The 57671-nt window shown below is 58.1% G+C and carries 49 protein-coding genes, 1 tRNA gene and 6 pseudogenes; 33 read left to right on the top strand and 23 right to left on the bottom strand.

Annotated elements, in window-relative coordinates:
• Positions 1-517: 517 nt before the first annotated feature.
• Positions 518-814, top strand: coding sequence for a hypothetical protein (locus ACFQX9_RS30065; protein WP_377791351.1), 297 nt, complete (start codon positions 518-520; stop codon positions 812-814).
• A complete protein-coding gene (locus ACFQX9_RS30060) occupies positions 807-1199 on the top strand; it encodes a hypothetical protein (protein WP_377791350.1) in 393 nt (130 codons plus the stop codon). The genes ACFQX9_RS30065 and ACFQX9_RS30060 overlap by 8 nt, the downstream gene beginning before the upstream one ends.
• 526 nt (positions 1200-1725) lie before the next feature.
• Here the strand turns inward: ACFQX9_RS30060 and ACFQX9_RS30055 are convergent.
• Both ACFQX9_RS30055 and ACFQX9_RS30050 read right to left on the bottom strand, forming a co-directional pair.
• Positions 1726-2208: a hypothetical protein gene (locus ACFQX9_RS30055; protein WP_377791349.1), complete on the bottom strand. Its 483-nt coding sequence runs from the start codon at positions 2206-2208 to the stop codon at positions 1726-1728.
• 194 nt (positions 2209-2402) lie between these two features.
• A complete protein-coding gene (locus ACFQX9_RS30050; RefSeq protein ID WP_377791347.1) occupies positions 2403-2969 on the bottom strand; it encodes a hypothetical protein in 567 nt (188 codons plus the stop codon).
• 279 nt (positions 2970-3248) lie between these two features.
• On the opposite strand from ACFQX9_RS30050, the gene ACFQX9_RS30045 reads away from it, so the two are divergent.
• Positions 3249-3464: a hypothetical protein gene (locus ACFQX9_RS30045; protein WP_377791346.1), complete on the top strand. Its 216-nt coding sequence runs from the start codon at positions 3249-3251 to the stop codon at positions 3462-3464.
• A gap of 256 nt (positions 3465-3720) precedes the next feature.
• Here ACFQX9_RS30045 and ACFQX9_RS30040 read toward each other — a convergent pair whose 3' ends face one another.
• The 5 genes from ACFQX9_RS30040 to ACFQX9_RS30020 form a co-directional block, all read right to left on the bottom strand.
• Positions 3721-4803 carry a hypothetical protein gene (locus ACFQX9_RS30040; protein WP_377791345.1) on the bottom strand — a complete coding sequence of 361 codons (1083 nt, stop codon included), beginning with the start codon at positions 4801-4803 and terminating at the stop codon, positions 3721-3723.
• Between the two features lie 63 nt (positions 4804-4866).
• Positions 4867-5163: a multiprotein-bridging factor 1 family protein gene (locus tag ACFQX9_RS30035; protein ID WP_377791344.1), complete on the bottom strand. Its 297-nt coding sequence runs from the start codon at positions 5161-5163 to the stop codon at positions 4867-4869.
• 1488 nt (positions 5164-6651) lie between these two features.
• Positions 6652-6727 (bottom strand) — tRNA-Ile (locus ACFQX9_RS30030).
• 381 nt (positions 6728-7108) lie between these two features.
• Positions 7109-8794, bottom strand: a complete 1686-nt coding sequence (locus ACFQX9_RS30025; RefSeq protein ID WP_377791343.1) for an MFS transporter — start codon at positions 8792-8794, stop codon at positions 7109-7111.
• A gap of 759 nt (positions 8795-9553) precedes the next feature.
• Positions 9554-9736, bottom strand: coding sequence for a hypothetical protein (locus tag ACFQX9_RS30020; protein WP_377791342.1), 183 nt, complete (start codon positions 9734-9736; stop codon positions 9554-9556).
• 41 nt (positions 9737-9777) lie between these two features.
• Between ACFQX9_RS30020 and ACFQX9_RS30015 the strand changes: the two genes are divergently transcribed.
• Positions 9778-10047 (top strand): DUF3551 domain-containing protein, encoded by a 270-nt coding sequence (locus tag ACFQX9_RS30015; protein ID WP_377791341.1) that lies wholly within the window; start codon positions 9778-9780, stop codon positions 10045-10047.
• A 131-nt stretch (positions 10048-10178) separates the two neighbouring features.
• Here ACFQX9_RS30015 and ACFQX9_RS30010 read toward each other — a convergent pair whose 3' ends face one another.
• From ACFQX9_RS30010 to ACFQX9_RS29995, 4 genes are all read right to left on the bottom strand, one after another.
• The gene (locus ACFQX9_RS30010) at positions 10179-10754 is read right to left on the bottom strand and encodes an anthranilate synthase component II (protein WP_377791340.1); all 576 of its coding nucleotides are present in this window, start codon (positions 10752-10754) and stop codon (positions 10179-10181) included.
• The gene (pabB, locus tag ACFQX9_RS30005; RefSeq protein WP_377791338.1) at positions 10751-12148 is read right to left on the bottom strand and encodes an aminodeoxychorismate synthase component I; all 1398 of its coding nucleotides are present in this window, start codon (positions 12146-12148) and stop codon (positions 10751-10753) included. Before pabB ends, ACFQX9_RS30010 begins: the two co-directional genes overlap by 4 nt.
• 113 nt (positions 12149-12261) lie before the next feature.
• Entirely contained in the window at positions 12262-12621 is a 360-nt protein-coding gene (locus ACFQX9_RS30000; protein ID WP_377791336.1) for a Dabb family protein, read from the bottom strand.
• Between the two features lie 144 nt (positions 12622-12765).
• Positions 12766-13401: a GntR family transcriptional regulator gene (locus tag ACFQX9_RS29995; protein ID WP_377791335.1), complete on the bottom strand. Its 636-nt coding sequence runs from the start codon at positions 13399-13401 to the stop codon at positions 12766-12768.
• Positions 13402-13604: 203 nt separating this feature from the next.
• Between ACFQX9_RS29995 and bioB the strand changes: the two genes are divergently transcribed.
• From bioB to ACFQX9_RS29935, 12 genes and pseudogenes are all read left to right on the top strand, one after another.
• Entirely contained in the window at positions 13605-14600 is a 996-nt protein-coding gene (gene bioB / locus ACFQX9_RS29990) for a biotin synthase BioB (protein WP_377791334.1), read from the top strand.
• 51 nt (positions 14601-14651) lie between these two features.
• A pseudogene (panD, locus tag ACFQX9_RS29985) lies at positions 14652-15004 on the top strand (aspartate 1-decarboxylase).
• 83 nt (positions 15005-15087) lie between these two features.
• A pseudogene (locus ACFQX9_RS29980) lies at positions 15088-16241 on the top strand (8-amino-7-oxononanoate synthase).
• Positions 16238-16870 (top strand): dethiobiotin synthase, encoded by a 633-nt coding sequence (gene bioD / locus ACFQX9_RS29975; protein WP_377791333.1) that lies wholly within the window; start codon positions 16238-16240, stop codon positions 16868-16870. Before ACFQX9_RS29980 ends, bioD begins: the two are co-directional and overlap by 4 nt.
• A pseudogene (locus ACFQX9_RS29970) lies at positions 16867-18129 on the top strand (adenosylmethionine--8-amino-7-oxononanoate transaminase). Before bioD ends, ACFQX9_RS29970 begins: the two are co-directional and overlap by 4 nt.
• 1221 nt (positions 18130-19350) lie before the next feature.
• A complete protein-coding gene (gene panB, locus ACFQX9_RS29965) occupies positions 19351-20223 on the top strand; it encodes a 3-methyl-2-oxobutanoate hydroxymethyltransferase (RefSeq protein WP_377791332.1) in 873 nt (290 codons plus the stop codon).
• 13 nt (positions 20224-20236) lie between these two features.
• A pseudogene (gene panC, locus ACFQX9_RS29960) lies at positions 20237-21087 on the top strand (pantoate--beta-alanine ligase).
• Positions 21088-21565: 478 nt separating this feature from the next.
• The gene (locus ACFQX9_RS29955; RefSeq protein ID WP_377791331.1) at positions 21566-21766 is read left to right on the top strand and encodes a hypothetical protein; all 201 of its coding nucleotides are present in this window, start codon (positions 21566-21568) and stop codon (positions 21764-21766) included.
• A gap of 420 nt (positions 21767-22186) precedes the next feature.
• A complete protein-coding gene (locus tag ACFQX9_RS29950) occupies positions 22187-22426 on the top strand; it encodes a hypothetical protein (protein ID WP_377791330.1) in 240 nt (79 codons plus the stop codon).
• A 1015-nt stretch (positions 22427-23441) separates the two neighbouring features.
• The gene (locus ACFQX9_RS29945) at positions 23442-25361 is read left to right on the top strand and encodes a methyl-accepting chemotaxis protein (protein ID WP_377791329.1); all 1920 of its coding nucleotides are present in this window, start codon (positions 23442-23444) and stop codon (positions 25359-25361) included.
• A 1138-nt stretch (positions 25362-26499) separates the two neighbouring features.
• Positions 26500-27267, top strand: coding sequence for a polysaccharide deacetylase family protein (locus tag ACFQX9_RS29940; protein ID WP_377791328.1), 768 nt, complete (start codon positions 26500-26502; stop codon positions 27265-27267).
• A 1193-nt stretch (positions 27268-28460) separates the two neighbouring features.
• On the top strand, positions 28461-29063 hold the full coding sequence (locus ACFQX9_RS29935) for a GNAT family N-acetyltransferase (protein ID WP_377791327.1): 603 nt from the start codon (positions 28461-28463) through the stop codon (positions 29061-29063).
• Positions 29064-29317: 254 nt separating this feature from the next.
• Here the strand turns inward: ACFQX9_RS29935 and ACFQX9_RS29930 are convergent, their stop codons facing one another.
• The 6 genes and pseudogenes from ACFQX9_RS29930 to ACFQX9_RS29905 all read right to left on the bottom strand — a co-directional run bounded on the left by ACFQX9_RS29930 (position 29318) and on the right by ACFQX9_RS29905 (position 33839).
• The gene (locus tag ACFQX9_RS29930; protein ID WP_377791326.1) at positions 29318-30553 is read right to left on the bottom strand and encodes a diaminopropionate ammonia-lyase; all 1236 of its coding nucleotides are present in this window, start codon (positions 30551-30553) and stop codon (positions 29318-29320) included.
• A 263-nt stretch (positions 30554-30816) separates the two neighbouring features.
• Positions 30817-31194: pseudogene (locus ACFQX9_RS29925) on the bottom strand (hypothetical protein); the annotation flags it as partial.
• A 250-nt stretch (positions 31195-31444) separates the two neighbouring features.
• Positions 31445-31711: a DUF3551 domain-containing protein gene (locus ACFQX9_RS29920; RefSeq protein ID WP_204513504.1), complete on the bottom strand. Its 267-nt coding sequence runs from the start codon at positions 31709-31711 to the stop codon at positions 31445-31447.
• Between the two features lie 404 nt (positions 31712-32115).
• Entirely contained in the window at positions 32116-32502 is a 387-nt protein-coding gene (locus tag ACFQX9_RS29915) for a MarR family transcriptional regulator (RefSeq protein ID WP_377791325.1), read from the bottom strand.
• A gap of 712 nt (positions 32503-33214) precedes the next feature.
• Positions 33215-33517, bottom strand: a complete 303-nt coding sequence (locus tag ACFQX9_RS29910; RefSeq protein ID WP_377791324.1) for a DUF1045 domain-containing protein — start codon at positions 33515-33517, stop codon at positions 33215-33217.
• Complete coding sequence (locus tag ACFQX9_RS29905) at positions 33405-33839, bottom strand: transglutaminase N-terminal domain-containing protein (protein WP_377791323.1); 435 nt, start codon at positions 33837-33839, stop codon at positions 33405-33407. Before ACFQX9_RS29905 ends, ACFQX9_RS29910 begins: the two co-directional genes overlap by 113 nt.
• A 179-nt stretch (positions 33840-34018) precedes the next feature.
• Here ACFQX9_RS29905 and ACFQX9_RS29900 point away from each other — a divergent pair.
• Positions 34019-34854, top strand: a pseudogene (locus tag ACFQX9_RS29900) (transglutaminase family protein).
• 657 nt (positions 34855-35511) lie between these two features.
• A complete protein-coding gene (locus ACFQX9_RS29895) occupies positions 35512-35712 on the top strand; it encodes a hypothetical protein (RefSeq protein WP_377791322.1) in 201 nt (66 codons plus the stop codon).
• Positions 35713-36049: 337 nt separating this feature from the next.
• Here the strand turns inward: ACFQX9_RS29895 and ACFQX9_RS29890 are convergent, their stop codons facing one another.
• The 4 genes from ACFQX9_RS29890 to ACFQX9_RS29875 all read right to left on the bottom strand — a co-directional run bounded on the left by ACFQX9_RS29890 (position 36050) and on the right by ACFQX9_RS29875 (position 40139).
• Positions 36050-36238 carry a hypothetical protein gene (locus tag ACFQX9_RS29890; protein WP_377791321.1) on the bottom strand — a complete coding sequence of 63 codons (189 nt, stop codon included), beginning with the start codon at positions 36236-36238 and terminating at the stop codon, positions 36050-36052.
• Between the two features lie 18 nt (positions 36239-36256).
• Positions 36257-36415, bottom strand: coding sequence for a hypothetical protein (locus ACFQX9_RS29885; RefSeq protein ID WP_377791320.1), 159 nt, complete (start codon positions 36413-36415; stop codon positions 36257-36259).
• A gap of 1882 nt (positions 36416-38297) precedes the next feature.
• Entirely contained in the window at positions 38298-38510 is a 213-nt protein-coding gene (locus tag ACFQX9_RS29880; protein WP_377791319.1) for a hypothetical protein, read from the bottom strand.
• Between the two features lie 285 nt (positions 38511-38795).
• Complete coding sequence (locus ACFQX9_RS29875; protein WP_377791318.1) at positions 38796-40139, bottom strand: LLM class flavin-dependent oxidoreductase; 1344 nt, start codon at positions 40137-40139, stop codon at positions 38796-38798.
• A 566-nt stretch (positions 40140-40705) separates the two neighbouring features.
• On the opposite strand from ACFQX9_RS29875, the gene ACFQX9_RS29870 reads away from it, so the two are divergent.
• From ACFQX9_RS29870 to ACFQX9_RS29855, 4 genes are read left to right on the top strand one after another with little or no spacing between them, the layout of a single operon-like run.
• The gene (locus ACFQX9_RS29870) at positions 40706-41635 is read left to right on the top strand and encodes a TauD/TfdA dioxygenase family protein (protein ID WP_377791317.1); all 930 of its coding nucleotides are present in this window, start codon (positions 40706-40708) and stop codon (positions 41633-41635) included.
• 25 nt (positions 41636-41660) lie between these two features.
• Positions 41661-42728, top strand: a complete 1068-nt coding sequence (locus tag ACFQX9_RS29865; protein WP_377791316.1) for an ABC transporter substrate-binding protein — start codon at positions 41661-41663, stop codon at positions 42726-42728.
• Positions 42725-43588, top strand: coding sequence for an ABC transporter ATP-binding protein (locus tag ACFQX9_RS29860; RefSeq protein ID WP_377791315.1), 864 nt, complete (start codon positions 42725-42727; stop codon positions 43586-43588). The genes ACFQX9_RS29865 and ACFQX9_RS29860 overlap by 4 nt, the downstream gene beginning before the upstream one ends.
• Complete coding sequence (locus ACFQX9_RS29855; protein ID WP_377791314.1) at positions 43581-44456, top strand: ABC transporter permease; 876 nt, start codon at positions 43581-43583, stop codon at positions 44454-44456. The genes ACFQX9_RS29860 and ACFQX9_RS29855 overlap by 8 nt, the downstream gene beginning before the upstream one ends.
• A gap of 67 nt (positions 44457-44523) precedes the next feature.
• Here the strand turns inward: ACFQX9_RS29855 and ACFQX9_RS29850 are convergent, their stop codons facing one another.
• Positions 44524-44658, bottom strand: coding sequence for a hypothetical protein (locus tag ACFQX9_RS29850; protein ID WP_377791313.1), 135 nt, complete (start codon positions 44656-44658; stop codon positions 44524-44526).
• 1256 nt (positions 44659-45914) lie between these two features.
• Between ACFQX9_RS29850 and ACFQX9_RS29845 the strand changes: the two genes are divergently transcribed.
• Positions 45915-46205, top strand: coding sequence for a PilZ domain-containing protein (locus ACFQX9_RS29845; protein ID WP_377791312.1), 291 nt, complete (start codon positions 45915-45917; stop codon positions 46203-46205).
• Between the two features lie 952 nt (positions 46206-47157).
• On the opposite strand, the gene ACFQX9_RS29840 is transcribed toward ACFQX9_RS29845, so the two are convergent.
• Positions 47158-47505: a hypothetical protein gene (locus ACFQX9_RS29840; protein WP_377791311.1), complete on the bottom strand. Its 348-nt coding sequence runs from the start codon at positions 47503-47505 to the stop codon at positions 47158-47160.
• Between the two features lie 621 nt (positions 47506-48126).
• On the opposite strand from ACFQX9_RS29840, the gene ACFQX9_RS29835 reads away from it, so the two are divergent.
• The 10 genes from ACFQX9_RS29835 to ACFQX9_RS29790 all read left to right on the top strand — a co-directional run.
• Complete coding sequence (locus ACFQX9_RS29835; protein WP_377791310.1) at positions 48127-49119, top strand: hypothetical protein; 993 nt, start codon at positions 48127-48129, stop codon at positions 49117-49119.
• 47 nt (positions 49120-49166) lie between these two features.
• The gene (locus ACFQX9_RS29830; RefSeq protein ID WP_377791309.1) at positions 49167-49427 is read left to right on the top strand and encodes a hypothetical protein; all 261 of its coding nucleotides are present in this window, start codon (positions 49167-49169) and stop codon (positions 49425-49427) included.
• Positions 49428-49695: 268 nt separating this feature from the next.
• Positions 49696-50046 carry a hypothetical protein gene (locus ACFQX9_RS29825; protein WP_377791308.1) on the top strand — a complete coding sequence of 117 codons (351 nt, stop codon included), beginning with the start codon at positions 49696-49698 and terminating at the stop codon, positions 50044-50046.
• Positions 50037-52283, top strand: a complete 2247-nt coding sequence (locus ACFQX9_RS29820) for a caspase family protein (RefSeq protein ID WP_377791307.1) — start codon at positions 50037-50039, stop codon at positions 52281-52283. Before ACFQX9_RS29825 ends, ACFQX9_RS29820 begins: the two co-directional genes overlap by 10 nt.
• 50 nt (positions 52284-52333) lie before the next feature.
• On the top strand, positions 52334-52678 hold the full coding sequence (locus ACFQX9_RS29815) for a hypothetical protein (RefSeq protein WP_377791306.1): 345 nt from the start codon (positions 52334-52336) through the stop codon (positions 52676-52678).
• A 214-nt stretch (positions 52679-52892) separates the two neighbouring features.
• On the top strand, positions 52893-55409 hold the full coding sequence (locus ACFQX9_RS29810; protein ID WP_377791305.1) for an MBL fold metallo-hydrolase: 2517 nt from the start codon (positions 52893-52895) through the stop codon (positions 55407-55409).
• 46 nt (positions 55410-55455) lie between these two features.
• The gene (locus ACFQX9_RS29805; protein WP_143273862.1) at positions 55456-55746 is read left to right on the top strand and encodes a hypothetical protein; all 291 of its coding nucleotides are present in this window, start codon (positions 55456-55458) and stop codon (positions 55744-55746) included.
• Between the two features lie 86 nt (positions 55747-55832).
• Positions 55833-56450 (top strand): hypothetical protein, encoded by a 618-nt coding sequence (locus tag ACFQX9_RS29800; protein WP_377791304.1) that lies wholly within the window; start codon positions 55833-55835, stop codon positions 56448-56450.
• A 175-nt stretch (positions 56451-56625) separates the two neighbouring features.
• Complete coding sequence (locus ACFQX9_RS29795) at positions 56626-57147, top strand: transposase (RefSeq protein WP_377791303.1); 522 nt, start codon at positions 56626-56628, stop codon at positions 57145-57147.
• Positions 57077-57671 (top strand): transposase (locus ACFQX9_RS29790; protein WP_377791302.1); only part of this gene is annotated, 595 nt, incomplete at its 3' end. The genes ACFQX9_RS29795 and ACFQX9_RS29790, both read left to right, overlap by 71 nt.

The following is a 57671-nucleotide window of genomic DNA, read 5'->3' as shown; positions in this document are numbered from 1 at the left end:
CCAAACGATCATGCGCCAGCGAATTGTGCCTTGTGCCGACGTATGGGAGTGATGGATTTGCGGAGGCAATGTGTGGCCCGATGCGATTCCGATTTCCCGATGACAGCCCATACATCGATAAATGCCAGCAAAGGGCGCTGCATTGCCCGGTGGGTGATCGTTGTCGAACGACGTGTCGTTACTCGGTTTTAGGTACTTTTCCTCTTTATACAAAGCCAAGATCAGTCTCCGTCAGTCAAAGGCCGGACTTGACCTCTCGGGACTTACCGAATGTACTGCTGTTGCTGCTAACATCAGCGTTTGGCCCGCAGTCCGGAAGGGTTGCGCGGGCAAATCGGGGCCGCCAGTCGCAAGCTGGCGGTTCTCCCCGATTCGTCACGATCAGTGGAACACGTTTCCCGGCGTGCAACTGCAAATAGCGGAACCTTATCCCAGCTATTCACAGGGCCTTCCTGTGGACAACCTCATTATTCGCAAGAGATTTCGCCGCGCACGCGCTCGGCGCAAAGGATTTATCATGACCCCCAAGCAAGCCGCTGCTGCTGCCTATTGGCAGTACGCTGCCGGCGAAAAATATGGCGGCGAGATAGCCGGCACGCTCGTAGAACGGTTTCCAAATGGATTCGACGATACTCAGTGCGAGCAACTTGCCGCAGATACCAAGCGCTCCCTAGCGGACGCTCTAATAGTTATTCCCAAGCGGCATCGCGATGACTTTGCGATCGGATACGGTGTCGGACTTCATACAGTCATTTCAAAGCACCGCGAAAAATTGATCTTGCGTGCCGTATATCAGGACAAACAAGTTGGCTAACGAAGTTGTCAGGCGTCTAACCATCAGCGCCACTTCTACCGGTATCGACGAACAGACCGGAAAACTCAACAAGCTTGCCGATGCAAGCAACTCCCTGGCCACGGTCACAGACACTAATGCTAAACGTGCTACGAATGCTTTCTCTGCTGCTCTGAACAGTGCGAGGGTCGTTGGCAACACCACCATCACGCAAGCCACGATGTCTTCGCATAGCCACGCAGGCGCCCTTAACACCGGGGCTGCTTATAACTCTCCGGGCGGCGCGACGGCAGTCGCGGGTAATGCGACAACGAGTACCGGCAGCGCTGGCGGCGATGGCGCCCACGCGCACGCGTACAATATTGATATCCAATTCGTTGACTTAATTATTTGTAGCAAGGACTAGCGGATGCGAATTGTAATATTCCCGGGCGAGAACCGGGTAAGCGTGGAAGGCCAATCTGAGTCGGTTGATTGCTCTTCGTGCGATCACATTAATGCTGTCCAGTGGTACGGCGACCACGGCGAAATTGAATTCGTAAATTCCCCTGAGAAGGTGAAGGCCAATGAAGCCATTACGGACATCTCACCATTTCAACACCTAATCGATTCATGGGAATTGGAGGCTAAAAACAATGCTGCCTGATAAAAAAATCAAATGCCCATACACCGCGTTCAAAACATCCTGCTTCGACGGTGTCTCGAAGCACAACTGCCCGAAGTGGGTTCACGTCGCGGGCTTGCATCCGAACACTGGCCAGCCGGTTGACACCTTCGATTGTTCGGACAGGTGGCTTCCTGCGCTTCTGATCGCGGATACGCAGCAGCAGAGGCAGACAGGCGCCGCGGTTGAGAGTCTTCGCAATGTCGTGGCTGAGGTGAATGGTTATGTGCCGGGGCAAGCGGCGCAAATGATTGAGGGCTCTAGCCCTTCAGACCTTTGCTAAAGCTGCCGGAAGATTGGCACACCAGCGGTTTAGCTCAAGGAGAAAGGGGATACTGTCTCTCAGGGCTCCCGCATCCGTCACGCCGTAGAGCATGCTGTCAGCCTCTGGCAGCATCCCGTAAACCTGTTCGAAGTCTGCGGCACTCATGGTCATGAAGATAAAGGCATCCTCAGTGGGGAAGCGACGGGCGAGGAAATGAGCCACGAGGTTCCGGGTGCGCCTATGGTGATCTACCGCGTCAAATGCGCCTTTGTCGCTGTCTTCCCAGAAGGGGGGCGAGCGGAGCGCTTTCATGGCCTTGTAGGTGCTCAGCTTCGCCGTCTTGCCTGCCCAAGGTGCTTCCAGCATTCCGCCGCGATCCATTATGTCGAGGGCATAACGGAGTACGAAATCGATGGCGCTGTAGATATGAATAATGCGGCCAAAGAGTGCGTAATCTTCATCGCTGGGCTTAGACCAGGTGGTCATTATCTCCTCCGGATCGGTATTCTGTACGATACTCCGCAGGTAAACCGTGCGATCGGTCTCCGTTGATACAGGAAGTGCCATGCTATACCGACCCAACCATGGATGTTGCGCTTCCCCACCCGCAATCGTTTACTCGCGCCATCCGAAACTCGATCCGAGGGGGAACGGGGCGGCCCATCTTTCGATCTATCAATTCACTTTACTAGCATGTGAGTTATAGCATTGCTGGTCGTGAACATTCCAATCAGGAACAGAATCAAAGAGGAAATAGCAGCAAATACGGCAGCGCAGTGAAACGCATGATTTGCGCGCTTCCAATATTTCGTTTTTGGGCCGTCTGTAACGTAGGGGTGCTCCCAGTTCTTGCTTTTTGAGGAAGCGATCCCAGCCATGGTGAAATGAGCGAGATAGGCTAATGCCATGCCTGAAACAGCGAGCGCCACTCCAAAGGCAAACCATTTTATTGAGCCTGCCACGACACCGACATGGGCGAAGTCGAGATTTATCTTCGAAGCCACGCCCCCGAGGAAGGTAAGCACCCCGATCGCTGCGCCGCCGTTGATTATTACGAGGGTTCGCAGCGTAAGATTTGATGCCGATACAGTCTCTTTGTTGATCTCGGTATGAAAGTCCCGGTTGCTGTCATGTGCCCGCTTGGCATCGTCGCGCTTCAGTTCGTGCGTCCACTTTCGCTCCTCGATCTGCTGCTCGTGTGCCCATTTCACCTGTTCGAACGGCGGCTCTTGTGGCTGGTCCGTCATTGCCTCTTTCTCGGTTGAGTCGCCTATTGTCACACAGGCTGAGATTGAGGCAAGATGTTCTCTGGGCTTGTGGCCTTCTTTTATGGATTTTGTTTTGCGCTGATCGCCAACGTTTCTCACAGTTGCGCAACTGAGTTGGCACATTGCGACTCGCTGAAGCCGAATTAGCGACAAGAAGCGCCATGCAGATTAGCGATTTCAGCGACATCTCGGATCTTGTTCGGCGACTTTTCTTCGATCAACGTATCCCATGCCGATTCCGGCATGGGGAAACCGAGAATGCAAGTCATCACCGCGCAGTTGGTTGCGAACGAGGTTCTGTTGGCCAGTCTGGTCGAAGCCGGGTACATCGATCAGACGACTGCAGCACAACACATGGCGGATGCCGAAAGACTAGGAGCAAGCGGCGTGATTCTAGAGTTGCGTGCCGGGCCGCAGCCGTCTCGTGCCTTCATAGTGGAGTTAAGCGGAGTTCTGAGCGTTGAGCCTGCATAGCATGGACGATCGGGATCATCCCTATTGGCCGCGTGGGCTGTCGCGAGTACGTGCGGCAGCCTACGTCGGAGTCTCGCACTCGATTTGGGATAAGATGGTTGCGGCCGGCGACATGCCCGCGCCAAAGCGGACTTACGGGCGGACCATCTGGGACAGGAGAGCGGTAGACAGGGCGTTTGATAAGCTTGATGCAGCAAATAGCACGCCGTTCGATGATGACATTTTTGATTTCGCGCCGTAGGCATCTGAAGGTTATTCACGTTCTCGGTTGTTCGCTCGGGGGATCGGAAGGCGGTAGCGCAAGTACCGGGATTTTGTCGGGCTCGGGAAACTGCAGTTGCGGAACAGTTGCCTTTAGAGTCTCGAAGCTAGCTGCTTGTTCGGCGATCGGTTCTCCCTCCTTTGGAGGCAAGAAGCGAAGCTCAACCGTCATCCCGCGCTCGATCCTTCCGAGAATCGATTCTAGTGCCCAAGCCATGTCGCTCCGCTGCTCATGGTGACGACCTGCACCGTCTTTGGCGGGGATGATCTCATCAACCTTCTGATCGATAGCAATTCGAACTTCTTTCTGAATTTTGCTGTCAAATATCTCTTCAATTTCCTCCTTACTAAAGCTCTTGACCTTTTGTGTCTCGGTCCTGATTTTCCTAATCTCTTCGACATCTTTCCAAGTCTTCAGAGCCCAAGTTACTGCGCCCGCCAACAACGCGATCGTTGCAGGATCAAGACCGAAGAAGAAAATTGGGTCGCTTGTTGAGATTTGATGAACTTCGACCGGCTCAGGCTTGCCTAGAGCGGCCTCAGAGAATGCTCTCATTATACGATTGATCGTGCGTAGTTCTTTGACGAGCCCGCCTAGCTCGTTGTCGAATAGATCGCGAGGTAAGAGCAAGCCTATCTCGGCGGTGTCAGCGTCGAGCTTATACGTCTCAATGCCAACGTGCTTGAGGCTGTCACGAAGCGAGATTAGAGTCGTAAGGTATTGCTCACGCTGAGTTCTGAACGTTTCGATTTCGCTTCTGACTACTGCTGGTGTGATGCTGTTCCCTCTCACAATCTCATCTAGTTGTGATGGAACGTCGTCAATGAAAAATGGTGCGCCACGTATTTCGGAAATGAGTTTTACTTGCGTTGGCGAAAACCAACTTGCCATGGCGGCCCAGGTCAAACGGAATTGTTCGAACGCTTGAGCAAACTGAGTTTGGGAAGGGGCGTGACCGGGGTTACTTATGACTTGGTCTAGATCGCGGACTAGCTTTTCAAGGCCAGATTGTACTTCTAATTCTCTGTCCAAGCCTATCAAGAAGTCCGATAATTCAAGCAATCTGTCTGCGTTCATTATGCCCCCCTTTGAATCACGCGGGCGCAGATGTGCTGCAACCCACAGTAGGCGTCAATGGTTTTATCGTTTGTTAGGCTTTAATCCTGTCGGCACATACGCCCTTTGTGGCCACTTTCTAAACTGCACGCCCATATCAGTGAAAACGATACCGGCTGCAGTGAGTTCGCTCATAAGCACACTTAGCGTTGCTTCGTGCGGCTCTCGTTTGCCGGACTCTAAATCAACCAGCGTGGCACGATGAATCTTGCAGCCTTTAGCTAAGTAAGCTTGCGACCACCCCAGCAGCCCCCGTGCGGCTCGGATCTGTGCTGCGAGTAATGAAAAGTCGCGCAAGTTGATCGCCTCCAGTGGAAACACAATTGAAATCCGACAAAATGTCGTGTATATCTTGCTGTCAATATTGAGGAATTCATGTCCGTAAGTCCATTACAGAGTCCAGCCAACGACAACATCGGCCCCGATGTCCCGTTGCGGCTTAAGGACGTGGTCGCATACGCTTTCCCGCTCGGCGGTATGACGGAAAGCGGACTGCGACGGGAAGCGAAGGCTGGCCGACTAGTAGTCGAGGTATCGCCAACAAAGATTTTACGAGTCTCCGCGCTGTCGAGGAAATGAGGAAGCTATGCCGCGTCAGAGCAGAGGGCCGCACCTGTGGTGGCGAAGGGAGCGCCGCAAAGACGGCAAGCTCACTGCGAAGGGAACGTGGATCATCGTCGACGGTCGGGAGCATATCGCCACGGGATGCTTTGCAGGCGAGGATAGACCGGCGCAAGAGCGCTTAGCCGCTTACATCGGCGAGAAGTACACCCCGGCACGGCGCCTCCAGGATATTGAGGACATCGACGTTGCGGACGTGCTTTCTGTTTATGACGATGACCGTCGCGAAACTCAGGCGAACAAATCGAATTTCGACGAACGGATAGCGCGTCTTAATAAATGGTGGGGCGGCAAAAGACTTTCGGAGGTCAACGGTGCCAATTGCCGGGCATATACTAAATCGCGTGGTAGCAATGGTGGCGCGCGCCGTGATCTAGAAGACCTTCGTGCCGCCATCAATCATCACGCCAAGGAAGGCTTTCACCGCGGAATTGTTCGCGTGGTTTTGCCGGAAAAGGGCTTGCCGCGTGAGCGGTGGCTGTCTCGCAATGAGGCCGCAAAGTTTCTTTGGGCGTGTTGGCGTTATCGTGAGACGCAAACGGTTCACGTCGGACCTTTCAAGGGGCGGAAGATTGAGACTGACAAGCGGCCTCTGAGACACGTGGCGCGGTTCGCTTTGATTGGCCTCTATACGGGAACGCGTGCTGGCGCGATAGCGACCGCTTCTCCATTTCGTGCGGCAGGAAAGTCCTTCGTTGATCTGGAAAGCGGTATCTTCAATCGGCTCGCGATCGGCAAGCGAGCCAGCACAAAACGTCAGACGCCAGTTCCGTTGCCGGACGGGCTGCTTGCTCACCTTAGAAGGTGGGCCCGGCTCGGCATTGCAAGGAGCTACTTCGTGGAATGGAATGGCCGGCCTGTGGCGTCGGTCAAGACCGGCTTTGCGTCGGGGGTCCGAATTGCTGGCCTTGATGTGTCCACCGGGAACGTTACGCCACACACACTTCGCCATACCGCCGCGACCTGGCTAATGCAGCGTGCGGCGCCCATGTGGGAAGCTGCCGGCTTTCTTGGCATGAGCGAGAAGACCCTTCGCGACACTTATGGCCATCACCACCCCGACCACTTGCGGGGCGCTGCGAACGCGATTGGAACGCACTCCGCACCGAGCAAGAACGTAGGATTGGTTGTTTCGTTGGTTGACGAAAAGGCCAAGCGCACAAAGCCGGGCCAAGCCCTTGAAAGTATTGGTGGGCCCGGCAGGACTCGAACCTGCAACCAGACCGTTATGAGCGGCCGGCTCTAACCATTGAGCTACAGGCCCGATCGGCAGCTCACACTGCGAGGCGGCCGGTCGGTAGTGTCTGAGCGGCCGCCAACTCGACAAAGAGAACACGGAGGAATGCCGCACTCGATTTCAGTCGAAGTCTCCCGCCAAGCAGAGACCCGCTGGAGAATCTCGCCGTCGAGGCTGACAGTGAACTTCCCACGGTAGGCGGGTCACAGCATCTGTCACTCCCACGCTCGTGATTGTCGCTGTCCATCTGAGGAATCTCAGAAACTGCCACAGAGCGCGCGTGGAATGCGAACAAGGGCGCCTTCCTCAGAAGAGAACGTTTGGGTGATAGCCGCACCTTGTCGTGCTCTGACGAATGACGAGCGCTGCATGACAGTGCCGCACCCGGCGGTTTCCCGGAACCCGCAGCTAGCGGCTCCTACCGGGATTACTCTCATGCAGCAACACATCGTTCTCGGACGCATCCGGGATCTCTTCCTTCCAGCGCACTGAGCCGAAGGGCCGCTCCAGCATGCGGCGAACCCGAACAGGATCGGGACCGACGTGAAAAGCTGCCGCCTCTCGCTCCAGCGCGCGCTCCGATCGCGTCGCGCGGTTACGCTGGCGCAGGTAGTCGAACCAAGTGGGGCAGTGATAGCGCTCCGTCCAGGACGTCGGATCGGCAATGTCGCGCGCGATCGACCAGCCATACGCACCATTGCGCTGCCGGAACAGCTGGACAGCCTGCATGGCATTGTGGAACGCCCTCGCATTCTCCTGCGCAACTCGATATTCGATCTCGACTACCAAAGGGCCGCTCCTTCCGGTCAGCGCCAACTTCACGTCGGGATCCTCAAGCAGCTCGGGCTCTTCACCGCGCGCACCAACGCGCGGCATGGGTAGCCAAAGCCCTAGCAAAGGCGAGAGCAGCATCAAGACGGCGGAGATCAGGAGCGCCGCTTCCACACCGGCGGCATCAGCCAGGCTGCCCCAGCCCCAGCTACCGATGGCGACCCCTCCTGATCCGGCCGCCTGATAGGCTGCCAGGGAGCGACCCGCAACCCAGCGCGGCGCCGATAGCTGCACACCGACGTTGAACAGCACCCAAGCCATCGTCCACACGGCCCCCGCCAGAACCAGTGCAACCGCGGTCAAGATAGAGTCCTGGCTCAGGGCCGCAGCGAGGAGGGCGCCACCCATCGACAGCGAGCAGGCCCGGATGGCCGCCTCACCAGTTAGCCGCTTGCGCATTTCGGGAATGTAGAATGCACCAATTACCGCGCCGAAGCCGAAAGCGCTCAGCAGAAGGCCATAGGTCTGCGCGCCGCCATGCAGAAGATCTCGCGCCACAATAGGCATCAACGCGATGATCGAGCCGCCTATTAGTCCGGTCACCATGGAGCGGACTAAGACGATTTTTATGGCCGGAGAATTCGTGATGTATCGCACCCCTGAGATAATGGCGCGATTGAATTTTTCGCGGGGCAGCCGCGAAGGCTGCGCCACGCGGTTCCATGCAAACAGCGCCCCCATGAGCGGAAGATATAACAGCGCGTTTAGTGCAAAGGACGCCACAGCACCAGCGGTAGCAACAACGATGCCGCCGAGCGCGGGTCCTACGCTGCGCGCGATATTGTAACTCATGCCGTTCAGCGCGACGGCAGCAGGCAGTGCATCGGGTGGCACCTGCTCACTTATCGACGATTGCCACGTTGGATCCATTAGCGCCACGCCGCTCCCGACCACGAAGCACAAGGCCAGCAATAGCATCGGCGTAACCATGTCGAGCCAAGCAAGTGTGGTCAGCGCAGTGGCACCGGCGAATGCAATTCCCAGAGAAACAAGGGACACGATTCGGCGATCATGCATGTCGGCGATCGCGCCCGCAGGCATTGCCATAAACATAACCGGAAGCGTAAGCGCAGTCTGAACCAGCGCGACCATATCGGCCGACGACGTCATCTGCGTCATCGCCCAAGCGGCGCCGACGCTCCGAATCAGAGCGCCCATATTTGAGAGAAGACCCGCGAGCCAGACGCGGCGAAAAGTAGCAATGCGAAGCGGCGCTGTGATGCCATCGCCGCCAAGCGTCTCAAGCTTTTGTACCTCGGTCATGTCAGCTGCTGCCGCGCCTGCCTCGACAGAGCCCATTCGCCGAAACGAAGACGCCAAGGCTTCGCTTCTAGGCAGGCATCCGGCAAGTCAATCTCGGTCATGCGGATCGATTTAAAGATAGAGGCACTCGCCCGACCGTGAAGCATTATAAGCAACAAAAGCCTTTTTGGCGGACCCTGCAATTTCGCGTGCAGAATTCTGACTATTTCCGCCTTCTCGCAATTGGAGAACCTCGGGAGCTCGACCAACACAATCGATCTCATTCGCATCCGTCGCTGAGGTGCGCTGAACGCTGAACAACAATCACACTACAGCATCACAGCGCAGATTTTTTGCGTTGTGCCGCAGTCGCGCGCTGAAAAAGCGCACGCCGAGGCGCGCCTTGGTGAGATACCGCATTCTGGATGAACCGCTGCGATTGTCTCCACAAGACGTGGTCTGGAGAACGCGAGCTGTGACATCGACGAGGGATCGACGCTCTCTGCTCTGTCACTTTCGACCCCGGCCACGTTCCAGACGAACCGGTGGTCTCATGAACCGCTCAGAGCTTGACGTTGCTCTTGATATCCAGGCGATCAGGCGGGCACTGAACTCCCATTATGCATCATGCTCCCTGGGATGAAAAAGCGAACCGTCGGATGACCGTCTTCGTCGGCCGTCAGACAATTTAGCGGTTTGCTTGATTCGCCATTTATTCCACAGACCGTCGCGCGCAACCGCAGCGACTAACCATCTGACCTCTGTTTGGATTCAACCATATTAGAAGAGATTCGCGTCGGTATCATGCGCTTTTAGGGTACTTCTGCAGAATTGCAGCGCCCGGCCTCGTATCTTGAGCGCCATGCGGCCATGATGTAATCCGCTGGCGTGTGCAATGTGATCACCCGACGGATCACCCCGGAGCAGTTGCGGCTTGACGAAGATCAAAACAACCAATTCCAATCCATTATCCTCTCGCAAGATTCGAAGGAGCAAGATGCCTCATGCGCCATCCCCTCTTAATTCTTGGGCTCGGAATTCCCATTCTCGTTGGTGCGGCACAGGATTCGGTCGCATCTCCGCGGGATCGTGCCATATACATGCCAGCGGCTCCACCAGACCTTTATTGCTTACGGGGGCGCACCTGGGGATATCCGGGCAATTGCCAATTCTTGACTTATAGCCAATGCTCGATGACCGCATCAGGCACAGACGCCTATTGTGGGATGAACCCAACCTACGCGTTCCGGCAATACGGATGGGGACCTCGCTGAAGGAAAAAGATTGGCGGCTCGCGCAGATCGTAAGCCCTCTGCCTCGCTCCATCAAAACTGGCTGAAAGGCCTCATTTCGTTTTGACCAAGCGAGGCGACTGCGAGCGCAACACAGCCCTCAGTCCTCACGATCAGGACGTCTCCGCGAGCTGCAAGAAGTTCATAAGCAGCACGTGACCTTGTTGCGATAGTATCGATTCCGGATGAAATTGCACGCCATAGGTTGGGTGAGAACGATGTGCGAGAGCCATAATCTCGCCTTCGTCAGAACGCGCTGTGACCCCGAGATGCGGCGAGCATGAATCGAGCTCAACAACAAGGGAATGGTAGCGTCCAGCGCAAAGTGGGGACGGGAGTTCTTTGAAGAGCCCACGGCCCTCATGCGTAACGTACGAGGACCGGCCGTGCATGGGGCGACGTGCACGCGCAATGCGTCCGCCGAAAACGCTTCCGATGCACTGATGTCCGAGACAGATGCCGAGAATTGGAACGCGTCCCGAAAGGTGCCGAACGACGGCGGTGGATATTCCGGCCTCCATTGGAGTGCAGGGGCCAGGGGAAATGACTACTGCGCGCGGCTTGAGGCCGGCAACATCGCTTACGCTGACCTCGTCGTTCCGGATGACTTTCGTTGCTTCGCCAAGCTTGCGGAAGTACCGCGCAATGTTGAAGACGAAGGAGTCGTAGTTGTCGATGATGACAATCAAAATTCACCAGATGTTTCAGCACGAAACGCGTCAAAGATTCGCTGCGCCTTGGCGAGCGTCTCTTCGTATTCGGCCTCTGGATCCGACATCGCTGTCACGCCGCCACCCGCATGAAACACGGCCATATCATTGTCGATCGTTACGGTGCGTATCGCAATATTCGTATCCATCTGGCCGTTGAAGCCGATGAAGCCGATTGCCCCGCAGTAGACCTCTCGCGCCACCCGCTCGATTTCCGAAATAATTTCCATCGATCGCACCTTTGGCGCCCCGGTAACGGAGCCGCCGGGAAAGCAAGCTCGAAGTAGCGTAACGGCGTCTTGGTCTCCTGCAAGTTCGCCCGTAACGATCGATACGAGGTGGTGCACTGAGGCATAGGATTCGAGGCCGCACAGCACTGGAACGTCAATCGAATGTGGAGTGCAAACGCGCGACAGATCGTTGCGCATGAGGTCGACGATCATAGTATTCTCGGCACGGTCCTTTTCGGACGCGACTAGGAGTTCAGCGCGACGCTGGTCTTCCTTGGAATCAGCAGAACGCGCGATCGTGCCTTTGATGGGGCGCGTTTCGACCTGTCGTCCGTCAAGCCTCAGGAATCGTTCCGGCGAGCTCGATGCAATGGTGAGTTTGCCGTAGCGCAGGAGGGCTGCAAAGGGTGCCGGGTTCAATGACCGTAGCTGGCAGTAGAAGGCAAGAGGATCAAATGAGGTCGACAGGCGGGCGCTGAAGCGCTGCGCAATGTTAGCCTGGAAGACCTCTCCGGCCAGAATCAAGTCGATGACGCGCCGGACCGCCGCAATGTAGGCCTCACGGCTGAAGTTCGAATGCCATGCGGCATCTCGGCCGGGGGAGTTGCTCCCCGACGTCTTTGGGCCCGCAAGCAATGCTGCTGCAAACTCGTCGGCGCGACGGCCTGCGCGTTCGGCGCGACGTGCGGGATCCTGTTCCGGCCATCCGGTGGAAACGACCCAGCATCTATCATCACGGTGGTCGTAGCTGATGACCACGTCATAGAAATGGAGGATGGATTGGGGTAAACGCTGACCGGGAATCGTCGGCACCGACAATCGCTCCAGAGTCCTGTTCAGATCGTAAGCAAGGAAGCCGGCCGCGCCTCCCTGGAACGGCGGGAGATCAGGACGATGCTCTTGCGGATACTTGGCGAGCAGGGTGCGAAGGACTTCCCATGGATCGCCCTCGAGAGCCTCTCCGTTGCAACTCGCTTGTCCGTCCGCGACGATATAGGTGCTGAACGGGTCGCAGGTCAGATATGAGTAGCACCCGAGCAACTCATGCCTTGCTGCGCCGTCGAAAAACGTGAGGTGTGCTCGATGCGCGAGACATCGCATCGCTGTGACCGGCTCAATCCACTGCAGCTCGCGGACGTGCATGGGCCTGTCAGTCACCGACGGGCATGTTATGAGGCGTGCTCCGATTGTGATCCCGACCCCAACGAGAGCGACGCCCGTCTGGGACCCGCAAGCTCTTGAGATCGATCGTCAGGTCAACCCCCGCCAGTGGACACAGTGCGCCGAGTAACTTGGCTCTTCGCTGCCATTGAGGCCAAACGCGCATCCGTTGATACATTGTAGTCAGCCGCGAACCGCAGCTCCCGGAGCGGTCGTACCCGTCTGATCGATTCCTGGTACAGATCATGCGCCTTGTAAGCTGCGAGTTCCGTCTCGTTGTCGAACTCACCATAGACCACAACGTCGACATCATTGCCGAGCTGGTCGGACTTGCGATTGCGAGCAACCTCGAGCCGGCGTGCATGTGGGATTGTGGTGAGCACCGATAGGCCTTCGACGATTTGGTCGATATGGACCCTATCCTTGGCGGTGAACAAGACGATGTGACGAATCATGGATGGCCGTTGGTGATATCGGAAGTAGATCGCATAACTACCTTAGGATCGAGGCCGCCGCAACGCTCGCCAAAGCGGTCGCTGGTTTGACGCCCTTGCGATTGTCTGCTGTTTTCAAAGAAGCTCATCCGATCTTAATTCTGCTCAGGAAGCGGGAATGGCAAGGCGCTCGATCGTTTGAATGTGCCGTGCCAGCAGGTTGCAGGCTTGATCAACGTTGCGCGCTCGAAGTGCCCGCAGAATCAGGCGGTGGTCTTGGTTGGACCGAGGTCGCCAGCCGGCATTTCGCGCGATCGCGAACGCTAATCGTGAATTTGCGAGTTGTAGTCCGTCAAGGCTCGCGAGTAGGCGCGGCATCGCGCAAGGCGCCACCAGCCCGTGGTGAAAGCCGCGGTTGGCCGTCTCAAACTCCTGAATCGTCAGGGCATTGTCTCCCTCAATCAGGGCGAGCTCGATCCGTGCCAAATGGGCCGATGTGAGTTTTGGAGCTGCATTGCGCAACGCGACCACTTCGAGCGCAGCACGCATCTCGGCGATCTCCTTCACTGAATTGGTGTCGAGCGGGGCAACCCTCACACCGCGACGGGGCACAGTGACGACAAGATGTCGGGCCTCCAGTTGCCAAAAAGCCTCGCGCACCGGGACGTGGCTGGAATTGAATTCCCGCGCGACATGATCCTGCCGGAGTGGGGCGTCTGGCTGCAGCGCGCCGTTGATGATGCGCTCACCGATTGACTCCGCAATGCGCACCGCAACCGTCGTGTTCTCGTCAGTCATCATAGATTATCTATCATTACCGCTCCGTCGATGATCGGCATAAGCCCGCTCGTTTTGCAGAATTTCTGCAATCCCTGCAGACTTTCGCGGTCTTTTGGCGTTGGCATACGGTTATGTTTAATGTCGAAGAGGCAAAGCAGGCAGGAACGGGCGGCCACAGGATAGATAATCGCCGGGATAATCTATCATTGGGAAAGGCGAGACTTATGGTTCCTGCCGTCGGAGTGGAACGGAATGACGGGCGCAATTGCGCGCCGGTCCGCCATGACTGGCAGCGCGCCGAGGCCGAAGCGCTCTATGGCCTGCGGTTTGCCGACCTGATGTTTCAGGCGCAGAGCGCTCATCGCAAGAACTTCGATCCAAGTCACGTCGAAACAGCAAGCCTGCTCAGCATCAAGACCGGCGGCTGTCCGGAAGACTGCGGTTACTGTTCGCAGAGCGCGCATTACGACACCGGCCTGAAAGCGACCCGATTGATGGATCGCGCCGATGTGGTCGCCACCGCGCAAGCCGCCATGGACGCCGGCGCGACCCGCTTCTGCATGGCCGCGGCCTGGCGCAGTCCAAAGGACCGCGATCTCGATCAGGTCTGTGACATGGTCAGCGCGGTCAAAGATCTTGGCATGGAAACCTGCGTCACACTCGGCATGCTGACGCCGAAGCAGGCCGCACGGCTCTCCGATGCCGGGCTCGACTTCTATAACCACAACGTCGACACGTCGCCGGAGTTCTACGGCAAGATCATCACCACCCGCACCTTGCAGGATCGCATCGACACACTTTCGCATGTGCGCGAGGCCGGCATCAAGGTCTGCTGCGGAGGCATTATCGGTATGGGCGAGCTCCTCGAGGACCGGCTCGGCATGCTCGTGCTGCTCGCCAATCTCGGTAAGCATCCGGAAAGCGTGCCGATCAACTTGTGGAACGAGGTCAAGGGCGTGCCGGTCAATGACACCGCGGAGCGTCCCGATCCGATCGCGCTAGTGCGCCTGGTTGCGACCGCCCGAATCATGATGCCGAAGAGCGTGGTGCGGTTGTCCGCCGGACGGCAGTATATGACCGATGAGCTGCAGGCGCTGTGCTTTTTGGCCGGCGCGAATTCGATCTTCATCGGCGACGTGCTGTTGACCACCAAAAACCCGCAGCGCGACCGCGACGCGAATTTGCTGGACCGGCTCGGCATCAGGTCCGGGCTTGCCTGAGTGAAACAGACCAGCGGGCACGCCGTGCGCAAACTCCAGCTTAGGTGAGAAATGCAGATTACGTTGATGAAAGGCAAAATCCATCGCGCCTCGGTAACCGAAGCCGATCTGCACTATGTTGGCTCGATATCGATTGATCGTACGTTGATTGACCCGGCCGGATTTTGATCAACGAACGCGCGGGAATCTACAACATCGAGACCGGAGCGCGCATCGCCACCTATGTGATCGAAGCGCCCGCGAGGTCGGGCATCATTGGCCTGAATGGTGCGGCCGCGCGACTCGCGATGCACGGCGACAAAAGTATTATCGTTGCATTTGCGTCATTTGATGAGGCGGAAGCAAAAATCTTCAGGCCGCGCGTTGTGGTGGTTGACGGAGCAAATCGCATCTTGTCAGGTTGAAGGTTAAGGGCCCGAAGCCGAAGCTTTGTTCTTTGCGGCCATCAGAACGTTCGCGAGATCGACCGCTACTTTGCGAGTGAAGAATGAATTCAATCCAGATGGCCAAAGTTGGCGACTATGTCGCGGCCTTGCATGCCTCGAAGCAAGACAACAGGCTGCGTGGCCTCGAGCCGCGCGCGGGCATCGATTTTACGTCGAACGATTATCTGGCGCTCGCGAGCGCGCCGCGGATGAAAAAGGCCGTTTCCGCTGCGCTCGAGGCCGACACGCCGATCGGAGCCGGCGGGTCGCGGCTTCTGCGCGGCAATTGGGAGGAACACGAAACTCTCGAACAAGAAGCGGCTCAGTTCTTTCGGGCTGAGACGGCGCTATTCGTTGGTGGCGGTTATGTCGCAAATTTTGCCGTCCTGACAACGCTGCCGCAGCGGGGCGATCTGCTTGTTCTCGATCCTCTGGTGCACGCCAGTATTCATGAAGGCGCGCGCGCTGGCCGTGCCGAGTTTCGGATAAGCGCCCATAATGATCCCCAATCGATCGAAGACATAATTCGTGACTGGCGGGCCGAGGGCGGAACGGGTCGCGTCTGGATCGTGGTCGAAAGTCTCTACAGCATGGATGGCGATTTCGCACCGCTCGAAGACTTGGTCGCGATCGCGGACCGGTACGACGCGTTCTTGATGGTGGATGAGGCTCATGCCACAGGCGTTTACGGCGAGCGGGGACGGGGGCTCATCGCCCCCTATGAAGGGCGCGAAAATCTCCTGGTCGTTCATACCTGCGGCAAAGCGCTGGGCGCAGCTGGTGCGCTTGTCACTGTCTCCGCCGTGCTGCGCGACTTCATGATCAATCGCTGCCGTCCCTTTATCTTCGCCACTGCGCCCTCACCGCTGATGGCGGTTGCCGTAAGGGAGGCACTCTTCATCCTGCAAGGAGAACCTGAGCGGCAGTAGCGTCTGGCCAGACTGGTCGCGTTCACGCATGGGAGATCGGTTTGCGCGGTTGGCAAAGCCCTTCGGCCTCACAGATCGTGCCGCATATCGTTGGCAACAACGCACGTGCGATGCGGCTCGCCTCCGCACTGCAGGCTCGCGGCCTCGATATCCGCGGAATCCGGCCGCCAACCGTGCCGGCGGGCACAGTCCGTTTGCGAATTTCACTGACGCTCAACGCTGGGGAGGATGACGTGCGTGCAATGCTCGATGCTCTGTTCGAGGAGACCAGAGGTGAAGCTCGATGAGGCAGCAGATCGTGGTCACGGGCACAGATACCGGGATCGGGAAGACGGTGTTTTCTGCGGGGCTCGCCGACCTCCTTGGCGCGAGCTATTGGAAGCCGATTCAGGCCGGCCTCGAAGGAGAGACCGATACTGAACTCGTCGCGCGACTGGGCAATCTCTCTTCCGATCGCATCGTGCCGGAGCGTTATCGCCTTCAGACGCCCGCTTCGCCCCATCATTCCGCCGAAATTGACGGGATTCGCATCGACCCAGATTCACTCGATGTGCCAGACACCGGGGAGCGACCGTTAGTGATTGAGGGCGCTGGCGGCCTCATGGTGCCGCTGAGTGGCGGAACACTCTATGCTGACGTCTTCAAGCGATGGCGGCTTCCAGTCGTGCTTTGCGCGAGCACAGCGCTGGGCACCATCAATCACTCGCTGCTGTCGATAGAGGCTCTGCGAAAGCGCGAGATCCCCATTCTTGGGATTGCATTTATTGGCGAAAGAAATGCTGAGACTCAGACTGCAATTCGCGAGATCGGGCGGGTGCGTTGGTTAGGGCGATTACCCTGGCTCTCGCCTCTCACGGCGGACACGCTGCAGGCCGCGTTCAAAACCTCATTCCGTGCTGATGATTTCAAGCGATGATGCCAAAGACGAGGTCGCCAATCTGGCATCCGTTCACACAACATGCACTTCACGACGAGATGACAAAGACTGTACGGGGTGATGGTGCCTATCTCCACACCGCGGATGGTCGCCGTATCTTAGATGCAATCTCATCCTGGTGGGTCGTGACCCATGGTCATTGCCATCCACATATCGTGAGCGCCATTCAGAACCAGGCAGGCAAGCTCAACCAGATCATCTTTGCCGGCTACACCCACGATCCGGCTGAGGAGGTTGCGACGGTGCTTTTGAAACTCGCACCCCCTGGTCTTGATTACGTCTTCTTCTCCGACAGTGGCTCGGCCAGTGTGGAAGTAGCCCTAAAAATGGCACTCGGCTATTGGCATAATATCGGTAAACAGCGCATACGCATTGTCGTGATGCAAAACTCCTACCACGGCGATACGGTTGGAGCGATGTCGGTCGGTGCGTGCCCGTGGCGTGTTCAACGCCGCGTACGGGCCCGTGCTGTTCGATGTTACCTCAATCCCGTTCCCGGTGAGAGGTCATGAACCGGCGACGCTCGATGCGCTCGAGTCTGCATGTCGAAACGAAATGCCAGCCGCCTTTATTGTGGAGCCTTTGATATTGGGGGCGGGCGGAATGCTGATGTATCCAGCCTCGGTCCTGAGAGAGATGAAGCGGATCTGCGAGGCCTCGGACGCCCTGTTCATTGCCGACGAGGTCATGACGGGCTGGGGTCGCACCGGAACATTATTCGCCTGCCAGCAGGCCAATGTCACGCCCGATATCGCCTGCTATTCGAAAGGCCTCACGGGAGGGGCACTTCCGCTCGCGGCGACACTCTGCCGCGCGGATATTTTCGACGCGCATTATTCGAAAGATCGGACGCGTACGTTCTTTCATTCGAGTTCATATACGGCAAATCCAGTGGCCTGCGCCGCGGCAACCTGGATCTCTGGCAAGATCCGGAATCTCGCCAACGCATGGCGTCGGTCGCCACAATGCAAGAGCAGGCAATTGAGCCATTCCGCGCCGACTCGCGTTTTGCAAACGTCCGGCGGACAGGCACGATTACAGCACTCGATCTGAAAACCAAGGATGCAGGCTATCTCGCGGGCGTCGGTCCGAAACTTCAGGCTTTCTTTAAAGGCCGAAATCTGCTGCGGCGGCCGCTCGGCAATACCATCTATGTAATGCCACCATATTGCGTCACAGGGGCAGATCTTGATGAAATCTACGTCGGCATCAGAGATGCCGCCGATGCGCTAGCTTAAGGCGGGCTTGGCGCGTTTAGCGAGCGGGAACCCCAGGTTCGACCGGCGGGTGTCGGATTGCCGACCTTTAACCGCGTAAAGGCAAAGAGGTGGCACTGATAGCTACCGATGAATTGCTGTACGTGCCCGTCGGCGCCAGTTGAATTCCGTTGAGCAAAGCCGCGCGCACGCGGGATTTAAACGTCAACGCGCGACTCATTGCATTAATCAAGATCGAAATATCGTTACAGTCAACAATTAAGACTTTGCCGGCGAAGCACCCCTGCGATGGAGCGGGCCGCTTCGCCAAGGAGGCGCAATTCGGAGCTCAAACTCTTGCGCCCGGTGTCCGTACATGCCGCGAGACTAGGCATCGCCAGCGTCGCACTTCACGTGCGGGCATGGTGCTGCAGCGAAGAAAAGGGGGCTATCCACGTAATGCCAACAGGAGGCGAGGAATGCGCAACAGCTCCCATAGTTCGCACCACGATTCAGTAAGGTGCTGCGCGATATGCGGTGGAAGGTTCGGGCTGATCCGTTACTACTGCTGGCGAACGGCCCTTTGCTCCAAGAGATGCGTCGACCGCTTCAAGGCCCGGCGAGAGGCCGACCATCAATGGTTTCGCTGGTTGCGAGCGGCTTAATACATGGCTCAACGAGCCCACGCTATGAAATTTATACTCGTGAATCTAAGGACCCCGCGCGGCGACAGAACCTGCGCCGAGTGTTCTCGGTCCTTAGGTCCGGGTTACGTGCGAGAGGTGGTAACGCGGAGAGAATATTGCAACTACGATTGCTACCGACGCTGCCACTTAATGGATATCGCCTTCCCCTACCTTACAGCGCGTGCCGATTCTAATTCCGACACGAAAGATCTCGTTCCTCTTGGGCTTGCAGTCTTGCTGGGTGCGGCTTCGTTCTGGTTTCAGGTTGGGGCGGCCTCGATGTCATGGATCAACACAGCCGCGCATGCCGACGAGCCGTCCGCGGCTGAGCGAACTCCCTCGGCTTAAGCTGGGCTGAGTCGCGCGGTGTGCGTCAGCGTGACCCAAAGCCGCTCCGCATGAGGAAGAACGGCTGAGAAGTTCTTATTTGATGATCGCGCGATCATTGGAGGTTTTGATGCGTCTGTCCGTGACCTGGAGAGGTAATTTCCTTTTGTCATCTCCCCATTGACAGCTTCCTCTCGCCTTCCCAAGGAAGCGCCGACTCCAAGCATGCGGGGGTGGATCGGGATCTAAGATGAGCCACATTTCAGAGCCGCCTGTTGAACGCGTCACGATTCCGGTCCTGCAGGGGTGGAAGGAGGAGGGGCGTCGTATCGCGATGACCACCGCTTACGACGCGGTTACAGCACGCATCGCCGATCCGATCATGGATGTCATCCTTGTCGGGGATAGCGTCGCCAACGTCTGTCTTGGATTCGATGATACGTTGCCGGTGAGCATGGCGATGATGAACCATCACCTCGAAGCCGTTGTACGCACAAAGCCTCGTGCCTTGCTCGTGGCCGATATGCCCTTTCTTAGCTTCCATCTCAGTCCAGCGGAGACGATACGCAACGCCGGCGGTTTTTTGCAGCGTGGCGCCGACGCTGTCAAGCTCGAGGGCGGAGCCAAGCGCGTCGAAATAGTGCGCGCCCTGGTCGATTGCGAAATTCCTGTGATGGGCCATCTCGGCCTGACTCCGCAGAGCGTCAATGTCATGGGTGGGTTCAAGGTGCAGGGCCGGAAGGCCGATGACGCCTTGCGCCTGCTCGCTGACGCCCACCGTCTACAGGAGGCCGGCTGTTTCGCTCTCGTCCTGGAGGGTATTCCGGGTGAGCTCGCGGCGCGAGCGACCGAATCCCTGAGGATACCGACCATTGGAATCGGTGCGGGTCCTGGCTGCTCAGGCCAAGTGCTCGTCTTTCACGATGTGCTGGGATTGACTGAAGGTCATCGCCCCAAATTTGTTCGTGCCTATGCCAATGGTTTCCAGTTGTTACAGGAGGCCCTGTCGCGTTGGGCGGCCGATGTCCGCAACGGTGCATTCCCTACATCGCAAGAGTCCTATCGGCTTCCTGAAGGCCTTCGCGACACGGTCGCGAACTGGTCACCCTCCAATCCAACCTGATGTAAAGCACAACATGCAAACGATGACGACGGTCGCAGAGCTTCGTCGCGCGCTCGCAAGGGTTCGCAGCGCCGATAAACGCGTCGGACTTGTGCCGACGATGGGCTATCTACACGACGGCCATCTGGCGCTGGTCGCGGCCAGCCGGACGCAATGCGACGTCACCGTAGTTAGCATCTTCGTCAATCCCACTCAGTTCGGGCCAAATGAGGATCTCAGCACCTATCCGCGCGACTTCCTGCGCGATCAAGAGCTGTGTGCGATGCCGGCGTTGCGATCGTCTTTGCGCCGGATATACAGGAGATCTATCCGACTCAATTTGAGACCTTCGTCGAACCGGGCGAGCTCGCAAAACCAATGTGCGGAGCTTTCAGGCCTGGGCATTTTCGTGGGGTGGCGACTGTCGTTGGCAAGCTATTCAACATGGTGCAGCCGGATGTCGCGTTTTTTGGACAAAAGGATTTTCAGCAATGCGCGGTGCTGCGCCGCATGGCAATTGACCTCAACCTTCCAATTAAGATCGTCACCGTACAAACCGTCCGGGAACCGTCCGGGCTCGCGATGAGCAGTCGCAACCGCCATCTAAGCGAGGAAGAACGTCGGCGCGCTCTTGCCATCAGCCGTGGGCTGTTCGCCGCAGCGGATAAGTTTCACTCAGGAGAGCGCGACTTGGAACAGCTGATTGCGATCGCAAAGGAGCAGTTGAATACGGTCGATCGCCTGCAGTACCTTGAGCTTGTCGACGCTGATACGCTCAAGCCCGCCGAGAGTCCTCTGCGGCGTACCGCTGCACTATGCGCCGCAGCCTATGTCGGCTCGACGCGTCTGATCGACAACGTGATACTGTCGTTGCAGACTCCTTAGCGCGACTCACAACTAAACGACTGAATAGTCTCAGAATACTGAAGTTTGCAATGAAAGGGTGTTTTCGTGGACGAACAGTTTCTGAGAGACCGGGCTCGGATTATTCGCGATCTAGCGGACAAGGCAGACCCCTTCATCAGAAAGAGACTGCTGGACCTCGCGGAACGGTATGACAGACGTATTAGCCGCCCATCTCAGGCGATGAAGATGGCGGCCACGGCGATTTCGCCAACCAGAACAAGTGCGTCATCGATGCGGTAAAGTCCATCGAAACGTGAGCGCGATCGAGGCTGGACAGCCCCAATCGAACACCGGCACAAGCCGAGAAACGTGTGTTGGGAGAAGTAGAAAGAGAAGATGGAGACCGCTCCGTGGCGGGGCGCGGCAGTCGCAGATTTCTTACCCGATCAAACACACTTGAACCGCGAAACGCGAAATGTGCATTATCTTCCTCACTAGGGATGGGGAAGATCTCCAAATGTTGGATGCCGCTACCAACGCACTTCTGCTCGCGATCCTCGACGAGGTCTGCGAGAGCCTTTCCCCGTATGATACCGGCGCCCGCACTTACGTCGCCTCGAAGATTCTGGAAGCCGCCATCAGAGGTGAGACGACGCCCGACCGCCTCAAACAGATCGGCCGCGAGGCCCTTTCCGAAAGACCGACCATGTGGAGGTAGGCCTAGACAACATGATGTTGTCGCTCAGTTGAATTTCCAGATCACAGTTCTGAAGATCCTGGTGAGCTATCTGGACGAGGCCGCACCGATGCTGAGCTTAAGCGTGACATGGCCATCTTGGCGATCTCCTGCCTTGCGGCGTTGGCTCAAAATCAACGCCATGACCGCACGGAAAAACTCTGCATTCTGCTGAGCTGGCGCAGATCTTCGCCGATGCGAGGGCCATGATTGGCGAATTTCGCTTTTAGGAAGCCGATAAGTGTTTGATGCTGATAAGCCGACACCTGAAAACCGACTTTCTTGTCGGTAGCATCGATGCGGCTCCTAGTGATCTCTCATACCGACGACCATCTGACGAAGCCTGAGTGGAGGTAAGGATGCGCCCCAAGGGACGAATCCGATCAAATGGGAGGCCTTCGGATGCCGTACTACTCTTTTGATCTTGTGATTGACGAGGAGTACAGGAATCAAGGCGGTCTCATTCTCGAAAACATCGAGGTTGCCTCCGACCGAGCGGACCAGCTCGCGATCGAACTGTCTATTGTACATCCGGACCTGAAGGCCAAAGGCTGTGCGGTTCGGGTCACCAGCCCCGAGAACGCCGAGGTCTATCGCACGCCACTCGATCCGGTCCCATTATGGATGAGACGTCAGCACTGACCGTCGGCAGCGGCGGGCGACACTCGAAACGCTCGGTTTGGCTAATGGGAGGGCGATCGCGCGTTCACGGCGAAGCGCTGTGGCGTTCGCAGACAGTCGATCTGTCGAGGTCATCTACGGGCCATAGCGTCGACAGAATGGGCGCGAGATGGACGAGGAGAGATTCACTGCATACTTGACTTGGTCGCCTGAACTTAAAAAGGGAGCCTCGATGAGGCGACCGGGGCGTGGCCTTTTGTCCTAACAGCGTTCCGCCCGTTTTTTCCGTTTAAGACCCGCTGAATCCTGCATATCGACCGGCACCTTGTTGGATGCGGAAAAAGGCCGCGCGAAGATTACGCGCGGCGAAGTCAGGGAGGAAAATGTCCCAAGGGGCCATTGAAGGAGCATCGAGATGAGCAGATGGATCACTCATCGAGAGCTCCAAGCTTGTGAGAGAATCACCGTGGCGAGCGCTTCAATCGTCGCTGATCCCGCGCATGAGTGATCGGATAACCGAATTGAGCGCCGCTTGGCGGCGTTCTTCGCGCATGTTTCGCATCTTTTATGCAAAAAATGATCAACGTGTCGCACGCCGAGAGCTACTACCGACCTGTTCTGGCACTTCGCATCTCATCGGCCTGTAAATTGATTTCCCTTTGATAGATCTGCAACGTGTCCTCAAGGCTATGTAGCGCGTCTCGGACCATTTTTGCCCAGCGAGCTTCGCTCCCTATCATCGCGGCGCAACCCTCGTCGGGGAAAGTTCGCTCGCCACGACGCCGAGCAATAGTGCTTCACCTACACTGCGAGTTCAGGATTTCGAAATCAATGTAATTTAATTGGCAGGTTGTCATCGACCGAGTGAAGTCCTCTCCCGTTTAGCTCCATATAGAAATGCGCCCGTCGCACTCGCGACAACCAGCACTGCGCTGGGGCAAAAACTTATTGAAGGGGTAACATGAGTAAAATGGCTATGAGGAGTTTCGGGCAATCAAAGGGCTGCCGTGGCGCACGCATTGGATTGCGCGGCCAAATGGCACTACTCGGGATTTCCGGGGTCCTCGTCACCGGTGCAATCTGCGCCGCCGCCCTGAATTACGCGAGCCTCGTCCAGAGCGCTTCGAACGACAGCAACCAATTCAAAGCCGATGTCGTATCGTTGTCGCAAAGCTTCCTCGAGTCACGACAAATCGCGAGCGACTTCCTGCGCAAGCCCAGTGAAGTGTCGATCAAGAAGTATGCGGACAATTATGAGCAGCAGCTCGCAGACTTGAGTCGCGTCGAAGCATTTGTGACGGGGTTGCCGGAGGATGACCCGCTGAAGCAGGTGACCTCCCTGCGGCCGGTGATCGGTCTGTATGCAACGCGCTTTCATAACCTCGTGGCAGCGCAACGCAACCTCGGCTTCAACGAAGAGGACGGATTTCAGGGCAAGCTGCGCAAGGCCGTGCACACCGTCGAGCAACGGCTGGCAGAGCTGAACCAGCCACGCCTCACGATCTTGATGCTGATGATACGCCGGCACGAGAAAGATTTCATGCTGCGCGGCGAAGACAAATATGGCGATCAACTGGCGGACCGGGAGGTGGAATTCGAAACCGCGCTCGCTCAGGGCGGCCTACCCGCAGAGCTGAAGTCCCAGATCCTCGAGCTGATCCGCGCATACAAGTCGAGTTTTATGTCGTTCATGGTGACGCAGCAAGGGCTGAGCGACCAGGTCGACGATCTCGCACAGATCTACGACCGTATCCGCCCGCCGCTCGTGAAGATCGTGGCTGCCGCTGACGCGCGTTCGCGGGCTGCGGAAATGCGAGCTGAAGAAATTCGGCGGAAGCTGATCTGGGTAATCGGGCTTGCAACGATGGTCGTTGGCCTGCTCGCGTTACTGTTCGGCCAGCGCATTGCCAAAACGGTCGCTTCGATGACGGCAGCCATGCGCCAGCTCGGCGACGGTCGGTTCGATGTGGTTCTCCCGGGCCTTGGCCGAAAGGATGAGCTTGGCGAGATGGCCGAGGCAGTCGAAATGTTCAAGCTGAGAGCTCGCGAGAAGGCGCAAGCAGAGCTCGACGCAAAGGCCGAACATGATCGTACCGCAGCCGAGCAGCGGAAGGCCGATATCGCTCGGCTCGCCGGCGAATTCGAAGCCGCCGTAGGCAAGGTGATCGACACTGTCTCGTCCGCCTCCACAAAACTTGAAGTCTCCGCACGCAGCCTTACCAGTTCGGCTGATCACAGCCGGCAACTCTCCATCGAGGTCGCCTCCTCATCGGAGGATGCGTCTGAAAACGTTCAACGTGTCGCAGCCGCGACGGGCGAAATGGCGGCAACCATCGCCGATATGGGCCGGCGGGTCGAAGAAGTGGCCAATATGGCGCGCGAAGCGGTTCGCAAGGCCGAACTCAGCGACCAGCGCATGGTTAATTTGACGGCCGCGGCGGAGCGGATCGGCAGCGTGGTCCAGCTTATCGCCGCGATCGCGCGTCAAACCAATTTGCTCGCGCTGAATGCGACCATTGAAGCCGCGCGCGCCGGCGATCGTGGCAGAGGTTTCGCGGTTGTCGCCCAGGAAGTGAAATCGCTCGCGACGCAAACCGCTCGCGCGACTGTTGAGATCAGCGAGCACATTGGTGGCATTCAGGCCGCGACGACAGAGTCGGTCGGCGCGCTTACCGAAATTGGCGTCATCATTGGCCGCATCTCGGACATCGCCATGACCGTGGTCGAATCGATCGGGGAACAGGAGGCAACCAGCAAGAGTATCGCGTTCAATTTGCAGGAAGCGGCGGCCAGGACGACCCAGGTGGCAGCGAGCGCCGATGAAGTCACCAACCGTGCAAAGGAAACCGGAGGGGCTTCGATGCAGGTGCTGATGTCTGCCGAACTGCTATCTGAGGAAAGCTCTCGGCTGAAGCACGAACTAGACAGCTACCTGTGCAGGGTTCAAGCGGCTTAAATCGCCGCGTCAACGTCGCAAGCTCTCCACGCCTGAATTTTTGACCTTTCTTCCGAAGCCAAGTTGCCCATCTGCTCTCGGATCGGCGTGTAAATGCTAGTTGTTCAATCGGACCGAGCCCCTTAGAGCTGCAAACGCGGAAGCGCTGAACACTCCTGCGGTTCTCATGCGCGGTTTCTTTATCTCGGCCGCAAGACGGCGGTGCGAGCCGTACCCACGCTTGCTTTCCCTCCTAACAACAGCAGGAATAATGCGCTGGTTTTGAATATGAATTTATGTGCTGCCCGGTCAAGCACGTAACGCAGCGATTGCTGCTCTCTCTTCTGCGGTGCAATCGAGGGTATTTCATGCGCAATCATGACCTTGTTTCCGGTAGCTTCCTGGCACTGACCGCGGCCGGGCTCGCGCTGCTCTGCTCGAGCCTGCTCGTCTTTGCCTTCACTTAGGCGCTGCATCCGACGACGAGGAACGATCGACATCGAGCATATGAATTGTGAGCCGATGGTCGTGCTGCGGAGAAAGGACGCTGAACGTCGGCATCCAGTAGGCGTTCTGCAGCATTGGTGGCTCCGCGGCAAAGCCGCCGTTTCTAAGCGGTTCGATTGATATCATGTCCTCTGCGAGGAAGATCGTCGCCTCATGAAGGTGACGGTATTGCCGGTCAGTCGCTGTAATTGTCGGTCGCTGGAGCGCCATCGGCCCAAGCCGACAGTCGTGGGTGAAATCCCCGACAAACGGCATCGGAACGCGGAATTCCGGCGTCAGTGCCTCGCCATTGCATTAATCAATATCGCCATATGGCTACTGTGTAGAGGCGAACGTGACCATTGGACGAGCCGACGTTTGTGGAGGCCGGCAAAGTACAATGGCCTGCTAAATCAATTCCAATTGGACGACGCAGCAAATGATCTGGCTGCAGACAATCTGATGCGCTCGGGAGCGAAGTAGCCCGATACGAGCACAGGTCCACTGCGACGGATCAGCTAGTCCGGAATGGAAAACGAGGTGGCTGAAGCCATCGGCATGGTGATGCAACTCCAGCCAGGACGGCAGGACTATCTTGTTTAAGGCCGCAACCAGACACCCGTCCGGACACGACCTTGATGGCAGATGTCTGCACGGATGGACCTTGCTCCTCGTGAGCGCCGCGACGGCGGTGCTTGCCGGCGTCACGGCTGCGGGCGCGGCCGACTGCCCGCGTAAGGACGCGCTCAGGACCTCGCGCGTGCTCGTCGTTGACGCCAAGACATATCCGCGGGTCGGACTGAAGAGCTTTCGCCAGACGCTGCCCTTGGCCGACCACGAAGTTGTGCTGACCTTCGACGACGGGCCCCAGCCGCCGTACACAGAAGAGGTGCTGGCGGCGCTCGCGCAGGAGTGCGTTCGAGCCACGTTCTTCCTGGTCGGCAAGTCGTCGGCCCAATTTCCCGAGCTCGTGCGGCGCGCCGCTGCGCAAGGCCACACCATGGCGCACCACACTTGGTCGCATTCGATGGCGTCGAAGATCAGCTTCGAGAAGGCAAAAGAGGACATTGAGCGTGGGATTGCGGCCGACGAAACGGCGCTCCATGGCGTATCGACGATGGCGCCCTCGACGCCGTTCTTCCGCTTTCCGTATTTCGACTCGACCCCTAAGACGCTCGAGCTACTCCAGTCTCGGGGCATCGTCGTGTTCGGAGCGGACCTGTGGGCCAGCGACTGGGAGGAAATGACGCCAGACCAGGAGCTGAAGCTCATCACCAGCCGGCTGAATGCCGAGGGGAAGGGGATCATTCTTTTTCACGACGCCAAGGCACATACCGCCGCGATGATGCCCGCCTTCCTACGGTACCTGCACGACAACGGCTATCACGTCGTTCACATCGTTCCGACGGCGCCGCTGCAAAGGAACGCCCATACGCTTTGATGGCGGAATGTCACGGCGGCGCAGAGTGGAGCAATCCCGAGTCCACTAAGCCGTCGTTCATGCTAGCCGGTGCAATGATGAAGGCGGTATCGCGCCTGAGCCGTTTCGGGCAGTAGGAACCGCAATTGACGTAGATCACCTCAGACGTCTGCCTCATCCTTGCCGTTTACGCGCCGGCAGGAGTGGCAGGCGCGCATAGCCGCTCGGCACCTTCGTCGGCAGCACTTCCTGATTTTGAAATCCAGAAGCCCACCGCTTGTGACCTCAGCTGCCGAAATGCCGCGACCGGCTCACGCTGTAACGCGTGTCCGCAAGCATTAGAAGAGGTCTTCCAAACAAACAGATCGTAAAGTGATGCAAAGTGAACGACAAAAACGATCTCGCGCGACGCAGCCCGACGATGCTCTCATAACGCATTTAACTACAATGCGATGGCAGGCCGTGAACCCGGCTCATCAGGACGGGACGTTGTCTATTCGGAGAACACGAGAGAAGCCGGCCTCAATCCCGCGCTCAACGACCAAGTTGCACGCGTTCGTCGGGCGTCCGTGATGTTCTTCATCGCGCGGCAACAAATGGCGCGTCCGATGAGAAATTAGAAAAGCGAATTATCTAAACACTATCAAAAACAGTGTGCCTTGGACTCGCGCGTGCCACGATTCTCTGAGAGCATTGATCTCAGGCAAGAAGGAGGTCGGGGACGCTCGTGATGCCCAACAACATCTTCGACAAGGTGAGTAATTCAGTTATTACCGCGGCTTGATGAGCGTTCGTTCTGCGACGCGCGCAGCCCTTGCGATGGGACCGTCGAATGTGATTGCTCGGGACTGGATCCGACAAATCGCTGGTCGGCCTGCCGCTCGAACTTTCTACGAGGCGGAGCGTAGAACCAGATCCGTGAGCCTTTTCGCAAGCGGTCATCCTCGCTCTCTGTAACGTCCGAGCATGAACACGAAGCACCTGATGTGGGGCGACACGCAAGTCCAAAGAGGAAGAGTCTGCTCCGTGCGACCATCACGATGTTCGACAAGTTACTCCTTCGAATCCTGAGATAGCTTAACTTAGCCAGGAGCGACACAAAGACGCTATCACCTCGATGTGAACTAAGGCGTCATCTGACCTTCAACCGTGCGGCATATCTGTTTGGATCGGGTGCTGCGGCGGCTCCTGATGCCGCCGCTGGACCAGATCGTATGTTGGTTAAACTTGGAAGAGGATATGACATGGTGACCACGCGTGAAGTCTCTATCGATGACGCCACAACGGTGACTCACATGGTTGCTGCCCTACTTGCCGAACTTGAGGGCGGACAAAAGCAGGGCAGACTAGATAGCCAGCTTGTTGTCGACCTCCTGGCCATGAAAGAGCGCGTCTATGGGTTTCTGGCCTTCACGGAGGCACGCCCGGTCGGTCTCATCATGTTGTCGGAAAGCGCCGCCCTTTTTGCGGGCGGAGCGTACGGTATTATCACCGAACTCTACGTGGTGCCGGATCAGCGATCGTCTGGGGTTGCGATGCGTCTCATCGAGGCTGCGGTGGGCCTGGGCACGGCAAAAGGCTGGGGCCAGCTTGAAGTGGGGGCGCCGAGGCAACCCATATGGAGTCGTAGCCCGAACTCAGCATTGTACCTGAAGGCCGGGTTTGCAGAGATTGGCCCACGCCTCAAGTTGCCGTTACACGACTTAGCCAGTCAACGTGCGAAACGTAATGCTGCGGGGAGATCGCGGTTAAATCCACGGCGGCAACGCGCACTAGGCTGCGGCATCCTGGATGCGTCTTCTGCAAAAGTTGCGTGAGCGTCGATTTGCCAGCGCTCGATTAATTCGCGATGAGGTTTGTAGCGCGGGGTTTGAGTCCGGCCGACAAGTCAGAGAGCACCGGCGCATCTCAAACCCCTCATTCTGAGTGAGCTGATCCGCGTGCCCAGCTCAAAGGGACACGACGCCCTGCGCCACGCAGGGGCCGGCGTCTGCGCGGCGATGAGCCTTCCGTCAGGGCCGAATGCTGGCCAGTCTCCCCGGGCCTGCGGATCGGATGACTAACGAAAGGCTCACGAGCTCGCCCCATCTGTTGAGCCGTTCTTGACCGGCTTATTGTTCTTCGCGGTCACTTGCGCTGGCGTCGCATTGACGAGCTGTTCGTAGAGGAGAGGATCTGTCGCACCCTCGGTGTTGATCAAGAAGACCCGTGCATTGGGTCCAAGACCAATCTTACCACGCAAGGTCGGGTCAGCAGCAGTCTTCAGCAAAGTTGCAAGGCCAACACCACCACTTTCGCCTGCAACGACGGCGGGATCGCCATCCGTCGGATTTGCCAGAAGTTTCATCACGCTGATTGCGTCCTCGTCGTCGACAGTCATAAAAGCATCCGCTGTGCGTGAAAGAATGCGCCAAGCGACGAGCGAAGGCTCGTAGCATTCGAGCATCGCCATCACTGTTGATTGTCCATGATCTACCTTGACAGGGTGCCCGGCCCGAGCGCTTTCGAAGAGGCATGCTGCCCGCGAGGGATCGACAACTGTGAAGAACGGGCGGACGTCGCCGAACAGAATTGATAGATGTCCAGCAACGGCCGCGGCGATCCCACCGACGCCTGCCTGGATGAAGACGTGCGTCGGCGGCTCCGGCAACTGTCGTAGTGCTTCGCTCACAAGGGCGGTATATCCCTGCATCACGAATCGCGGGATCCGCTCATAGCCAGGCCAAGACGTGTCAGACACTGTGATCCAACCTTCTTGAGCCGCAACTCGCGATGCTTGGACGACAGAATCGTCATAGTTGCCGTCAACGCGGATCATCTGCGCGCCAAAGCCGGCGATGGCGGCGACGCGCTCGTTGCTGACGCCTGAATGAACGAAGATGGCGCATTTTGCACCAACGAGCTGGGCGCCTTGAGCAACTGATCTGCCATGGTTGCCATCCGTAGCACAAGAGACCGTCATACCTTTTGCCACGGAACTCACTTCAGGTGTGTGAAGCTCGGACACATCAACATCGCGACCGAGCTGCCGATTTGCTTCCTCGAGCACCAGACGGATCACAGCATAGGAACCTCCCAAGGCTTTGAAACTCCCAAGTCCGAGACGTTGGGCTTCGTCCTTTAGATGGATCGAACCCACTCCAATCTCGCGGGCAACGCCTGGCAAAGAAATAAGAGGGGTTTCCTTGTGGCCATCGCGATGCTTGAGAAACCGCTCGACCTCGCGAGCGGCTTCGACGCTCACCGCGTCGGCGTCCGAGGCATCGATGGGAGCGCGGTGGTCGATGTGTTGGTTGAGGAGAAACATGGTCTGGCTTTCCTGCCTCGTCAGTAGGCTACGTATGGAATACTTCATTTCACGACGATATAAGTGGCTTATTCTGGGGTGATTTGAAGCAGCGCCTGGGTATTGCACGCGCCTTTGCCACGACCAGGTTTTTGATCGACGATCTTCCCACAACGATCGAGCAAAGTTCACAGAAACCTGCGCCCGAGCGCTATATCGGCGGTTCTGGAGATCCGCTACGTGGGAAGGCCGTGGGACCGTCCACGCCCTTCTCCTTCAAAAGATCAGCTCATCGTCGGCATGAGGAATTCGGCGCCGGCGCGGATCCCATCGGCCATGGGGTCATGATCGTCTTGCGCTTGGTGTAGAAGCGAACGCCCTCGGGGCCATGCATGTGGTGATCGCCGAACAGGGACGCTTTCGATCAGCGTTGCACATTCTTCTACGTCCGCGTCGATGTAGCCTCGGACCTTATCGAGATGTGGCTTTGTTGCTAGCGGCCCCATTTCGGGACTAGTGCCAGGACCGACGTTCAGGGCGCGGACCTTAGCCGTCAGGGTTTTCAGAGCATCGACCGCGTGGTCCATATCGGCGTCCGGCATGACAACCATGTGGTTCTTGGCGCCTCCGAGAGCCTGGCGGCGCTTGCCGCGACAGGATGCCCCGAAACCGGCGGTCGGATTTGGTCGAGGATTGAGGCCGGTGCCGGTGCGACAAGATTGCCCAATTGCGCGTGAGGCCGATGAGCCATCCCGTTCCGATCGTTGTGCTTGGCGTCCCCAGGGCAACTGAGGACGCGAGCGTCTTCGAGCGAGGACGTCCAACCAGGCGGAAGCCCAACGCTTAACCAGCAGGGCGGGTCGATTTATAGGCGCAAAGACTGATGTCTCGACCACAGTTGGCGATCACGCATCAGCGCGGGTGCCCTCCTTGTTGCTGGAATGCATAGATCGGATTCATCCCGCAATAGGCTAGGGTACCGGAGGCAGTGGCCATGCACTGGTCATAGGTCGAGAACTGGCAATTGCCTGGATATCCCCAGATACGTCCCTGGAGGCAATAAACGTCCTGCCGAGCCGGTGGAATGAAAAAACGACCCCGCGGAGCGGCGGTCAATGGCGATCCAAACCCGATGAGGATGGAAAGTGCAAGCACACAGATAAAGGGAAGGTTGCGCATGAGACCTTTAACCTCCGTTCAGACTTGAGAGGATAGAAAATCTAGAATTGATGTTTTGATCTTGGTCAATGGCAAACAGCTTCGTAGACGGCTTGGCCGACGGACTTTGTCGCGGTCTGCAAGAGCTTTGTGATTCCACAAAGGCTTAGCGGCTGACCGCGTGTAACAGGTTGGAGAAGCCAGAAATCTGGAGCTCCGCAGAGAACTCTGGCCTCATACTGAACCCGTATTGGTCGCCCAAATCGACTAGCTCCCGATCCACAAATGGTAACTTTAGCCTGTCACCGCTGGGACTCGCCGACCGGCGCGAGGAACCGATGTGCTCCTCACGATGGTGGTGCTTCACATGAGGGCATGCGGGCCACGCATTCAAGCAACCGTTGATCGTCCAAAGCGCCTCCCTTCTAACGTCGACCCCTCCCTCGGTCTGACGCCCCACCGGTGTCCAGTTCGGCTTTCAGGCGAGCTCTCTCCAGCCGCTTCCTGAGCCCAGCAAGTCGGCTCGACAGGCTCATCGTTTCCTCGATGCCAAGCTCACCGAAAACGAACTGATCCAGTTCTTCCTGTTGTGCAGCGATGTCCGCAAGACGCTTGCGGGCTTTGTCCGTTAGCGAGAGCTGGACTACCCGAGCATCCCTGATACCGGTCTTGCGTCGCACAAATCCGACTTTCTCCAGCGCCTTCGAATGAAGCGTGATGAAGGACGGGTCGACTTTCATCAGTTTTGCGACCACTCCGGCCGGAGCACCGCCATCCTTGTCTAAGTCCATCACCGCCATCAAGATCGCCAATTGTGTTCCACTAATGCCGAGTGCCTCGGCTCGGACGTGAAGAAAATCCTCCAGACAGACGTTGAGGGACCTGATCTCCAACGTTAATCGCCGCACCAGCTCCTGGCTCTCAGCAGAGCCATTTCTCCCTCGCGTTGCTTGCTTAGCCAAATGCGGTGCCGTCGAATGTTAGGACCCTGCTCAAAGCTCGTTCGCGCTGACAAGGTTCAAAGACAGGGACAATGTGTTGGGCCTCACGCGCTTACTTCCGTCGATTATCGGAGAATGCCGAGAAGTGGCGCGAAGTATGTGGCTCCCAGCGAGACCTCCCGGCTTACATGTCGGCGGCTAGTGCTTGCCAACCAATTGGCTTCGCCAAATATACGAGGCTCGCCGAGATGCACGTTCAAAAAGAGACCCTCGATTCGTGGTGTCGCGCACCGGCGCGACACTGCATCACTTACGCTCCGGCCACAGGTTTCCCCCAACGCGGGAAGACCGTACTCGGATCCGGGCAACGGCCTCGAATGTCTTTCTAACGTGGGGCAGCTCTGCGCTTAACAGGATCGCAACTTTGCACAATCGATACTGTGGAATTCATCAAAAACGATCGCCCAAACGCCGAATTCAAGCGCAATCGCGGCGTTGTATCTCGTGTGTTGCCGTCCAAGAGCCGATTTTGCCGCCCGACGAGCGAGAGAATTCGATCGTCGGCTGTCCGACTATCCAGCCCTTATTCGTCGAGGAACAAGGGTGCGAAGACCGCATCCAACTCCTGCCGTACCTTGGGCTGAGTATCGGCGAGAACGCGACCGGTTAGGGTCATGTGGAAGCGGAAGAGATCGAAAACGTAGGAGTAACCCCATCGGACAAGATGGGCTCGTTGAGCTGACTGCACAAGCGCCGTCGAAAGTCGCGCTGACTCAGCGGGGCTCGAAGCGTCGAACTCTTCGACGATGCACAAGGCAAGCCCTGCGAACGGCTGTATCGTCTGGATAATGGCGACGGATGTATGGGGCCAGATCCGGCAGTTCATTGCCGTCATAAGCGAAAGGATGCTCCCGAGCGTATTCCTCGATCCGAAAGTCTGGCGCTTTCTCTGGCGTATGCTCAAGACGGATGGTCGTTTCAAACTCGAGCACCTCTGCCAAGGTGTTGAAGTCAACCAGCGTGAGGCAGTTACCGAATACGTCGTGTATCCAGCGGATTTCGACCGGGTCCGGGCTTACCTCAAGTTTGCAGTCCAGTAGCCGCTGATCAAAACTGTCTCTCGGACGAAAGAGTATTTGATGCTGGCCAAGCCCTACGGACCTACGGTAGCGATAAACGGTGCTGTGGTGGACGGTGTAAACGATCATCGAATGCGCTCTGGACTACAATATAAGACCCGGTCCTGATCGCAGGCCGCACGTGGAAATGGATTTGTTCGACCACGAATGCCGTTCATTTCAGCAGCATACCTGAGAAGATCCCGGAACAAACAAGGGCCAGTGGGCTTTGTCTGCCACAGTAAACGCAGACGGGTAAGGACACGGCTTTGAAGATTCGGGCAGGCTATAAAATCGTGTTCGAGTGCCTCCAGGACGTTCCGATGGTGCTTATGCTCACCGTCCATCTGTCCCGCGCGTCAGAGATCTTGACGGACCATGCCATCCGCGTGGCACCGATTGTACAACAGAGATGTTTTCGGTACGTATTTGTACGCGGCTAGTCGCGCCGAGCGGGCTGATCGAGATTCGGAACGAGTTCATCATCGAGGACAGTGGTCTGCCCGATGCAGTCGCACCCAATGCTACTCAGGTCCCGCTGCACGAGTTGCCAGACGACTCCTTAATATATCTGTTGGGCAGCCGTTACTGCGATACGCAAAAGCTGACAGATTTTGCTTGGTCCACGTTCGGGCAGATGAACGGAGGCTGGCAGCGGGTTCAAGCCATTTGCGATTATGTGCACGACTGCATTCAGTTCGGCTACCACTTTGCCCGAAGCGATCGCACCGCTTTTGAAGGTAACCAAGAACGAGTGGGCGTCTGTCGAGACTTCGCTCATCTCGCTGTCGCTTTGTGTCGATGCATGAACATTCCATCACGTTACTGCACGGGCTACTTGGGCGATATCGGAGTTCCGCCGGATCCGGCGCCGATGGATTTCAGCTCATGGTTTGAAGCGTACATCGGCGGGGATTGGTACACTTTCGACGCTCGGCATAATCAGCCTCGCATCGGTCGTGTCGTAATTGCGCGTGGTAGGGACGCGGCTGACGTCGCTATCTCAACTTCGTTTGGACCAACGAAACTTGTGCGCTTCAACGTAGTGACTGAGGAAGTGCCAGCTCACGAAGCGTTTCCGCTTCAGCCGAACATTGATCCATAACACGACGGTTTGGTGGGCCAGCGGCAGTTTGCTTGAACGGCAATTGCGACTGCGACGGATTCCAAGCATGCTTACTGCCGACAATCGCGCGCACGTTGCCAGCTGCGGGACCACCATTGTTTTGAAGCGGAGGTTTTGCTGAGCCTTCCGATTGCAAGCCGACAATTCCGAGTGCTCAAGGTCATCAGCCGCTGTTCGGCCATGGTCTTCAATGTGCGGGACGCCTGCATGTTGCTGATTGTGTAGGAGAGGCGTTCCGCATGGAGAACCTGCTTGCTGGGTTCTTTCGGATTGTTGGCTTGCAAACGAATTCCTGTCCAAAGATGCAGAAGACGTCGGCGGCAACGTTTCGTTTCCCTCAGCTCGGCGGCCTTTTTTCCTAGGCGCACTCGCAGCTGATTTTTGGAAGGAAAAATTACTTGAAGCCTGAGACGGTACGCGCCGCAGTGGCGACCGAGGACGCTTAATAAATCCTTCGCACAAATCGTGATAGCCTGGACCCTATCGGGATTTTGCGCGTCACCCTCCCGGGGCTGGAAAGCCGCCGCCTGCGCTCATTGAGCAGGCGGCGTTTTTGCTTCCAAGCCCCAGCTCTGTGCGTTGGGGGCCCCTTATAGGAGGCAGGAAGTAGCCGAGCGGCCTAAGTACGTTTCCGACATGCAGGACGCCCCTGACTTCCTGAAGTCGCTCGAACAGACGCGGCGGCTCTCGACCCGTGAAGGATGGTGCAGGGCGCACATCGAGGCCATCCAGGTCGCGATTGATCAATACGCTGAGGCGGCTTTCGGCAACCGCGAGTTCGTCCTCAACAAGCCGCACAGCATTGGACCGAGCCGAAGCAGGAGCGAGATTCCGTAATGGTCCCGAGGGCCGTTCTCTTTTATCACATCCTGTTCGTGCACTGTTCGAGAAGCGTTCGCAGAAATGCAACCTTCAAAGGCGTTCGCGGTTCTAGAAAACGTCGGGGTGTATTCACAGACGGAACGCGCCTCCGGCGTCCCAGTTAGGAGATTACGCCGATACGAACGAAGCAGAATCAAAACCCTTCGCTCTCGGAAGGGCGGGGTATTCTCCGTTTGAAGAAAGCCTTGGCAATGGAGGCGCGTTCGGATGAAGCGTGACGGACACGCCGCCAATTTTGAGCCATTTTCACAAATAACAGAGCCCGCCTCCTGAGCACACACGCGGCACACGATCAGGACAAAGTAACTCGGCCGGCCGCGGTAATGCTGTACGCGACTTCGCCCGATGCCAGCAGTTCGGCCTCGACGAGTCCCAGCTCGACCAACCGGCCGACGAGCTCATGGTCAAACAACGGCGGGCTGGTCCAGAATTGCGAAGCCAGACGGCTCAGGAAATCGCGCTCGGTTGCCGTCAGGTCCATGATCGCCCGCAACGTGCTTTAGCTGTCGCTGCAAACGCTCCAGATGCCGACTGCAATGGCGACGAGAGCGACGCATGACCAGAAAATGGGTGCGCTCGAGGAGCGGCCGGCAACGAGGCCCCAGGCGCCGAAGCCGACAATTCCGATTGAGATCGCGTAGGCAACCGCTTTCTCCATTGGTCGCCTCACAAGCACGTCCCGATAGGGACTCGGCGGGAGGCCAAATGTTCCCTGCGCGCGGATGCGCTCCGAGGGATGGGGTTTTAGCCTGAATCCCTGGTGCCCGAGGGCCCCGATGGATCGGCCCTTTCAGATCTCGATGAACTTACGTCCCCCGGAAGCATAAGGGGATCACTCTCAACCTGTTTGTTTCGGGTAAGCCCTAGGCCTACAAGTCCAGCCATCACCAGCGCGCTGCCAGCAACAATCAACCAGTGCGGCAATTCCAATGCGAGCATCGCAGCCTCCATCGAAATGAGCCTGTAAGCTGCCGGAAGTTACCTTAGATAATCCGAATATCGTCCTCAGAGCAGACGATGGCAAGTTCGCCCGCTCGGCGCGGACGGAACGGGAAAGGAAGCCCGCTATTGTTTAGCGGGCGCTCCGGGCGGTTCTGCTGGCGCCGTGGGTTCGGCGGCTGGTGCGCTGCCCCTGAGATCTGAGGGCGCTGTACAATCGCCGGCCCAAATCTTGGTCCCCTGACCGTGCCGACGGGCTTGCATCCCATTGGCGCCTGCGGCTTGACCTGAACAGGCGGCTTTTTGGCGGCTTTCGGCGGAGCGGTTTGAGCAAACGCGCCAGCCGCAATGAGCAGTGCGATAAGTCCGAATAGTCGCTTCATGGTCCATCCCCTCGACCGTTGAATGCGTTTATTCTGCCTTCGCCTTCAGCCCGATCCCGACTTCGGCGAATGGCTTCGGAACGGCCGGACTGATCCTCCTGCTTGCCAGCCCATTTGTCGACCGTTTCACGCAATGCCTTCGATAGCCGAATAGCGGTCACGGGTCCCTCCCGGTGGCGGGACGTAGCTACCGCCCCCGCTCTAAACCTAGAGAAGGGTCCGGCGCGCTGCCGACCGGCCTATCGGACTCCTTGGAGTCGTTCTGCCTTCAGCGCGCCACCGAACAGCGGGAGAGCGGCAGACGCACAGCGAGCCGGTAACCTGCCGGCAATACCTAACAGGTACAAAAGCCGCCATCGCGGCCTGGTGACAAGTACCGCGGTGCGCATGGGCATAGAGACCCGCCGTCTCACGAGGCGGCGGGTTTTCCCTTTTTATTGCGACGCAACCAGCGTTGCCCTGCTGAATGCGATCGCGCACGCAGCCAGGACCACAGGGCTGATCTGCTTGGGCATGTGGTGGCCCCCCAGGCGGACAGCCCCTCTACCCTACTGCCGGACGAGCTTGGACCGCATACCGCCGAGCATCGTATAAGCAAGGCGCCGCCAGATCAGGTTCATCAGGACTAGCATGTTGGCATCCCCGTGTTCGATGCTGCCACTATCGCCCCGCATGTTTCAGGAGGATTTCGCCGGGGTGGGAAAAGACTGCGTGCAAGCTGAGAAAGAGGTTCACCGATCCGCGCTAGCGGGTGTAACCGTACGTACGAAGGCCGCAGCGGAGGTTAAATCGCTGCGGCCCGCGCATGGTCAAAAAAGCCGGGTTAAATATCCAAGTGAAATATGCAGCCAGCCCCGGTTCGGAAAATCTAGCGCTAACCTTTTCTCAGTTGCAAGCTGAAATTCGCGGGAACCGAAACGTGACTATCGGACATTATGTTCCGCTGGGAACGCGCCTCCCAGCTTGCCGGAAGGCGCGGGATTGCAACCCCTGATTCCTGGTGGTCGTCGTCCGCGCATGAGATGATGATCAACATTTGCGTTTCGGAGGGAAGCCCGATGCGCCTTGTATTGCCTTATTTTGGAATTTGCCTCTGCGCGTCTCTCGCGGCGTGGTTGTCCTTCACGCTCCTCTACTCACGGAGCAGATCCTCGGCGGGCGTCTACAGCCGAACGTATGTGCCGCTCTCATGCAGCTCGCCCTTCTCTACAGCGCACCTCATGCCGGCGCGCCGAACTCTGCGCCGGTTTCCTTAAGTGGGTAGAGGAAAGGATAGTTGATCTTCTCGATGCGGGCACGGCCGTCCTGTACCGGCTCGATGACCGACGCCAGCTGAAGGAGATGGCGGGCGGCGGCGACTTCCGGATTGGCAAACGGGCGTTCGGTGACGAGTTTCAGTGCGATGTTTGATGACAGATCCTGCGGCGCCACATGCCGAGCAGAAAAGGCGCAATCCGACGCACCACCACGGCTGATCTTTGGGAAGGCGTGTCGAGCCGCACGTCGATCCTACACTCGCAGCGGCTGAGCCCGCGCTCCTACACCACCGAGGCCAGTGCGGCGAACCAGCCGCTCTCGTTGCGAAGCTCGTGCATCGCCAAAACCAGCTTCCCAAAGCGCAGCGCATTTCGAAGACTCCGCAGGTTGGTTTCGCGTCTTAGCCGTCCAGCGGCCCAATAAAGGCAATCCGGTTAGGCTTCTCTTGCGACAGGCGAACTATGCGATCGCCTGAATGGCGTTGGAGAAGATGCTGGCCGGCCGGCTCAGGCCGTAATGATCGCGCAGCGTTGTGCCCGTGTAGTCGTGACGGAACAGGCCGCGCTTGCGCAGAATGGGCACGACCTGCTCGGCCAAGATGTCGAACCCGCCGGGCAACCAGGGCGGCATGACGTTGAAACCGTCGGCCGCGCCATTCTCGAACCAAGTCTGGATGTTGTCGGCGATCTTTTCCGGCGGTCCGGCAATCACCCAATGGCCGCGGGCGCCGGCCAGGCGCTGCACGAGCTGACGAATCGTCGGCTTCTCGCGATCGACGATGTCGATCACCAGCTTGAAGCGGCTGGCAGCGCCGTGGGCGCCCTCGGTATCGATCAGATGGCGGGGAAAGGCGCCATCGAGGTCAAACCCGGAGAGGTCGAGACCGATCATCTGGCGCAGCTGGGTCAGCGAATACTCGGGCTGGATCAGCTCGTTGAACTCGTCCTGCAGCCGATCGGCCTCGATCTGCGTGCTGGCTATGAAAGGACTGATGCCGGGCAGAATCTTGATTTGATCGGGACTGCGGTCGAAGGCGCGCGCCTGACGCTTGATGTCGGCATAGAATTCCTGGGCGCTCGCCAGTGTCTGATGCGCGGTGAAGATCGCCTCTGCGAAACGTGCCGCAAAGGCGCGTCCGTCGTCGGAAGAGCCGGCCTGGACATAGACCGGTCGTCCCTGCGGCGTCCTTGAGATGTTGAGCGGCCCACGCACGCGGAAATGCTTTCCGACGTGATTGATTGCGTGGATCTTGCCGGTGTCGGCGAAAACACCCGAGATCGGGTCGTTGATGAGCGCGTCGTCCTCCCAACTGTCCCAAAGCCGCGTGATGACGTCCAGATACTCCCGCGCCCGCTCATAGCGTTCGTGATGCGGAGGATGCTCGGGCAAGCCAAAGTTTTGCGCGGCCTGCGGCGTGCTCGTTGTCACGATGTTCCAGCCGGCCCGACCGCTACTGATGTGATCCAGCGAGGCGAACAGCCGCGCCAGGTTGTAGGGCTCAGTATAAGTCGTCGATGCGGTCGCGATCAGGCCGATCCGACTGGTAGCGGACGCGATCGCGGTGAGCAGGGTGATCGGCTCAAGTCGAAACCGTTGCGCATAGCGGACATTGTCCGCCAGCGCCGGGCCGTCGGCGAAGAAGACCGCGTCGAACTTGTGCGCTTCAGCGCGCTGCGCCAGCTCCTGGTAATAGGTGACGTCGAGGATGCGATTGGCTGCCGAACTCCGGTGACGCCAGGCCGCCTCGTGATGGCCGTCTGGATAAATGAAGAAGTTGAGTGAAAGCTGCCGTCGTTCGCTCATTTGTGAGATCCGCGTGCATTGGAAGCTGTAGCACGCGAGACTCTACGTCTGCAGTCGCGCTGATGTCGATGAAATGAATTTGCATTGTTGAGGTGGATGCAGGCACTAAGCTTGCGAGCAGAGCGCCAATTAAAGACGAGAGCAGGCGTCACCACGAGGAACGGCGGCGGTTGTAACGATTATATCGCGTCACCGGACGAGAAGTGCGTTGCGTCGCGTCAAATTGCGCCGCTCTTGCAGCCGGGCAGGCAGTCATCATTGCAAATCTTTCAGTGTCAGCATTGCTAATGAAGCGTTCGTTGCCTCTCGCCGAAAACAAAGCTGGTTTTGTTTCATTGACTGACGATCGATCGCTCGTACCATTCAGGACCTCAACGCGAGGTCGTTTCATCATGCTCCAATTCGATCGCAGTGACCGATGTCCCGGTTCGGGCCGTCTGCCGGAGCACGTTGCGGCCGAGTAGGGCCCCTAGCCAGAAATGATTTCATCTATCTCCGCCGTCGTTTCCGCGACCGGCGCATGGCGGAGCGTTGTCCACGGGGATCGCAGTGACGAGAGCACGACCATGAGCAACACGACAACAATTGATAACGTCATTCCGCGCGCCGACATCGTCAAGCGTGCGGCCAGGCTTGGCGCCGAGATCAGGAACATCAAACTGTCGGGCGAGCTTTCGGACGAGACCATCCGTGCCATCAACCAAGTGCTGCTCGAACACAAGGTCATCTTCTTCCGGGACCAGGGACATCTCGACGATGCCGAACAGGAGCGCTTTGCCATCAGACTCGGCGAGCTGGTGCCCCATCCGACGGTCGGCGCGATCAAGGGCACGTCGTCGATCCTGGAGCTGGACTCGGGCCGAGGCGGTGGCCGCGCCGACCAATGGCATACGGATGTCACCTTCGTCGACGCCTATCCGAAAATCTCGGTGCTGCGCGGCGTGGTGATTCCACCCTACGGCGGCGACACCGTCTGGTCGAACACGGCAGCTGCCTATCTCGACCTGCCGGCGCCCCTGCGCAAGCTCGCCGACGAACTGTGGGCCGTTCACAGCAACGCCTATGATTATGCCGTGAAGACGCGGGCAACCGAGGCGGACAAGAAGCACTTCGACGAGGTGTTCACCGGAACGATCTTTGAGACCGAGCATCCGGTGGTGCGCGTCCATCCCGAGACAGGCGAGCGCACGCTCGTGCTCGGCAATTTCGTGCAGCGCTTCGTTGGCCTGCCGAAATCCGACGGCCAGAAGCTGTTCGACCTGTTCCAGTCGCATATCACGGCGCCGGAAAACACCGTTCGTTGGAGCTGGGAGGCCGGCGACGTTGCGATCTGGGACAATCGCGCCACGCAACATTACGCGGTCAACGACTATGGCGACCAGCACCGCGTTGTGCGCCGGGCCACCATCGATGGCGATGTACCGCTCAGCGTCGACGGTCGCCGCAGTGTGACGCGCGTCAAGACATCCAAGCCCCAGACCGCCAAAGCCGCTTGATCCTGATCAGCTCACGAGAGTCACAATGATGAACGCTATATTTCGATTGCTTCCCGCAAGGCGCGCCGGGTTGGGACAGGCCACCCGCAACACGTTGCGGGTTTTGTTGGCGGGCGCCGTGGCGCTCGGCCTCACGGCCCCGGCATTCGCCGAACCGCCGCTCGAGAAGACCGAGATCCGCTACCAGGGATCGGCCGGGCAGGTGACGTTTATCGAGCTGGCCGAGGACCTTGGCTATCTCGCCCCGCTCAAGCTCAAATGGGTCGGCAACACCATCAGCGGGCCGCAGGACATCCAGACCGTCGTCACCGGCGATATCGTCATCGGCGGCGCGTTCTATGGGGCGATCCTCAAGTTGATCGCGGCGAAGGCGCCAGTCAAGGCGGTGGTCGGCTACTACGGCTCCGATGCCAACACCTATTACGGCTACTTCGTGAAGGGCGACAGCCCGAAGACCGCGCATGACCTGATCGGCAGGAAGGTCGCGGTCAACACGCTGGGCGCACATTTGGAGTTCGTGCTGCGCGAGTACCTGGCTAGGTCCGGCCTCAGCGCTGGTGAAGCCAGGCAGGTCACGCTGGTGGCGATCCCGCCAGTCAGCGGCGAGCAAGCGTTGCGCCAGGGCCAGGTCGAGGTCAGCGCGCTGGGCGGTGTCCTGCGCGACAAGGCGCTGGAACGGGGTGGCATCCGCTCGCTCTTTGTCGACACCGATCTGTTCGGCCAGTTCACCGGCGGTGCCTATGTCCTGCGGGACAAATTCATCAAGGATAATCCCAATGCCTCGCGTAAGCTGGTGGAGGGGATTTCGCGGGCCATCGAATGGGCCCAGACCACACCGCCGGAAGAGGTGCGGGCCCGGTTCGACAAGATCATCGCCGAGCGCAAGCGCAACGAGGATGCCTCCTCGATCAAATACTGGAAGAGCACCGGTGTTGCATCCAAGGGCGGCTTGATCTCGGACAGCGAAATCCTGGTATGGATCGACTGGCTGGTGAAGGACGGCCTGTTCAAGCCGGGTCAGGTCAAGGCTTCCGACACCTACACCAATGCGTTCAACTATTTTCGTCCCGGAAAAACGGCGGAGGCCCGATGATTTCCGTCAAGATCCGTTTCGAGCATGTCCGCAAGGAGTTCGTCCTGCGCGGGGAGGGAGGCGCACCAGGCCGCTACTTCATCGCTCTGGAGGACATCACGCTCGATGTTCGCTCCGGCGAATTCTTGGCCCTGGTTGGCCCAAGCGGCTGCGGGAAATCCACATTGCTCGATCTGCTGGGCGGGCTCACGCTGCCGACCAACGGCCGGATTCTGCTCGATGGCCGGCCGATTGCCGGACCCGCTCGCGACCGCGGCATCGTGTTCCAGCAGTATGCGCTGTTTCCCTGGCGCACCGCCGCGCAGAACGTTGAGTTCGGTCTCGATATCGCCGGGTTCAAGGCCAAGCAGCGGCTCGACATCGCGCGGCATTTCCTCGACCTGGTCGGGCTGTCCGGCTTTGCCGACCGCTACCCGCATGAGCTCTCCGGCGGCATGAAGCAGCGCGTCGCGATCGCGCGAAGCCTCGCTTACGATCCGGAAGTGCTGCTGATGGACGAGCCGTTCGCCGCGCTGGACGCCCAGACGCGCGAGACGCTGCAGGGCGAGCTGCTGCGGATCTGGCGCGCCACCGGCAAGACAATCGTCTTCATCACCCACGGCATCGACGAGGCCATCGTGCTCGGCCAGCGCGTGGCGGTGATGACGTCGCGTCCGGGCCGGATCAAGCGGATCATCGACATTCCGGACGTGCTGCGCAGCGAGGCCGACGACGTGCGCTCGCTGCCTGAATTCGGCCGCGTGCGCCACGAGGTCTGGAGTCTGTTACGCGAGGAAGTCTTGAGAGCGCAGCAAGGGCAATTGACCGCCGGCGCTTTCGCACGAGCCGATCGCAAAGTGGAAGGGGGCGTCCATGTCTAGTCTCGAGATGTTGACGCTGCTGGAGCTTGCACACGGGCGCCGAGAGCCGCTCACCAGCGTGGAAGGCCCGGCATCGCCGGCGGTCGGCCGAATCCGCGCCGCGGCCCGCGGGCTGGCTGCCTTCGGGCACCGCTCATTGCTGCTGATTGCCCTGTTGGCGGCATGGGAGGTGGCGCCGCGGCTCGGGCTGATCGATCCCGTGTTCCTGCCACCCTTCTCGGAGGTGATCGCGGCCGGCTGGCAGCTTGCGCAAACCGGCGAGCTCTATGATGACGTCTCCGCCAGCCTGCTGCGTGCCCTGAGCGGATTTCTGATTTCTGTCGCCTTGATCGTCCCGCTTGGCGTGGCCGTCGGTTGGTATGCGCGTCTCGGCAATCTCGTGAACCAGTTCATCGAGATCTGCCGCAACACCGCGCCGCTTGCGCTGCTGCCGGTCTTCATCCTGCTGCTCGGAATCGGCGAAACGTCGAAGATCACGATGGTGGTCTATAGCTGCGCGTGGCCGCTGCTGCTCAACACCGTTGCCGCGGTGAAACAGGTCGATCCGTTGCTGATCAAGTCGGCGCGGACCATGGGTGCAACCCCGCAGCAGCTGTTTCGCAAGGTCATCCTGCCGGCTGCGCTTCCCACTATCTTCGTCGGTATTCGTCTGGCCAGCGCGTCGGCCATGCTGGTGCTGGTTGCGTCCGAAATGGTCGGCGCCAAGGCCGGCCTCGGCTATCTCATCATCAATAGCCAGTACAGCTTCCTGATTCCGCAAATGTATTTCGGCATCCTCAGCATGACGGTCATCGGGCTGGTGTTCAATGCCATTCTGGAGGCACTGGAGCGGCGCTTCATGCGGTGGAAAGCGCCATTGACGGCATGAGATATGGAATCAGGCGCCGCTCGCAGGTTCCGCGCTGGCCGCCTGCGTAACCATGCTGTTCGGCGGATCAGTCAGAGATTGCCGCCGACCATCGACTTGTCGTTTTCGACGCAAACAGCAGCATCAACATCAACATCAACATCAACATCAACATCAACATCCCCGCGGTCGGCATGCCAATATCGATGTCGATGTCGACCACGGTCGGTCGCTGCTCGCGATCGGCAGCAGCCGCGTAGTCGCTGCTGCTGCTGGCATCACCTCACGTTAGAGGTGCTCTTTCGAGGCTCCGGCAAAAGATGATTTTTCCTCCGCGGCTTTTCCAATTCCGCGTGGCGCTTCTGAGTACTCTTGCCCACCCCAGTCACCCGGCCTCCGGTGGACACGGCTGCGCAATCACGACGGTTAGGCGTCTCGCCCCTCGTAAGGCGCCGGATTAGCCAGGGCTGAAGATCAAGCAGAGCAGGATCGCCGCCACGACCAATGTCCAACCAATTGACGTGGCGAGAGCCCATACTTGGATTGGCATCGGACGAACTCTCCCGACGAGGCTAAGACACCGCTGGCGGGGGACAGCGGCCTCTTGAAGTTACCTCAAACCCTGTTCGAGATAAAAGCCCTTACTTGGGGACCGCCAGAATCAAAAGCCGGACTCGCCACTTGTGAAGTCAAAAACGATTTCAGACCTATGATCTTTCGCCCGTGCCTAGACTACTGTAGAGGCGTCCATTGCGCACAGAGGGCGATCGAAAGTGAGTAGTCGCTATCGGCGCTCAAATTGGGCGGCATCAGCCTGGTTGTTTACGAAGCCAAATGGGCTTCGCGTCGCGATTGTGCCGCGCCCAAGACGTCTCCGCGTTCGACAGTCCTGCTCTGCATCTGAACGCAGGTGCTCTACTCTACTGCCGATTGGCGATCGCGTCCCCTTACGCGCCACAGGGTTGAACGGTGCGGGAATGCGGCGCACTGCTCGCTGATCCTGCTGGAAACCAGCGGCCCATCGGGAGACCAGCAGGAATTGTGCGCCGTATTTGAATAATCTTTCATGATGAGCCGGCGAACCGAGGATTACCTGATCTCTACTCCTCACCAAAATTGAGTTCATAGGCATTGTTGATCTTGTCAGCAGCAGCTTCTGGTGCTGTCGGGAGCTGGAGTTGCGCAACTCTGCTTCCGCTCGTCTTCACGTAAAGTGAGTTGGTCGGTCGTGTTGCCATCTTTGTAGGACCTTAATCGCTGTTGTCCCGGAGCTTCTCCAACTACGTCGCCTGAGCCCGCACGAACCATCTTCGGAAAGTGGCCGCGAGAGCCGCGTCCGCTTTCAGTATCTTTGCTATCGTATCAAGCCGACAGATATTTTGCCTCTTGGTAGTTGTCATTTTCATTTGATTGCAGATGCGAGGCCAGATGAGGAGCAATTTGACTCCGCTTCGCCCGATCTGGACTGGAAGCCATTAGATGTCCGGATGGGATAAGCGAAAATCAAAGCGCGTTCACTTCGAGCACGAGTACCGGGCAACCCTTTTAGGTCTAGACGGCACGTGGCGGCGCGATTGCATTCTCATCGACGTTTCCGACACCGGAGCACGCCTTCGAATTGATGGATCTACAGACGTGCTCAAAGCTCGCCAGTTCTTCCTGCTGCTTTCAACCGTCGGATTAGCTTACCGGCGATGCAAGTTGATTCGACTGGACGGCTCGGAAATCGGAGTCCAATTTGTAACCAGCCGGAATATTCGCTCGGGCTAATTGCCAGAAAAACCAATTCCGGTTCGAATTGATTCAATGAGGAGGGTCGTCCCCCCAAATCACTCCTAGATCGACGCTACCTGGCAGCGATGCCCTCATCTGCGAACTCATTGTAGGGGCGGTCCATCCCGGGTATCGAACCCTTATGCGATTGCCTGAACGGCGCCCGAGAACATGCCGTGCGGCGGTCTCAGGACGTAGTGCTCCCCGTAGCGCTGCAACGGTATAGTCGTTCCGGAACACGCCATATCGCCGCAAGTGGGCACCACCTGCTTCGAAAACAGGTCGAAAGCGCTAGATAGGAAAACCGGTCTTCATCCAGGCCGGGGCTTCCGATCGTGGCCGGGATTTTATGAACCGGTCTCGTCGCTGCACTCGGACCCGCGTGCCCCTTCAGGTCCCTATGCTCACGCTGTCCGGGTGCCATTTTCCCTTGAGGCGATGCGCCCCTGCGCACGCCTGTCTGGCCTGCGGCCCTAGGAAGCTCAACGCCAAAGGCTGGCCGCGTCGCAGATTTCGCATTCTCTTACCTAGAAGCCATTCGACCCTCGACCGCCTCAACGCACTCGGCCTCCACGGAAGGGCCAAAGCCTTCGCCGACACCGAAGCAACCGGCGACGGCGCAAGCCTCGGCCACGCCGAATGGCTCGCGCTGCTGCTCGAACGTGAGGCCGCGCTGCCAGACAAGCGGCTTGCCACCGCCTTGGCTTGGCATGACAGCGAGATCGTTCGGCTCCGAGCGACGACGTCACAATCTAAGCTGGACCTACCCCACAGGTCATAGGCTGCTTTCAAAAGTGCATATTTCTTGCAAAGCCGCACAAGCCAGTGGCAAAAGGCCCGTGCAATTTCGGGATTCTCGGTCCTGTCCACCGCATAGGCGCGATAATGCATGCCGCTCGCGTGCGCGAGCCAGGCATGACGCGTAACAGGCTCTCCCGTACAAGATCGCTTATGGTGATTTCTGGCGCGGCCAGAGGCATTTTCCGGTGATCACTTCCGGCGGGGCCAAATAATTGTGATCGTAACGCGCGCCAGATCTGATGTCCTGAGACTTCATGTTCATCGCCCGCAGCCAGGTCGGCAATATGTCAGGTCTGGACGTGATATTCAGAATGGGCATCGAGCGGACGATTGACAGGCTCTTGCCGTCAACGTGGGTTGGAGTGCTTACGCACACAAGCTGCTCGTTGTAGATCTCCCAGCCGTCTGCCGGCTCGACCATCATAAGATCCCTTGTGATCAGGATATCGTAGGATGAGGTTGGCGGCGACAGCGAGCTGATGACGTCAACGATCACTCATTCATTGCGGCGGAAAAGGCCTGCAGATTGGGAATCAGGACGGAGTAGGCGAATGTGGAGAGGGAGGTGCGGACCACGATGCGGCTCGGCTCCGTACGATTGCGGCGGGCCGACGCGGAGGGGCTCGGCCTACGGGCCGCTTCGCCGGGGCTTCGTGTATGTGTGGTCGGCGGAGCAAGCGACTCCGGAGGGCCTCAGAAGTCCTTCGGTGGTGTCAATTGACGCGTTGATCAACTTTCAGTAATGTGACAACTAGGATACTACCAATCGATTCAAGTGCGTACCACGATTGTGCGCGGACGAAGGCGGTTTGCAGCGATTGCTCCGCGGGCATTGATCATCGTCTCAATGACGCTCGTTGGATAAGAGATCGATATGAATTCGAGGAAGGAAGCTTTGCACTAAATACTGAATTCTGCGGGCCTTTCGACAATGACGCTTGGGTGAAGGTGTCGATTCAACGTTCTTCGACAAACGCCGTTCAACAACACTTAACCGCACTTCGCGTTGGAAAGAACAAGATGGTCGCGCGGAGCAGCCGCGACGGTCGTTGCCGCTAGCGGCTATTTATGACATCCGGAAATTTGGACACATTTGAACAATTGCAAAGAGGCCTTTATGCAATGGATCGCCCGCATTGCCCTCCTATCCACGCTTTGCTGTGGCGCGTGCTCGATTTATCCGCTCCCCGAGGACACTACTTCTTTTGACAGCGACCGAATCGCCTCGGTCATCCGGTGTCAGACCCGCGATGCCATCCGCCGAGTGATCGTTGCCTTGATCGCCACGGGCAAAGATCGTGTCGTGTATCGTGGAATGACCGGATACCAAACTGCTGCATGGCTGGAGCAGCAACCCGCTCACTTCCACGAGGTCAAGTGGGACCAGATTACCGATACGAAGATCAGGGCGCCTTTGCTTTTCTACAAGGACACGTCCGTCAGCTACGATTTTACGATTGACACGACCGAAGTGAATACCGCGGGTGTCAATGTTACGCTTGTGAAGAAACTGTTTGCCGGCAACGACAGCATCGGGCTTGTCGCCAAAAACGATCGGACGCGTGAAGTCAAACGGCATTTCAGGGCCTATGACAGCTTCGACAGTTTGGCGCGGTTGATGAAGGAGGAGACTTGCGATGGCATGCCGCAGCAAGTCAACGCGCTCTATCCCGCAACAGGCTTACTCAGGATCGACTCCCTGGTGAATAGCTTCCTGCTTGCCAATCAGTGGGGAAATCTTGCCGGTGACGATGCCAATTACACCACCGCGCAGATGACCGATACCCTGACGTTCACCACCAAATTCACTGGAAATGTTGATCCCTCGACGGCGATCGATCCAGTTACTGGACGGTTCGTGCCCTCCAGTGCCTCCTTGAACATCGACAACAGCCGTCAGGACCTTCACACGATCCTCATCCTGTTGCGTCTCCCGCCTAACACCAAGGGCCTGCCTCAATTCGACGAATATGGACGCATCATTGCACCGGGATATGTCGGCCAAAAGGCTGCGGCGTCGGCTGCCCTCGATCGGCAGCGCGATTTCAACACCCAAGACGCCCTGACGAAACTAGGAACAGGTATCGGACGTGTGGGCCCGGGCCTCTAGACTAAGCCCGAACTGACAGCAATGGCTTTGGAGTAAAGGAGAGAGACGTGGCAGGTTCCCCCCGCAAAGGCATGAAACTGTACGACGTACGAGCGATCTACGCCTTCTTCAAGATACTCGAAAATTCACAAACCAGCGAAGGCAAGAACAAGCTCGAATTGTTTTTGGCTGATTGCGACAAGAATGGAAATAAGATGGGCGTCGATCGGGCGCTTTTCGATCTTGGCCATGATCACTTCAGCAGTCCTACTGACATCGATGCGGTAGGCCCGGATTGCCCGCTTTGCCCCAGTCCGGGACGGTCATAATGCACCTTCTCGGCCGTACGCTCATGCGTCGAGCTTCGCTTGCCTCTCGGAAAAACTGGGACAGTTTTGATCGTCGCGATGGTTGGCGCGCTCCGCATGCATCGTCGTGATCGCGTTGGCTATCGTGGAATCGGGAAGGAGACTGCGCCTGAATGTCGAGCGAGCAGTTGTTGGCTTCCCCGTCAATGGTCGAATCGTTTCCCTCAAAGCGAACAGATGATGCCTTACCGTGCGAGTTTGATTGTTTGGAGGATATACAGTCGTGCAAATGCCTAACGAATTTTTCACCGTTCAAAGCATGTTGACCTTGAGCGGAGCGACGGGCGCGACTTTCGTCATCTGCAACGGCCTTCAGACGGCCTTCAACTTCAACCCCAAATGGCTTGGGTTGCTGGTCGCCCAGATCATCGTCCTTGCCGGCGTGGTTGCGAGCGACGGCGCCGGTCCGATGCCGTATCTCGTCGGCGTAATCAACGGATTTCTTGTCTATTGTTCCGCCGCCGGTGCCACCAGCGCAGTAGGCGGTGGGGGCGCGCCCCCCATCGCCCGAGGACAGGTGCCGGGTCAAGACGCTCCGCTCACGCCTGCTCGTCGAGGCTTTCTCACGTCTTGGTTCTAGCAAGAAAAACAGCCGCAAGCTTTGGCAGTACGGTTCGCGCCGTAGCGATCGGCGTGGGCCGCGTTGCTGACAATTGGTTGCCGCCGTTGCCGACGCCGGAGCGGGAAGCGGGAGCCCTGATCGAGGCGCTACGACGCGACGACGGGTGCGGCGTTCCGCTGGACAGAGCCGGACCCGCGTTGATCGGTCTGACCTGTACTCGGTCGGCGGTGCTGAGCCATCTGCGATCGCTGTTCGAGGCTTCCTCGGCAGACGATACGATTGTCATCTATTTTGGCGGTCATGGCATCGCGGCTGCCGATAATTTCTACCTGTGCACGGCCGATACGAAGGAAGGCGATCTAGCCGGTTCCGCGGTCTCGGGAGGTGATATCGGAGAGCTAATCGAGGCGGCACAGTGCCGGGGCATTCTCCTGCTTCTTGATTGCTGTTTCAGCGCCGCGGCTGCCGAGCATGCACCTGCGGCATTCCGTTCGCTCCGATCGGGGGAATTCCGCCTGGTGTTGGCTTCCGCACGCGCCGGTCAGCGTTCTTGGGAAACGGCCGACGGGTTTGGAACCCACTTCTCAACGTCGCTTGTCGAAATTCTGGAGGGACGTCGCGTGGTCGGTCGCGGCGACGGCGCCATCTATTTCTCCGATCTCATCGAGGGGCTGAATGCCGGCATCGCGGAAAAACGCGCGGAAGCCAACCTTCCGCCGCAAGACATGGTCTTCGCCGGCACCTACACCAGTGATCCCTTGGTCTTCGTGATGCGCGGCCAGACTCTGGAGTCCGTGCGTTTCGCCACGGCGCGATACTCGCCACGCCAATTGAGAAGAATAGTCGCCAGAAGTCTTTTGACGGTGTTGGCGCTGATCTTCTTCTGCTTGGTGTCATGGTATGGCATCATCGATGCGACCGAGTACGTTGACGAAGAAGGAGGACGTCTGGTCGCCTATCGCGGTCATCCGCACTATCCCCTTCCCGGATACCCCCAGCATATTTGGACCTACGCATACGGCTCCGAACGGCTCGGCCCGCGAGCCAACCGGCAACTTCCACTCGTGGCTCCGATTGGAAAACCGGTGGCACCGCTGGTGGCGGACCGACTGGATCCTCTCGTCGCAGCCTCGCAGCGGGTCGCCGCCGGAGATATCGAATCTGCCTCCAAACTGACACAAGACTTGCTGGCGCGCCGGGACATACCGTTCGAAACGCAGCTCGGTGCCCGGTTGCTTCTGACCGAAATCGTGGGCGCCGAGCAGGTACCGCTCCTCGTACGTTGGACGCTTGATCAAAGAGCCGAGATCAGGCTGGCCGCATTGCGAGGGTTGTTCCGCCTTGATCCCCGGCGTGCTGTGGACCGGGCCTTGACGGATCTATCAGGCGGAGGGACTGGCCTCGACCATTCGGACATCCTCCGTCGCCTGCAAGGCATCTGCACGCCGGATATCGAGCGCTATCTCCGCCGAGTAGCCGATGTCCCCGGCACCCGACCATCTCCGACGTTGGTCGTCGACACAGCCGTGCGCGTTGGATGCCGCCTCGACCATGGCTTTCTTCTTAGCCTGATTGCGAGAAGTCAGTACCGAGACGCAGCTTCGATAGCGGGTTATGCCGTCTGGGCGGGGTTGTCGGAAGCCCCCGCTGCTTCGAATCCGAAGGTCGAACTGTGGCGACGCCTGCTGCTTCAGGCACATCTTCCCACATTTCCATGTGATCCGTCCTGGAGCGATGTGCTTCGTTCGAAGCAAGCGTCCGAGGTCTTGCCCGCGGCGTTGGCGATAGCGCGTCACTGCCCCGGAGCGCGGCTTCAAATCCGTTGGAATAATATTCCTGGACTGATCCGCCTCACTGTGGAGCAGCAAGGTCGCGCGCCCCAGGATGTCGACGGTTTGTTTGCTCCGTCGGGTGGCGTCGCACTGTTTGCCGAATTGGTTCCCTTGATCGCACGATCGATAGATCAGGATGTGGAGCGTGTAAGGGGAGCGATCGAACTATCGTCGGACTCCTCGCTTCGGGTGGCTATGCTGGAGCTGCTGACCATCTGGGGGGACCGGAAGGGTCTGTTCACGTCCTTGCTGGACGCCAACTCCATCGAGCTTCGAAAGTCTACGCGGACTATGCTCGCTTGGCGGGGACGAGTAAACTCGCCGACGAGCTTAGCGCACGTATCGGCCATAGCGACGCTTTCTACACGAGCCTGCTCGGCCGGATTGAACTGCTGCCACTCACCCGATCACGGCTCGAGCTGATGTTACGGGGCACGCGCGAAGAACGCCGTGCCGCAGCATGCGTGTTGGCCATGCAGGCGCCGGTTCGAACGGCAATCACCGTTCTCACGGATCCGGACGGCGACATTCGTAGCGAAGCCGCGGACTGCGTCTCTTACAACGCCGAAGCCGAAGCGATCGTCGCGGAGCTCCCGAAATCGGTTGGGCTGTTTCCTGTCGAAGGCTTTGCGGCCATCCAGCAGCAAGTTCGCCTCAAATCAGGCTTCCAGGCGCACCTTGCTGCGCTGCCAGACGAACAACGATCCTGGCGCCTCTCCATCGCAGACACCACGCCCGGTTCCTTTGGACTGTGGGGGAAGGGAATGCGGGACTGGTTTGAAGAGCAACGATACAGGTCCTTGGCCGGTATTCGGTGAGCCGTCCAAGTGGTCCCCCTGCGCTGATTCCTGAGAGCCTTCGACCATTCTCTACCCACGTGAATTTTTTGGTTCCGACCGGCGCATCACAGGCCGCTTGCACATGACAGTTTTAATATCTCTTGGAGATCAGTAGTAGTTGTCATAGGATACAACTCAGCGGCTTTTCGAACCGTCGTTTTTGCAGACATTATTTTTTTGCTGGGGCCAGCCAATGAAATTGTATCTCTTTGACATGGGTTCGAAGATCTATGGTGACTGCATTCTTGCGGTCGAGGGTGATCGCCGGATCTTAATCGACGGTGCCCATCCGGGGGATTGGCAACCAAGCGACACAACACCGTCCATCCCTCAACAGATAACCAAGGTGTTGGGGAAACCGCCCTTCAAGATTGATCTACTCGTAGTGACGCACTGCCACTCGGACCACATCGGCTGCCTCCCGAAGATGGTGCAGGACGGAACGGTCGAGTTCGAATGGGCCCTGGTCGCCGACGAGAAAATGGGATTCCCGACAGATGGCGAGGATGCCTCGCTGGACGCAGAGACTGCAAAGGTTGTGGCCGCGATGTGCGAAGAGCCGCAGCCCGACCTCGACGGCCCCGCACTGGACCAATTCCTGACCGACGCCGTCAAACTCTCCGACAACTATTCCGCCATGTTGTCCAAGCTTAAGACCGACGGTACCAAGATCGTTCGGTACACGGGTCCGTCTGCGAAAGTGAAACAGATCGAAAAGGCGTTCTCCGATTTCGGCCTCTCAGTCCTGGGGCCGACGAATGAGCACCTCACCGTATGCCGCGACGAGCTCGTCGGACTCAAGAAGAAAGTGCGCAAGGCCGCGGACGGTATCCGCGCCAGCGACGCGGCTGTGGACGCGGTTGCGATCTATCGTGCGCTTCTGTCCAACTCCGCGCCTCCCACCGTAGGTTTGACGGACGACCTACGGCAATACCTCGATAGGGTGGGTCCCGGTGCCGCCTTGAATGACCAGAGCATCGTACTGACGCTCGGGACGGACAATCAGAAAGTGCTGCTCACCGGCGATATGCAATTGGCCGTGGCCGAGGTATCAGGCCTCGACGATTCGATGACGGCGCTATTGGAGACGATCAAGGCTGCCGGCCCGTATCAGTTCGTCAAGCTTCCGCACCATGCGTCCTACAATGGGTTTGACGAGAATGTGCTGACAGCGTTCAAGGATGCTCAGGCATTCGGAATTTCGACTGGCAGGGGAGATCCCAAGCATCCAGATCCGGGCGTCCTCAAATTTCTCGAGAGTATTACCGACACTTACCATTGGGCGCGGACCGACCGGAACGGGCGCATAACAGTGTCATTCGCCGGCTCGAAGCTGAAAATCGGCGTGGACGACGGAGAGCTGAACGATTCATCGCCGAACGCCAAGGATGTCATGCCGGAGGAGGAGGGATCGTCCGAGGTGCCATCACCAGTTCCTGCAGTTTCGGAAGCGCCCCGTCGTCCCCCAGGCCCGGTATCCGTGGTCAGGACGACGACCTCCGGTGAGGTTGAGGTTACCGCCAAAATCCCCCATCAGAAGACGAAAGTCACGATTACGATCGAGATCGAGCCGGGCGAACCCGACATTAAGGAGCCGCCAAAACCCGTGAGCGATGTTAAAAAAAACCAACTAGCCGGGGGTAGGGATCTTCCAGCGCTTCTGTTTGTCACGAATTCCAGGCGCCTCGCCGATAACATTGGAAAATCGGAGGCGACGGGTGCGATCGCGACGATCACCTCGTCCCGCCAAACCATCGTTGATCTCGACGGGCTGGCTGCCCCGCTCGACGCGATCCGTCGCGCTGCGCAAAACGTGCCGGTCAAAGGCGTCGTGATTCTGGGCGGCTATGATGTCGTTCCCTCCGAGCGGTTCGATACGCTTCCTCCTAGTCTGCGCAACAGCATCGGACCAAGCGCCCAGAACGATCCGGACAACTTCATTGTCTGGAGCGACCAGATTTATGGCGATCTTGATGGAGACCGTCTGGCCGACGTTCCCGTTTCCCGAATTCCGGACGGACACACGGCAAGGATCGTCGACGTGGCATTGACGGGCAATGGGGGCGTTTCGCCGTCCTTGAGCCGGTTCGGGCTCCGCAATTTCGTGCGGCCCTTCGCCGATAACGTGTACACCGGACTTCCTGGTCCGGAAACGATGCTAACCTCGCGGGAGGTTCACTCGGAGGCCATTGTTTCGGGTAGCCTGTCGGCGAAGCTCATTTACCTGATGCTCCACGGTTCGGATACCGACGCCTCTCGGTTTTGGGGCGAGACTCAAGGGGGTATGCTTGAGGCGATGACGGTCGGTAACGTTCCTGACCCTTGCGGAGCCGTCATTTTCGCCGGTTGCTGTTGGGGTGCATTGACCGTTCGTACGCGGGCGTCCGTGTACCGCGCTGGCGATCCGCTCCAAGTCGTCACGCCGGCTCAATCGATCGCACTTTCATTCCTTGCTGGAGGAGCCTCGGCGTTTGTGGGCTGCACGGGGGCGCATTATTCCCCTGTTGAGGGGAATTTGGACTATTTTGGAGCCCCGATGCATTCGGCGTTCTGGAGGCAGATATCCCTCGGAAAGCGGCCGGCTGAGGCCCTGTTCCAGGCAAAAATAGACTACATTCGCGGCATGCCTCATGGCCGCACGAAAATCGAAGAACTTGCGATCGAAAACAAGATTCTCAGACAATTTACCTGCCTTGGACTAGGCTGGTGAAACACTATATAATGGCAACTTGATCCAGTGGATCGGAGGTCGCAAAATGGCCGGAAAATCTGATATTTTCAGCGGCTCTATGGACGATTGGGAACCCATCGATTCTCCGTCAAAGGGCGTCGATTCAGTCGCTAAGCCGGCTCAGAAGGCAGACCGCGTGGCGGAGGAATTCGTCAAGGTCGCCAAGAAGTATGCTTCGGATAGCGACACCTCGAGCGGACAAAGCTTGGAACATTCGACCCTCGTGCGGGCCAAAAAGAAGGGTTCTCTAGACAGTGACGTCAACTCCAAGACGTTCGTGCTGTCCGGCAACAAGATTGTCGGATCCCAAGGCTAAGCTCACCTCCAGGTACGAGGCATTTTACGATCAGAATCCGTTCAGCCGCGAGAAGAGTGGCGGTATACTGCTTCGAACGGGCACCTATGGCATTGCTCATCGACGACATCGCGAAAGACATAGCCCTCACCCGATGGGCTTTGCCCGAATGTCTTCACGTTCCGATCGCCGCCCTCGATGAGGACGCCATCCGCAATTACGTTGGCGCTGTGGAGCGGGTTGTATCAGGCCCGGGTTTGAGAAGCGCCCTCCTCGTCACCCTAGCCGGCCGATATTGCTCCTCTTCTTCCGATCAGCGATCAACCAACGTTGGCATTCTCCACGCCCGGCGGCAGGTATGGGTTCACATCGCGTACAAGGCCTATCGCCCGGCATACAAGAGGGCGTTTCCGGGTGAGAATATCGATGGCCTTATACTAAGCCATGCCATGAACAGGGACACGGCGGCATATAAGGGCTTCGACTTTGTGAGAATTACCCCAGCATCCGGCGTCGCAAACCTAAGCAGCGCATTCACGCAACAATGGGCGAAAAACCGGCATAGGCCGGAAAGCCCTGTCGTTACCCGCCGGGCGGGTCCGCCCTTTATTCAGTATGCCGATTTATCCGATCTCATGTTGATGCTCGACATGATGGTCGGCGGCGGCGTTATGGACGCCGTCAATGAAGGTCAACAATTGCTCCAACGCAAAGCGCAAAATTAACTGGCGAGAAGCAGTCACGCCGCCGTTGGCGTGGTGCGTTTCAGATCCGGCGTATATCGTAGGCTCTCGCCAGGTTTCCGATTTGCATACGATGACGTAATTGCGGTCGGCGCTCGTGGCATGCAAGCCGCGTTATTGTCGAGCCCTCGCAATCACCTGATTCGAAGGAGCTCCCATGAAGCAGTACGTCGGGCTGGACGTCTCACAGAGAGAAACCGCTGTATGCGTTGTCGACGAGACTGGCCAAGTAATCTTCGAAGGAAAAGCCAAGTCTAATCCTGGTGCCTTGACCGACCTGCTTCGCAAACATGCGACTCAAGCCGAGCGTATCGGCTTCGAGACGGGTGCGATGGCGAGTTGGCTATGGCATGAACTCCGCAGGGTTGAGCTTCCGGTGGTCTGCATCGACGCTCGGCATGCGCACGCAGCTTTGTCGGTCCGTATGAACAAGAGCGATCAGAATGATGCGCGAGGCCTTGCCGAACTGGTGCGAGTGGGATGGTATCGAGAGGTCAAGGTCAAAAGTGAGGAAAGCCAAAAGATCCGAGCGATCCTTGTCGCCAGATCTCGGCTAGTGTCCATGCGCCGAGACATCGAGAACCAGATTCGCAGCTTGATCAAGGAATGTGGATTACTATTCCGATCGCGCGATCGGCCAACAGTTCCGCAACCAGGTCAGCGAACTCTTAGGCGCTGATCATTTACTCCTCAACGTGATATCGCCGCTGCTCTCGATCCATGAGAACATCTGTCAAGAACAGGAAAAGTTCGACAACGAGGTCCGCCAGTTGGCGAAGCTGGACGAGACGACGCGGCGACTGATGACGGTCCCGGGTGTCGGCGTCGTCACGGCCCTAACGTTCCGCCACACGATCGATGATCCCTCGCGCTTCCGATCGGCGTCGACAGTCGGCGCTTACCTCGGCCTTACGCCGCGACGTAGCCAATCCGGCGAAACCGACACCAACGGAAAGATATCTCGATGGGGCGACCGGCTTCTCCGAACTTACTTGTTCGAGGCCGCCACTGTCCTTCTTTATCGAACCAAAAAATGGTCTTCTCTAAAGACCTGGGGCATGAAGCTCGCCAAGCGGATCGGCATGAAGAAGGCAAAGGTTGCGGATTCCGATCGATGTCGCCCAGGATTCCGAGATGATCTCGCCCACCATTCCGATTTGAAGTCGCCCACCCGTTCCGAAATGATGTCGCCCACCATTCCGG

Source organism: Bradyrhizobium sp. GCM10028915 (assembly GCF_042666195.1).
GTDB lineage: Bacteria > Pseudomonadota > Alphaproteobacteria > Rhizobiales > Xanthobacteraceae > Bradyrhizobium > Bradyrhizobium canariense_D.
The sequence above is the reverse complement of the archived record's forward strand: the minus strand, read 5'-3'. Positions and strand labels throughout refer to the sequence as shown.

What these genes read in the sequence shown, in the direction of transcription:
- ACFQX9_RS30000 (WP_377791336.1), bottom strand. Translation starts at nt 12,621, where the DNA reads ATGATTCGTCACATCGTCTTGTTCACCGCCAAGGATAGGGTCCATATC.
- ACFQX9_RS29930 (WP_377791326.1), bottom strand. Translation starts at nt 30,553, where the DNA reads ATGTTTCTCCTCAACCAACACATCGACCACCGCGCTCCCATCGATGCC.
- bioD (WP_377791333.1), top strand. Translation starts at nt 16,238, where the DNA reads ATGAGGCAGCAGATCGTGGTCACGGGCACAGATACCGGGATCGGGAAG.
- ACFQX9_RS29815 (WP_377791306.1), top strand. Translation starts at nt 52,334, where the DNA reads ATGCAGGCGCCGGTTCGAACGGCAATCACCGTTCTCACGGATCCGGAC.
- ACFQX9_RS30050 (WP_377791347.1), bottom strand. Translation starts at nt 2,969, where the DNA reads ATGACGGACCAGCCACAAGAGCCGCCGTTCGAACAGGTGAAATGGGCA.
- ACFQX9_RS29910 (WP_377791324.1), bottom strand. Translation starts at nt 33,517, where the DNA reads ATGAACTGCCGGATCTGGCCCCATACATCCGTCGCCATTATCCAGACG.
- ACFQX9_RS29945 (WP_377791329.1), top strand. Translation starts at nt 23,442, where the DNA reads ATGGCACTACTCGGGATTTCCGGGGTCCTCGTCACCGGTGCAATCTGC.
- ACFQX9_RS29800 (WP_377791304.1), top strand. Translation starts at nt 55,833, where the DNA reads ATGGCATTGCTCATCGACGACATCGCGAAAGACATAGCCCTCACCCGA.
- ACFQX9_RS29810 (WP_377791305.1), top strand. Translation starts at nt 52,893, where the DNA reads ATGAAATTGTATCTCTTTGACATGGGTTCGAAGATCTATGGTGACTGC.
- ACFQX9_RS29955 (WP_377791331.1), top strand. Translation starts at nt 21,566, where the DNA reads ATGTTGGATGCCGCTACCAACGCACTTCTGCTCGCGATCCTCGACGAG.
- ACFQX9_RS29865 (WP_377791316.1), top strand. Translation starts at nt 41,661, where the DNA reads ATGATGAACGCTATATTTCGATTGCTTCCCGCAAGGCGCGCCGGGTTG.
- ACFQX9_RS29860 (WP_377791315.1), top strand. Translation starts at nt 42,725, where the DNA reads ATGATTTCCGTCAAGATCCGTTTCGAGCATGTCCGCAAGGAGTTCGTC.
- ACFQX9_RS29825 (WP_377791308.1), top strand. Translation starts at nt 49,696, where the DNA reads ATGCCTAACGAATTTTTCACCGTTCAAAGCATGTTGACCTTGAGCGGA.
- ACFQX9_RS30045 (WP_377791346.1), top strand. Translation starts at nt 3,249, where the DNA reads ATGCAAGTCATCACCGCGCAGTTGGTTGCGAACGAGGTTCTGTTGGCC.
- ACFQX9_RS29995 (WP_377791335.1), bottom strand. Translation starts at nt 13,401, where the DNA reads ATGATGACTGACGAGAACACGACGGTTGCGGTGCGCATTGCGGAGTCA.
- ACFQX9_RS29920 (WP_204513504.1), bottom strand. Translation starts at nt 31,711, where the DNA reads ATGCGCAACCTTCCCTTTATCTGTGTGCTTGCACTTTCCATCCTCATC.
- ACFQX9_RS29795 (WP_377791303.1), top strand. Translation starts at nt 56,626, where the DNA reads ATGAAGCAGTACGTCGGGCTGGACGTCTCACAGAGAGAAACCGCTGTA.
- pabB (WP_377791338.1), bottom strand. Translation starts at nt 12,148, where the DNA reads ATGCACGTCCGCGAGCTGCAGTGGATTGAGCCGGTCACAGCGATGCGA.
- ACFQX9_RS29905 (WP_377791323.1), bottom strand. Translation starts at nt 33,839, where the DNA reads ATGATCGTTTACACCGTCCACCACAGCACCGTTTATCGCTACCGTAGG.
- ACFQX9_RS29870 (WP_377791317.1), top strand. Translation starts at nt 40,706, where the DNA reads ATGAGCAACACGACAACAATTGATAACGTCATTCCGCGCGCCGACATC.
- ACFQX9_RS30015 (WP_377791341.1), top strand. Translation starts at nt 9,778, where the DNA reads ATGCGCCATCCCCTCTTAATTCTTGGGCTCGGAATTCCCATTCTCGTT.
- ACFQX9_RS29835 (WP_377791310.1), top strand. Translation starts at nt 48,127, where the DNA reads ATGCAATGGATCGCCCGCATTGCCCTCCTATCCACGCTTTGCTGTGGC.
- ACFQX9_RS29875 (WP_377791318.1), bottom strand. Translation starts at nt 40,139, where the DNA reads ATGAGCGAACGACGGCAGCTTTCACTCAACTTCTTCATTTATCCAGAC.
- ACFQX9_RS29885 (WP_377791320.1), bottom strand. Translation starts at nt 36,415, where the DNA reads ATGGAGAAAGCGGTTGCCTACGCGATCTCAATCGGAATTGTCGGCTTC.
- ACFQX9_RS29855 (WP_377791314.1), top strand. Translation starts at nt 43,581, where the DNA reads ATGTCTAGTCTCGAGATGTTGACGCTGCTGGAGCTTGCACACGGGCGC.
- ACFQX9_RS29890 (WP_377791321.1), bottom strand. Translation starts at nt 36,238, where the DNA reads ATGGACCTGACGGCAACCGAGCGCGATTTCCTGAGCCGTCTGGCTTCG.
- bioB (WP_377791334.1), top strand. Translation starts at nt 13,605, where the DNA reads ATGGTTCCTGCCGTCGGAGTGGAACGGAATGACGGGCGCAATTGCGCG.
- ACFQX9_RS29845 (WP_377791312.1), top strand. Translation starts at nt 45,915, where the DNA reads ATGTCCGGATGGGATAAGCGAAAATCAAAGCGCGTTCACTTCGAGCAC.
- ACFQX9_RS29950 (WP_377791330.1), top strand. Translation starts at nt 22,187, where the DNA reads ATGCCGTACTACTCTTTTGATCTTGTGATTGACGAGGAGTACAGGAAT.
- ACFQX9_RS29935 (WP_377791327.1), top strand. Translation starts at nt 28,461, where the DNA reads ATGTTGGTTAAACTTGGAAGAGGATATGACATGGTGACCACGCGTGAA.
- ACFQX9_RS30055 (WP_377791349.1), bottom strand. Translation starts at nt 2,208, where the DNA reads ATGACCACCTGGTCTAAGCCCAGCGATGAAGATTACGCACTCTTTGGC.
- ACFQX9_RS29895 (WP_377791322.1), top strand. Translation starts at nt 35,512, where the DNA reads ATGCAGGACGCCCCTGACTTCCTGAAGTCGCTCGAACAGACGCGGCGG.
- ACFQX9_RS30025 (WP_377791343.1), bottom strand. Translation starts at nt 8,794, where the DNA reads ATGACCGAGGTACAAAAGCTTGAGACGCTTGGCGGCGATGGCATCACA.
- ACFQX9_RS30040 (WP_377791345.1), bottom strand. Translation starts at nt 4,803, where the DNA reads ATGAACGCAGACAGATTGCTTGAATTATCGGACTTCTTGATAGGCTTG.
- ACFQX9_RS29805 (WP_143273862.1), top strand. Translation starts at nt 55,456, where the DNA reads ATGGCCGGAAAATCTGATATTTTCAGCGGCTCTATGGACGATTGGGAA.
- ACFQX9_RS30065 (WP_377791351.1), top strand. Translation starts at nt 518, where the DNA reads ATGACCCCCAAGCAAGCCGCTGCTGCTGCCTATTGGCAGTACGCTGCC.
- panB (WP_377791332.1), top strand. Translation starts at nt 19,351, where the DNA reads ATGAGCCACATTTCAGAGCCGCCTGTTGAACGCGTCACGATTCCGGTC.